The sequence below is a fragment of the Pseudomonas sp. YA1 genome (genome assembly GCF_058680555.1).
The window spans coordinates 1-56,378 of record NZ_JBZWBG010000019.1; the positions used below are offsets into that span (position 1 = coordinate 1).

At 65.7% G+C, this 56,378-nt stretch carries 54 protein-coding genes; 34 read left to right on the forward strand and 20 right to left on the reverse strand.

Features of this window, described 5'->3' with window-relative positions; genetic code table 11:
* Positions 1–176: 176 nt before the first annotated feature.
* On the reverse strand, positions 177–1,433 hold the full coding sequence (icd, locus tag AC4OR5_RS24115; protein WP_003090436.1) for an NADP-dependent isocitrate dehydrogenase: 1,257 nt from the start codon (positions 1,431–1,433) through the stop codon (positions 177–179).
* 358 nt (positions 1,434–1,791) lie between these two features.
* Here icd and AC4OR5_RS24120 point away from each other — a divergent pair, with 358 nt between their 5' ends.
* The 27 genes from AC4OR5_RS24120 (at position 1,792) to AC4OR5_RS24250 (ending at position 33,281) form a co-directional block, all read left to right on the forward strand.
* Complete coding sequence (locus tag AC4OR5_RS24120) at positions 1,792–4,017, forward strand: NADP-dependent isocitrate dehydrogenase (RefSeq protein ID WP_031755831.1); 2,226 nt, start codon at positions 1,792–1,794, stop codon at positions 4,015–4,017.
* An 86-nt stretch (positions 4,018–4,103) separates the two neighbouring features.
* Complete coding sequence (locus tag AC4OR5_RS24125; RefSeq protein WP_058160134.1) at positions 4,104–4,574, forward strand: NUDIX hydrolase; 471 nt, start codon at positions 4,104–4,106, stop codon at positions 4,572–4,574.
* A 43-nt stretch (positions 4,575–4,617) separates the two neighbouring features.
* Positions 4,618–5,745, forward strand: a complete 1,128-nt coding sequence (gene mnmA / locus AC4OR5_RS24130) for a tRNA 2-thiouridine(34) synthase MnmA (protein WP_003131114.1) — start codon at positions 4,618–4,620, stop codon at positions 5,743–5,745.
* A complete protein-coding gene (gene hflD, locus AC4OR5_RS24135) occupies positions 5,742–6,362 on the forward strand; it encodes a high frequency lysogenization protein HflD (RefSeq protein ID WP_003090440.1) in 621 nt (206 codons plus the stop codon). Before mnmA ends, hflD begins: the two co-directional genes overlap by 4 nt.
* A 2-nt stretch (positions 6,363–6,364) precedes the next feature.
* Positions 6,365–7,255: a DMT family transporter gene (locus tag AC4OR5_RS24140; RefSeq protein ID WP_004350068.1), complete on the forward strand. Its 891-nt coding sequence runs from the start codon at positions 6,365–6,367 to the stop codon at positions 7,253–7,255.
* A gap of 75 nt (positions 7,256–7,330) precedes the next feature.
* Entirely contained in the window at positions 7,331–8,701 is a 1,371-nt protein-coding gene (gene purB / locus AC4OR5_RS24145; protein ID WP_003090442.1) for an adenylosuccinate lyase, read from the forward strand.
* 59 nt (positions 8,702–8,760) lie between these two features.
* Positions 8,761–9,930 carry a ribosomal protein uL16 3-hydroxylase gene (locus AC4OR5_RS24150; RefSeq protein ID WP_003090443.1) on the forward strand — a complete coding sequence of 390 codons (1,170 nt, stop codon included), beginning with the start codon at positions 8,761–8,763 and terminating at the stop codon, positions 9,928–9,930.
* Positions 9,923–10,348 carry a GNAT family N-acetyltransferase gene (locus tag AC4OR5_RS24155; RefSeq protein WP_003090444.1) on the forward strand — a complete coding sequence of 142 codons (426 nt, stop codon included), beginning with the start codon at positions 9,923–9,925 and terminating at the stop codon, positions 10,346–10,348. Before AC4OR5_RS24150 ends, AC4OR5_RS24155 begins: the two co-directional genes overlap by 8 nt.
* A gap of 6 nt (positions 10,349–10,354) precedes the next feature.
* Entirely contained in the window at positions 10,355–10,975 is a 621-nt protein-coding gene (locus AC4OR5_RS24160; protein WP_003122605.1) for a DUF7931 domain-containing protein, read from the forward strand.
* Positions 10,972–11,793 carry a secretin N-terminal domain-containing protein gene (locus AC4OR5_RS24165; protein WP_003090446.1) on the forward strand — a complete coding sequence of 274 codons (822 nt, stop codon included), beginning with the start codon at positions 10,972–10,974 and terminating at the stop codon, positions 11,791–11,793. Before AC4OR5_RS24160 ends, AC4OR5_RS24165 begins: the two co-directional genes overlap by 4 nt.
* A gap of 594 nt (positions 11,794–12,387) precedes the next feature.
* The gene (locus AC4OR5_RS24170; RefSeq protein ID WP_003090447.1) at positions 12,388–13,983 is read left to right on the forward strand and encodes an isocitrate lyase; all 1,596 of its coding nucleotides are present in this window, start codon (positions 12,388–12,390) and stop codon (positions 13,981–13,983) included.
* Between the two features lie 178 nt (positions 13,984–14,161).
* Positions 14,162–16,180 (forward strand): PhoX family protein, encoded by a 2,019-nt coding sequence (locus AC4OR5_RS24175; protein ID WP_003108746.1) that lies wholly within the window; start codon positions 14,162–14,164, stop codon positions 16,178–16,180.
* A gap of 78 nt (positions 16,181–16,258) precedes the next feature.
* Complete coding sequence (locus AC4OR5_RS24180; protein WP_003119967.1) at positions 16,259–16,813, forward strand: DUF4442 domain-containing protein; 555 nt, start codon at positions 16,259–16,261, stop codon at positions 16,811–16,813.
* Between the two features lie 599 nt (positions 16,814–17,412).
* Positions 17,413–17,826 (forward strand): NADH-quinone oxidoreductase subunit A, encoded by a 414-nt coding sequence (locus AC4OR5_RS24185; RefSeq protein WP_003090452.1) that lies wholly within the window; start codon positions 17,413–17,415, stop codon positions 17,824–17,826.
* A 10-nt stretch (positions 17,827–17,836) separates the two neighbouring features.
* Positions 17,837–18,514 (forward strand): NuoB/complex I 20 kDa subunit family protein, encoded by a 678-nt coding sequence (locus tag AC4OR5_RS24190; RefSeq protein ID WP_003090455.1) that lies wholly within the window; start codon positions 17,837–17,839, stop codon positions 18,512–18,514.
* Positions 18,515–18,594: 80 nt separating this feature from the next.
* Positions 18,595–20,376, forward strand: a complete 1,782-nt coding sequence (nuoC, locus tag AC4OR5_RS24195; RefSeq protein WP_003090458.1) for an NADH-quinone oxidoreductase subunit C/D — start codon at positions 18,595–18,597, stop codon at positions 20,374–20,376.
* Between the two features lies 1 nt (position 20,377).
* Positions 20,378–20,878, forward strand: a complete 501-nt coding sequence (gene nuoE, locus AC4OR5_RS24200; protein WP_003090460.1) for an NADH-quinone oxidoreductase subunit NuoE — start codon at positions 20,378–20,380, stop codon at positions 20,876–20,878.
* A complete protein-coding gene (gene nuoF, locus AC4OR5_RS24205) occupies positions 20,875–22,221 on the forward strand; it encodes an NADH-quinone oxidoreductase subunit NuoF (RefSeq protein WP_003097674.1) in 1,347 nt (448 codons plus the stop codon). The genes nuoE and nuoF overlap by 4 nt, the downstream gene beginning before the upstream one ends.
* Before the next feature lie 131 nt (positions 22,222–22,352).
* Positions 22,353–25,070 carry an NADH-quinone oxidoreductase subunit NuoG gene (gene nuoG / locus AC4OR5_RS24210; protein ID WP_058160135.1) on the forward strand — a complete coding sequence of 906 codons (2,718 nt, stop codon included), beginning with the start codon at positions 22,353–22,355 and terminating at the stop codon, positions 25,068–25,070.
* Complete coding sequence (gene nuoH, locus AC4OR5_RS24215; RefSeq protein ID WP_003090465.1) at positions 25,067–26,062, forward strand: NADH-quinone oxidoreductase subunit NuoH; 996 nt, start codon at positions 25,067–25,069, stop codon at positions 26,060–26,062. Before nuoG ends, nuoH begins: the two co-directional genes overlap by 4 nt.
* A gap of 11 nt (positions 26,063–26,073) precedes the next feature.
* Positions 26,074–26,622: an NADH-quinone oxidoreductase subunit NuoI gene (gene nuoI / locus AC4OR5_RS24220; RefSeq protein ID WP_003090467.1), complete on the forward strand. Its 549-nt coding sequence runs from the start codon at positions 26,074–26,076 to the stop codon at positions 26,620–26,622.
* 11 nt (positions 26,623–26,633) lie between these two features.
* Positions 26,634–27,134, forward strand: a complete 501-nt coding sequence (nuoJ, locus tag AC4OR5_RS24225; RefSeq protein WP_003090473.1) for an NADH-quinone oxidoreductase subunit J — start codon at positions 26,634–26,636, stop codon at positions 27,132–27,134.
* A gap of 45 nt (positions 27,135–27,179) precedes the next feature.
* Entirely contained in the window at positions 27,180–27,488 is a 309-nt protein-coding gene (gene nuoK / locus AC4OR5_RS24230) for an NADH-quinone oxidoreductase subunit NuoK (RefSeq protein WP_003090475.1), read from the forward strand.
* Positions 27,485–29,332, forward strand: a complete 1,848-nt coding sequence (gene nuoL / locus AC4OR5_RS24235; RefSeq protein ID WP_058160136.1) for an NADH-quinone oxidoreductase subunit L — start codon at positions 27,485–27,487, stop codon at positions 29,330–29,332. The genes nuoK and nuoL overlap by 4 nt, the downstream gene beginning before the upstream one ends.
* Before the next feature lie 27 nt (positions 29,333–29,359).
* On the forward strand, positions 29,360–30,889 hold the full coding sequence (gene nuoM / locus AC4OR5_RS24240) for an NADH-quinone oxidoreductase subunit M (RefSeq protein ID WP_003090479.1): 1,530 nt from the start codon (positions 29,360–29,362) through the stop codon (positions 30,887–30,889).
* A 7-nt stretch (positions 30,890–30,896) separates the two neighbouring features.
* Complete coding sequence (nuoN, locus tag AC4OR5_RS24245; RefSeq protein WP_003090482.1) at positions 30,897–32,357, forward strand: NADH-quinone oxidoreductase subunit NuoN; 1,461 nt, start codon at positions 30,897–30,899, stop codon at positions 32,355–32,357.
* Positions 32,358–32,471: 114 nt separating this feature from the next.
* Positions 32,472–33,281 (forward strand): class I SAM-dependent methyltransferase, encoded by an 810-nt coding sequence (locus AC4OR5_RS24250; RefSeq protein ID WP_019371700.1) that lies wholly within the window; start codon positions 32,472–32,474, stop codon positions 33,279–33,281.
* 206 nt (positions 33,282–33,487) lie between these two features.
* Here the strand turns inward: AC4OR5_RS24250 and AC4OR5_RS24255 are convergent, their stop codons facing one another.
* From AC4OR5_RS24255 to AC4OR5_RS24265, 3 genes are all read right to left on the reverse strand, one after another.
* Positions 33,488–34,546, reverse strand: a complete 1,059-nt coding sequence (locus tag AC4OR5_RS24255; RefSeq protein ID WP_003090487.1) for an AI-2E family transporter — start codon at positions 34,544–34,546, stop codon at positions 33,488–33,490.
* A 159-nt stretch (positions 34,547–34,705) separates the two neighbouring features.
* The gene (gene ctpM, locus AC4OR5_RS24260) at positions 34,706–36,391 is read right to left on the reverse strand and encodes a methyl-accepting chemotaxis protein CtpM (protein WP_073646791.1); all 1,686 of its coding nucleotides are present in this window, start codon (positions 36,389–36,391) and stop codon (positions 34,706–34,708) included.
* Positions 36,392–36,504: 113 nt separating this feature from the next.
* Entirely contained in the window at positions 36,505–37,830 is a 1,326-nt protein-coding gene (locus tag AC4OR5_RS24265) for a Na+/H+ antiporter family protein (protein WP_003090489.1), read from the reverse strand.
* Positions 37,831–38,088: 258 nt separating this feature from the next.
* Here AC4OR5_RS24265 and AC4OR5_RS24270 point away from each other — a divergent pair, with 258 nt between their 5' ends.
* On the forward strand, positions 38,089–40,233 hold the full coding sequence (locus AC4OR5_RS24270; protein WP_003090491.1) for a methyl-accepting chemotaxis protein: 2,145 nt from the start codon (positions 38,089–38,091) through the stop codon (positions 40,231–40,233).
* 4 nt (positions 40,234–40,237) lie between these two features.
* Here the strand turns inward: AC4OR5_RS24270 and AC4OR5_RS24275 are convergent, their stop codons facing one another.
* The 5 genes from AC4OR5_RS24275 to AC4OR5_RS24295 all read right to left on the reverse strand — a co-directional run bounded on the left by AC4OR5_RS24275 (position 40,238) and on the right by AC4OR5_RS24295 (position 43,264).
* On the reverse strand, positions 40,238–40,546 hold the full coding sequence (locus tag AC4OR5_RS24275) for a hypothetical protein (protein ID WP_003113384.1): 309 nt from the start codon (positions 40,544–40,546) through the stop codon (positions 40,238–40,240).
* 90 nt (positions 40,547–40,636) lie between these two features.
* Positions 40,637–41,974, reverse strand: a complete 1,338-nt coding sequence (gene carS / locus AC4OR5_RS24280) for a two-component system sensor histidine kinase CarS (RefSeq protein ID WP_003097701.1) — start codon at positions 41,972–41,974, stop codon at positions 40,637–40,639.
* On the reverse strand, positions 41,971–42,642 hold the full coding sequence (carR, locus tag AC4OR5_RS24285) for a two-component system response regulator CarR (protein ID WP_003090494.1): 672 nt from the start codon (positions 42,640–42,642) through the stop codon (positions 41,971–41,973). The genes carS and carR overlap by 4 nt, the downstream gene beginning before the upstream one ends.
* Positions 42,642–42,956: a PepSY domain-containing protein gene (locus AC4OR5_RS24290; protein WP_003097704.1), complete on the reverse strand. Its 315-nt coding sequence runs from the start codon at positions 42,954–42,956 to the stop codon at positions 42,642–42,644. Before AC4OR5_RS24290 ends, carR begins: the two co-directional genes overlap by 1 nt.
* Positions 42,956–43,264: a PepSY domain-containing protein gene (locus AC4OR5_RS24295; protein WP_003090497.1), complete on the reverse strand. Its 309-nt coding sequence runs from the start codon at positions 43,262–43,264 to the stop codon at positions 42,956–42,958. Before AC4OR5_RS24295 ends, AC4OR5_RS24290 begins: the two co-directional genes overlap by 1 nt.
* A 214-nt stretch (positions 43,265–43,478) precedes the next feature.
* Here AC4OR5_RS24295 and AC4OR5_RS24300 point away from each other — a divergent pair, with 214 nt between their 5' ends.
* Genes AC4OR5_RS24300 through AC4OR5_RS24310 form a run of 3 tightly spaced genes read left to right on the forward strand, consistent with a single transcriptional unit; the run spans position 43,479 to position 45,731 of the window.
* A complete protein-coding gene (locus tag AC4OR5_RS24300) occupies positions 43,479–44,561 on the forward strand; it encodes a patatin-like phospholipase domain-containing protein (protein ID WP_003143813.1) in 1,083 nt (360 codons plus the stop codon).
* 26 nt (positions 44,562–44,587) lie between these two features.
* Positions 44,588–45,481 carry a hypothetical protein gene (locus tag AC4OR5_RS24305; RefSeq protein WP_003110080.1) on the forward strand — a complete coding sequence of 298 codons (894 nt, stop codon included), beginning with the start codon at positions 44,588–44,590 and terminating at the stop codon, positions 45,479–45,481.
* The gene (locus AC4OR5_RS24310) at positions 45,465–45,731 is read left to right on the forward strand and encodes a YfeK family protein (RefSeq protein ID WP_003090500.1); all 267 of its coding nucleotides are present in this window, start codon (positions 45,465–45,467) and stop codon (positions 45,729–45,731) included. Before AC4OR5_RS24305 ends, AC4OR5_RS24310 begins: the two co-directional genes overlap by 17 nt.
* Here the strand turns inward: AC4OR5_RS24310 and AC4OR5_RS24315 are convergent, their stop codons facing one another.
* Genes AC4OR5_RS24315 through hmpA form a run of 3 tightly spaced genes read right to left on the reverse strand, consistent with a single transcriptional unit; the run spans position 45,732 to position 48,405 of the window.
* Positions 45,732–46,925, reverse strand: a complete 1,194-nt coding sequence (locus tag AC4OR5_RS24315; protein ID WP_058160137.1) for an NnrS family protein — start codon at positions 46,923–46,925, stop codon at positions 45,732–45,734.
* The gene (ppyR, locus tag AC4OR5_RS24320) at positions 46,912–47,169 is read right to left on the reverse strand and encodes a psl/pyoverdine operon transcriptional regulator PpyR (protein WP_003090502.1); all 258 of its coding nucleotides are present in this window, start codon (positions 47,167–47,169) and stop codon (positions 46,912–46,914) included. The genes AC4OR5_RS24315 and ppyR overlap by 14 nt, the downstream gene beginning before the upstream one ends.
* A gap of 54 nt (positions 47,170–47,223) precedes the next feature.
* Entirely contained in the window at positions 47,224–48,405 is a 1,182-nt protein-coding gene (gene hmpA / locus AC4OR5_RS24325) for an NO-inducible flavohemoprotein (protein ID WP_058160138.1), read from the reverse strand.
* Positions 48,406–48,559: 154 nt separating this feature from the next.
* Between hmpA and norR the strand changes: the two genes are divergently transcribed.
* The 3 genes from norR (at position 48,560) to mvaU (ending at position 51,231) form a co-directional block, all read left to right on the forward strand.
* Positions 48,560–50,113, forward strand: coding sequence for a nitric oxide reductase transcriptional regulator NorR (gene norR, locus AC4OR5_RS24330; protein ID WP_003090504.1), 1,554 nt, complete (start codon positions 48,560–48,562; stop codon positions 50,111–50,113).
* A 100-nt stretch (positions 50,114–50,213) separates the two neighbouring features.
* Positions 50,214–50,570, forward strand: a complete 357-nt coding sequence (queD, locus tag AC4OR5_RS24335) for a 6-carboxytetrahydropterin synthase QueD (RefSeq protein WP_003090505.1) — start codon at positions 50,214–50,216, stop codon at positions 50,568–50,570.
* Positions 50,571–50,877: 307 nt separating this feature from the next.
* Positions 50,878–51,231, forward strand: coding sequence for a histone-like nucleoid-structuring protein MvaU (gene mvaU, locus AC4OR5_RS24340; protein WP_003090506.1), 354 nt, complete (start codon positions 50,878–50,880; stop codon positions 51,229–51,231).
* Between the two features lie 75 nt (positions 51,232–51,306).
* Here the strand turns inward: mvaU and AC4OR5_RS24345 are convergent, their stop codons facing one another.
* The 8 genes from AC4OR5_RS24345 to gspG all read right to left on the reverse strand — a co-directional run bounded on the left by AC4OR5_RS24345 (position 51,307) and on the right by gspG (position 56,375).
* Entirely contained in the window at positions 51,307–51,603 is a 297-nt protein-coding gene (locus tag AC4OR5_RS24345; protein ID WP_009877656.1) for a VF_A0006 family four-cysteine protein, read from the reverse strand.
* 263 nt (positions 51,604–51,866) lie between these two features.
* Positions 51,867–52,451, reverse strand: a complete 585-nt coding sequence (locus AC4OR5_RS24350; RefSeq protein WP_058160139.1) for a GspMb/PilO family protein — start codon at positions 52,449–52,451, stop codon at positions 51,867–51,869.
* Complete coding sequence (locus AC4OR5_RS24355; protein ID WP_128623048.1) at positions 52,451–52,834, reverse strand: hypothetical protein; 384 nt, start codon at positions 52,832–52,834, stop codon at positions 52,451–52,453. Before AC4OR5_RS24355 ends, AC4OR5_RS24350 begins: the two co-directional genes overlap by 1 nt.
* Positions 52,835–53,480: 646 nt before the next feature.
* Positions 53,481–54,560 carry a type II secretion system protein GspK gene (locus tag AC4OR5_RS24360; RefSeq protein WP_058160141.1) on the reverse strand — a complete coding sequence of 360 codons (1,080 nt, stop codon included), beginning with the start codon at positions 54,558–54,560 and terminating at the stop codon, positions 53,481–53,483.
* Positions 54,550–55,140 carry a PulJ/GspJ family protein gene (locus AC4OR5_RS24365; RefSeq protein WP_004350096.1) on the reverse strand — a complete coding sequence of 197 codons (591 nt, stop codon included), beginning with the start codon at positions 55,138–55,140 and terminating at the stop codon, positions 54,550–54,552. The genes AC4OR5_RS24360 and AC4OR5_RS24365 overlap by 11 nt, the downstream gene beginning before the upstream one ends.
* Positions 55,137–55,562, reverse strand: a complete 426-nt coding sequence (locus AC4OR5_RS24370; protein ID WP_003110087.1) for a PulJ/GspJ family protein — start codon at positions 55,560–55,562, stop codon at positions 55,137–55,139. Before AC4OR5_RS24370 ends, AC4OR5_RS24365 begins: the two co-directional genes overlap by 4 nt.
* A complete protein-coding gene (locus AC4OR5_RS24375; protein ID WP_023981094.1) occupies positions 55,562–55,972 on the reverse strand; it encodes a type II secretion system protein in 411 nt (136 codons plus the stop codon). Before AC4OR5_RS24375 ends, AC4OR5_RS24370 begins: the two co-directional genes overlap by 1 nt.
* Entirely contained in the window at positions 55,941–56,375 is a 435-nt protein-coding gene (gene gspG, locus AC4OR5_RS24380; protein ID WP_003090519.1) for a type II secretion system major pseudopilin GspG, read from the reverse strand. Before gspG ends, AC4OR5_RS24375 begins: the two co-directional genes overlap by 32 nt.
* Positions 56,376–56,378 lie beyond the last annotated feature (3 nt).

Sequence of the window (56,378 nt, forward strand, 5' to 3'; positions counted from 1 at the left end):
CAACGACGGCCAATTTAAAAGACAGTGAGTAATCTCGCTGTGTGCGCTTTACACCTTGCTCCATCTAGCTCTCCGGAAAATCGGCATGGGAGGTGTAAACCTTATTCAGGACGGGACACGGAAATGAAAAAGGCCGGTGCGAACCGGCCTTTTTCTCGTTCGGGCGCTAGCCCTTCCTACATCTTGGCAATCATCGCGTCGCCGAACTCCGAGCAGGACAGCAGGGTCGCGCCGTCCATCAGGCGTTCGAAGTCATAGGTCACGGTCTTGGCGGCGATCGCCCCGTTGGTGCCCTTGATGATCAGGTCGGCCGCCTCGGTCCAGCCCATGTGGCGCAGCATCATCTCCGCGGAGAGGATCAGCGAACCCGGGTTGACCTTGTCCTGGCCGGCGTACTTCGGCGCGGTGCCGTGGGTCGCCTCGAACATGGCCACCGAATCGGACAGGTTGGCGCCGGGCGCGATGCCGATGCCGCCGACCTCGGCCGCCAGGGCGTCGGAGAGATAGTCGCCGTTCAGGTTCAGGGTGGCGATCACGTCGTACTCGGCGGGGCGCAGCAGGATCTGCTGCAACATGGCGTCGGCGATCACGTCCTTGACCACGACGTTCTTGCCGGTCTTCGGATTCTTGAACTGCATCCACGGACCGCCGTCCAGCAGCTCGGCGCCGAATTCATCGCGCGCGACTTCGTAGCCCCAATCCTTGAAGGCACCCTCGGTGAACTTCATGATGTTGCCCTTGTGCACCAGGGTCACCGAACTGCGGTCGTTGTCGACGGCGTATTGCAGGGCCTTGCGCACCAGGCGCTTGGTGCCTTCCTGGGAAACCGGCTTGATGCCGATGCCGCAGTTCTCGGTGAAGCGGATCTTCTTGACGCCCATTTCCTCGGTGAGGAACTTGATGACCTTCTCCGCCTCCGGCGAACCGGCCTTCCACTCGACGCCGGCATAGATGTCCTCGGAGTTCTCGCGGAAGATCACCATGTCCACGTCGCCAGGCTTCTTCACCGGGCTGGGCACGCCTTCGAACCAGCGTACCGGGCGCTGGCAGACGTAGAGATCGAGTTGCTGGCGCAGGGCCACGTTCAGGGAGCGGATGCCGCCACCGACCGGGGTGGTCAGCGGGCCCTTGATGGAAACCACGTAGTCGCGCACGGCGTCCAGGGTTTCCTGGGGCAGCCAGGTGTCCTGGTCATAAACCTGGGTGGCCTTCTCGCCGGCGTAGACTTCCATCCAGGCGATCTTGCGCTCGCCCTTGTATGCTTTTTCCACTGCAGCGTCGACAACCTTGATCATGACCGGGCTGATATCGACGCCGATGCCATCACCCTCGATGAACGGGATGATCGGGTTCTTCGGTACGCTCAAGGACATGTCGGCATTCACAGTGATTTTGTCACCGGTCGCCGGCACCTGGATCTTTTGGTATCCCATGCTGAACTCCGTGTTGTGGTTAAAACCCTGTTGCAGCCTTCTAGGGTAGCCCAGTTGTCCGCCCGGAAACCACATCTTCCTTAGTCTAAACAGGCGAGCGCATCAGCCCGGCGAGAGGGTGGTATACTGCGCGCCATGACTTCGCAGTCATCGAGGTCCGAGCAGTCTGGGACCAGACCCTCTCCCCTCGCAGCGTCGGGTTCGCCACCATGAACCCGCCGTACAACGCTCTACTGGCGCCCCTATATCCCGCGGCATATCTCGATTTCGATTCAACCCGATGTTGAGCGAAGGCATCGCGTCCACCAACGCGTATCGAGACTCTGTGCGCGCCCAGCAAAAAAGAGAGTTACCGTAGATGTCCATCCGCTCGAAGATCACCTACACCTTCACCGACGAAGCACCTGCGCTCGCCACCTACTCGCTCCTCCCCATCGTCAAGGCCTTTGCCGCGTCCGCCGGCATCGACGTCGAGACCAGCGACATCTCTCTTGCAGGACGCATCCTGGCCAACTTCGCCGACCGCCTCGACGCCGACCAGCGTATCGAAGACGACCTCGCCCGCCTGGCGGTCCTGGCCACCTCGCCCGACGCCAATATCATCAAGCTGCCCAACATCAGCGCCTCGGTGCCCCAGCTGAAAGGCGCGATCGCCGAGCTGCAGGGCCTGGGCTACAAGGTTCCCGACTTCCCGGAAGACCCGCAGACCGACGAAGAGAAAGAGGTTCGCGCACGCTACGCGAAGATCCTCGGCAGCGCCGTGAACCCGGTCCTGCGCGAAGGCAACTCCGACCGTCGCGCGCCTGCCGCGGTGAAGGCCTACGCCCGCAAGCACCCGCACTCCATGGGCAAGTGGAGCATGGCCTCGCGCTCCCACGCCGACTACATGCGCGGCGGCGACTTCTTCTCCAGCGAACAGTCCATCACCATGGCCAAGGCCGGTGACGTGCGCATCGAGTTCGTCGGCAAGGACGGCAAGGTCGAGGTCAAGAAGCAACTGAGCCTGCAGGAAGGCGAAGTGCTCGACAGCATGTTCATGAGCTGCGGCAAGCTGCGCGACTTCTTCGAGAAGACCCTGCAGGACTGCAAGGAAACCGGCGTCATGTGGTCCCTGCACGTCAAGGCGACTATGATGAAGATTTCCCACCCGATCGTCTTCGGGCATGCGGTGAGCGTCTACTACAAGGACGTCTTCGACAAGTGGGGCCAACTCTTCGAAGAGCTCGGCGTGAACCCGAACAACGGCATCTCCAGCGTCTACGACAAGATCAAGTCGCTGCCCGCCTCCCAGCAGGAAGAGATCCTCCACGACATCCACGAGGTGTACAGCCACCGCCCGGAAATGGCGATGGTCGACTCCGTGAAGGGCATCACCAACCTGCACATTCCGAGCGACGTCATCGTCGACGCCTCGATGCCGGCGATGATCCGCAACTCCGGCCAGATGTGGGGCAAGGACGGCAAGCAGAAAGACACCAAGGCGGTAATGCCGGAAAGCACCTACGCCCGCATCTATCAGGAGATGATCAACTTCTGCAAGACCAACGGCGCCTTCGACCCGACCACCATGGGCAGCGTGCCGAACGTCGGCCTGATGGCGCAGAAGGCCGAGGAGTATGGCTCCCACGACAAGACCTTCGAAATGACCGCCGACGGCACCATGCGCGTGGTCCTGGCCGACGGCAGCGTGCTGATGCAGCACGAGGTGGAGACCGGCGACATCTGGCGCGCCTGCCAGACCAAGGACGCTCCGATCCGCGACTGGGTCAAGCTGGCCGTCACCCGCGCACGCCAGTCCGATACCCCGGCGATCTTCTGGCTGGACCCGGAGCGCGCCCACGACCGCGAACTGCGCAAGAAGGTCGAGCTGTACCTCGAGGACCACGACCTGACCGGTCTCGACATCAGCATCATGGGCTACAACGAGGCCATTCGCGTCAGCATGGAACGCCTGATCCGCGGCAAGGACACCATCTCGGTGACCGGCAACGTCCTGCGCGACTACCTGACCGACCTGTTCCCGATCATGGAACTGGGCACCTCGGCCAAGATGCTCTCCATCGTTCCGCTGATGGCGGGCGGCGGCATGTACGAAACCGGCGCCGGCGGCTCGGCACCCAAGCACGTCCAGCAACTGGTGGAAGAGAACTATCTGCGCTGGGACTCCCTGGGCGAGTTCCTGGCCCTGGCCGTGTCCCTGGAAGAAACCGGGATCAAGACCGGCAACGCCAAGGCCAAGCTGCTCGGCAAGGCGCTGGACGAAGCCACCGGCAAGCTGCTGGACAACAACAAGTCGCCGTCGCGCAAGGTCGGCGACATCGACAACCGCGGCAGCCACTTCTACCTGGCGATGTACTGGGCCCAGGCCCTGGCCGCCCAGGACGAAGACGCCGAGCTGAAAGCGCACTTCGCGCCGCTGGCCAAGGCCCTGACCGAGCAGGAAGCGACCATCGTCGCCGAACTCAATGCGGTCCAGGGCAAGCCGGCCGAGATCGGCGGCTACTATCGCTCCAACCCGGAGCTGACCAGCAAGGTGATGCGCCCCAGCGCCACCTTCAACGCGGCGATCGACAGCCTGGCCTGATGGCGTCACGCTGACGAAGCAGAAACCCCGGGCCTACGCTCGGGGTTTCTTTTTATCGAGGCCTTTTCCGTACCGAGGAGACATCCATGAGCTGGCATCCCCATGTCACCGTAGCGACCATCGTCGAGGACCAAGGCCGCTTCCTGCTGGTCGAGGAACAGGCCGACGGCCGCGAGGTGCTGAACCAGCCCGCCGGGCACCTGGAGCCCGCCGAAAGCCTGCTCGAGGCCGCCCTGCGCGAAACCCTCGAGGAAACCGGCTGGGAGGTCGAGCTGAGCGCCGTCACCGGCATCTACCTGTACACCGCCCCGTCCAACGGCGTCACCTACCAGCGCGTATGCTTCGCCGCCCACCCCGTGCGCCACCACCCCGAGCGCGCCCTCGACGACGGCATCATCGGCCCGCGCTGGCTGACCCGCGACGAACTGGCTGCCCAGCCGCAGCGCTGGCGCAGCCACCTGGTGCTGCGCTGCATCGACGACTACCTGGCCGGCGGCCGCTATCCCCTGGCGCTGATCCGCGACACCCACGTGTCGCCCTCCCTGCCCCAGGCCTGATAGAATCCGCGTTTTACGAATTCGCCCGTGACGCCTGATCGCTATGTCTGAATCCGCCCCCACCCCACGCCGCGAGCGCGTGATCGTCGGCATGTCCGGCGGCGTCGACTCGTCCGTCTCCGCCCTGCTCCTGTTGCAGCAGGGCTATCAGGTCGAAGGCCTGTTCATGAAGAACTGGGACGAGGACGACGGCACCGAATACTGTACCGCCCGCGAGGACCTGGCCGACGCCCAGGCCGTCTGCGACCGGATCGGCATCAAGCTGCACACGGCGAACTTCGCCGCGGAATACTGGGATAACGTGTTCGAGCACTTCCTTGCCGAGTACAAGGCCGGCCGTACGCCGAACCCGGACATCCTCTGCAACCGCGAAATCAAGTTCAAGGCGTTCCTCGACTACGCGCTGATGCTCGGCGCGGACCTGATCGCCACCGGCCACTATGTGCGGCGCCGCGACCGCGACGGGCGCACCGAGCTGCTCAAGGGCCTGGACCCGAACAAGGACCAGAGCTACTTCCTGCACGCGGTGGGCGGCGAGCAGATCGCCCGCAGCCTGTTCCCCGTCGGCGAACTGGAGAAGCCGGAAGTCCGCGCCATCGCCGAGAAGCATGGCCTCGCCACGGCGAAGAAGAAGGACTCCACGGGCATCTGCTTCATTGGCGAGCGACGCTTCACCGATTTCCTCAAGCAGTACCTGCCGGCCCAGCCGGGCGACATCGAGACCACCGAAGGCAAGGTCATCGGTCGCCACAGCGGCCTGATGTACCACACCATCGGCCAGCGCCAGGGCCTCGGCATCGGCGGCCTCAAGGAAGCCGGCGACGATCCCTGGTACGTACTCGGCAAGGACCTGCAACGCAACGTGCTGCTGGTCGGCCAGGGCAACGACCACCCGCTGCTGTTCTCCCGCGCCCTGCTGGCCTCGCGAATCTACTGGGTCAACCCGGTCGAGCTGGAGCGGCCGCGCCGCCTGCGGGCCAAGGTGCGCTACCGGCAGAGCGACCAGGACTGCGTCCTGGAAAAGACCGCGGAAGGCTACCGCGCGGTGTTCGACGAACCGCAGCGCGCAGTGACCCCGGGGCAATCGGTGGTGTTCTACGACGGCGACGTCTGCCTCGGCGGCGGCGTGATCGAAACGGCGGAAGCCTGGGATTTCGGAGGACGCCCGTGAGCGATCCGCGACAGCAACTGATCGCCCTCGGCGCCGTCTTCGAATCCGCAGCCCTGGTCGACAAGCTGGCACGCACCGGGCAGATCAGCGAAGCCCCGCTGGGCTGCATGCTCGGCAGCCTGCTGGCGCGCAACCCGGCCAGCACCCTGGACGTCTACGGTGGCGACAGCCTCAACCTACGCGACGGCTTCAAGGCCCTGGCCAGCGCCCTGGAGCGCAAGCCCGGCAGCCTGCAGCGCGAACCGCTGCGCTACGCCCTGGCGATGCTGACCCTGGAACGGCAACTGGACAAGCGCGGCGACATGCTCGACCTGATCGGCCAGCGCCTCGACCAGGTCGAACAGCAGGTCCAGCACTTCGGCCTGGTCCACGAGAACGTCATCGCCTCGTTCGCCAGCATCTACCAGGACACCCTCAGCACCTTCCGCCAGCGCATCCAGGTACACGGCGACATGCGCCACCTGCAGGTCAGCAGCAACGCCGCGCGGATCCGCGCCCTGTTGCTCGCCGGCATCCGCTCGGCGCGGCTCTGGCGGCAACTGGGCGGCAGCCGCTGGCAGATGGTGTTCAGCCGGCGCCGGCTGCTCAACGAACTCTATCCCCTGCTGCGCGGCTAGCCATGGCCATGGCCGGGAGCCAGCCGCAACGGCGCAACAGCCCGACCCAGGGCGCCGCCATGCTGGCTCTTTCGGCGCTGCTCTTCGCCCTGATGGGCGGCCTGATCCGCGAGGCTTCCAGCACCGTCAACAACGAAACCGTGGTGTTCTTCCGCAACCTCGTCGGCGTGCTGTTCTTCCTGCCCCTGGCGCTGACTCGCGGCATCGGCCCGCTGCGCACCCGCCGCCCGCTATCGCACCTGCTGCGCACCACCTACGGCCTGGGCGGCATGTACTGCTACTTCTACGCCCTCGCCCACCTACCGCTGACCGACGCCATGCTGTTCAGCTATGCCGCGCCGGTGTTCACGCCGCTGATCGCACACCTGTGGATCAAGGAGCCGCTGACCCGCCGCATGATGGTCGCTACCCTGGTCGGCTTCCTCGGCGTGCTGCTGGTGGCCAGGCCCAGCGGCGCGGTAGTGGCGCCGATCGCCCTGGTCGGCATCGCTTCCAGCCTGATGGCCGCCTGTGCCTTCGTCTCGATCCGCGAAATGAGCGACAGCGAGCCGGCCTATCGCATCGTCTTCTACTTCGCCCTGTTCGGCACCCTGTTCTCCGCCGTGCCGCTGGCCTGGGCCTGGCAACCGCTGAACGGCCAGGAACTGCTCCTGCTGCTCGGCGCCGGACTGTTCGCCAGCCTCGGCCAACTGACCATGTCGCAGGCCTATGCCCTGGCCTCCCCGGGAGTGATCGGACCGATCGCCTACATGGCCATCGTTTTCGCCGGGGTGATCGCCTGGCTGCGCTGGGACGAACTGCCCAGCCACACGTCGCTGCTCGGCGCCGCCCTGATCTTCGCCGCCAGCCTGATCCCCCTGCTGGGCAACCGCCCCGCCGAAAGGCCCCGCTGAATGCCCCACCGGGGCGCACCTTTCATGTATGATATGCGCCCCTTTTTCGTTGACTTCCAGCCACGAGAACGTCTCATGCAGCTTTCCTCGCTCACCGCGGTATCCCCCGTCGATGGCCGCTATGCCGGCAAAACCAGCAGCCTGCGTCCGATCTTCAGCGAATACGGCCTGATCCGTTTCCGCGTCATGGTGGAAGTCCGCTGGCTGCAGCGCCTCGCCGCCCACGCCGGGATTCCCGAGGTCGCGCCGTTCTCCGCCGAAGCCAACGCCCTGCTCGACAGCCTGGCCAGCGACTTCCAGCTGGAACACGCCGAACGCATCAAGGAAATCGAGCGCACCACCAACCACGACGTGAAAGCCGTGGAGTACCTGCTCAAGGAACAGGCCGCCAAGCTCCCGGAGCTGGCCGCGGTCAGCGAGTTCATCCACTTCGCCTGCACCTCCGAGGACATCAACAACCTGTCCCACGCCCTGATGCTCCGCGAGGGTCGCGACAGCGTGCTGCTGCCGCTGATGCGCCAGATCGCCGAGGCCATCCGCGAACTGGCGGTGAAATTCGCCGACGTGCCGATGCTCTCCCGCACCCACGGCCAGCCCGCCTCGCCGACCACCCTGGGCAAGGAACTGGCCAACGTCGTCTACCGCCTGGAGCGGCAGATCAAGCAGGTCGCCGGCATCGAGTTGCTGGGCAAGATCAACGGCGCCGTGGGCAACTACAACGCCCACCTGTCCGCCTATCCCGAAGTCGACTGGGAAGCCAACGCCCGCCAGTTCATCGAAGGCGACCTCGGCCTGACCTTCAACCCCTACACCACCCAGATCGAGCCGCACGACTACATCGCCGAGCTGTTCGATGCCATCGCCCGCTTCAACACCATCCTCATCGACTTCGACCGCGACGTCTGGGGCTACATCTCCCTCGGCTATTTCAAGCAGAAGACCGTGGCCGGCGAGATCGGCTCCTCGACCATGCCGCACAAGGTCAACCCGATCGACTTCGAGAACTCCGAGGGCAACCTCGGCATCGCCAACGCGCTGTTCCAGCACCTGGCCAGCAAGCTGCCGATCTCGCGCTGGCAGCGCGACCTGACCGACTCCACCGTGCTGCGCAACCTCGGCGTCGGCATCGCCCACAGCGTCATCGCCTACGAGGCCAGCCTGAAGGGCATCGGCAAGCTGGAGCTGAACGCCCAGCGCATCGCCGAGGACCTGGACGCCTGCTGGGAAGTCCTCGCCGAGCCGGTGCAGACCGTGATGCGTCGCTATGGTGTGGAAAACCCCTACGAGAAGCTGAAGGAACTGACCCGCGGCAAAGGCATCAGCGCCGAAGCCTTGCAGACTTTCATCGAAGAGCTGGCGATTCCCGCCGAGGCCAAGGTCGAGCTGAAGAAGCTGACCCCGGCCGGCTACGTCGGCAATGCCGCCGCCCAGGCCAAGCGCATCTGAGCACGCAACCCTTTTGCACGCCCGGCTGCGCCGGGCGTTTTTGTTTCAAGGACTTAACCATGAATGCTGATACTCCCCTGCAACTTCTGGGCGGACTGACCGCTGCCGAATTCCTCCGCGACTACTGGCAGCGCAAACCGCTGCTGGTCCGCCAGGCGATCCCGGACTTCGAAAGCCCGCTGTCCGCCGACGAACTGGCCGGGCTGTCGCTGGAGGAATCGGTGGAATCGCGCATCGTCCTCGAACACGGGAAAACCCCGTGGGAAATGCGCCGTGGCCCGTTCCAGGAGGAGGACTACCAGCACCTGCCGGAACAGGACTGGACCCTGCTGGTGCAGGCGGTCGACCAGTTCGTCCCGGAAGTCGCCCAACTGCTGGAGCAATTCCGCTTCCTGCCCAGCTGGCGGATCGACGACGTAATGATCAGCTACGCCGCTCCTGGCGGCGGCGTCGGTCCGCACTTCGACAACTACGACGTATTCCTGCTTCAGGGCCACGGACGCCGGCGCTGGAAAGTCGGACAGATGTGCAGCAGCGACAGCCCGCTGCGCGAGCACGCCGACCTGCGCATCCTCGCCGACTTCGAACAGAGCGACGAGTGGGTCCTGGAGCCCGGCGACATGCTCTACCTGCCCCCGCGCCTCGCCCACTACGGCATTGCCGAAGACGAGTGCATGACCTACTCGATCGGCTTCCGCGCGCCCAGCGCCGCCGAAGTGCTGACCCATTTCACCGACTTCCTCGGCCAGTTCCTCTCCGACGAGGAGCGCTACACCGATGCCGGCCTGCAACCGGTAGGCGACGATCCGCACCAGATCCAGCGCGACGCTCTGGAGCGCCTGCAGGGCCTGATCCAGGAGCACATGAGCGACGAGCGCCTGCTGCTGACCTGGTTCGGCCAGTTCATGACCGAGCCGCGCTATCCTGAACTGGTTGCCGGCGAGGATATCCCCGAAGAGGAGCTGTTCGGCGCCCTCGAGGATGGCGCGCTGCTGGTGCGCAACCCCAGCGCCCGCCTGGCCTGGAGCGAGATCGACATCGGCCTGGTGCTGTTCGCCAGCGGCCAGAGCGTACTCCTGCCCGGCCAGCTCAAGGAACTGCTGAAGCTGGTCTGCTCGGCCGATGCGTTGCATCTGGAAAACCTCGGCCAATGGCTGGCCGACGACGATGCGCGTAAGCTGTTGGCGGAGTTGGTCAAACAGGGCAGTTTGGAGTTTGCAGATGAATAAGATCCGCGTACGCGTAGCCGACTGGCAGAAGGACAATGCCGAGCTGCGCCGCATCCGCGAAGCGGTCTTCATTGCCGAACAGTCGGTTCCGCCGGAACTGGAGTGGGACGCCGAAGACGACGAAGCCGTGCATTTTCTCGCCTATGAAGGCGAATACGCGATCGGCACCGCGCGCCTGCTGGGCGACGGGCACATCGGCAGGGTCTCGGTACTCAAGGACTGGCGCGGCCTGAAGGTCGGCGACGCGCTGATGCGCGCGGCCATCGAGGAAGCCGAGCGACGCGGCCTGAAGCGCCAACTGCTGACCGCGCAGGTCTACGCCATTCCCTTTTACGAGCGACTGGGCTTCAAGGTCGATAGCGGCGAATTCCTCGATGCCGGCCTGCCCCATGTCGACATGGTTCGCGACAGCGACTGAGGCCCGATGAGCGACACCCCGGAGACCTCGCCGGCCGACCTGCCGGCCATCGAATTCAGCTCTCCGGGGCGCTTTGCGGTACGCAACCCGGCAAGCGCCGCACCACCCGCGGAACGCTGGGAACCAGCGCCATTCCGCCTCGGCGAACATGAGCCGCTGGAGCGCTTCGAGCATCCGCAGGAAGCCCGCGCCCATGCCCTGGCCCTCCTGCAGCAAGCCCGCCGCTCGCTCTGCCTGCACAGTCCCGACCTGGAAAGCTGGCTCTATCACCACAGCAGCATCCAGGAAGCCTGCACCCGTTTTCTCCTGGCCAATCCACGCAATCGCCTGCGTATCCTCGTTGGCGACAGCGCCCAGGCCGTGCGCAACGGCCACCGCCTGATCAACCTTTCGCGCCGCCTGTCGAGCAACTGCCTGATCCGCCGCCTCAACCCGGACTACCCTAAAGAGGACGACGCCTTCCTCCTGGCCGACGACCAGGGCCTGCTGCTGCGCCCGAAACCGGCGCAACCGGCGGGCTACGCCTGCTACCGTGCCGCCGGGCGGGTGCGTCAACTCCAGGCCCGCTTCGAGCAGGCCTGGGACACCAGTCTTTCCGACCCGGACCTGCGGAGCTTCCTCCTGTGACCCTGTTGCGCACCACCTTGCTCTCCTCGCTGCTGGCGACGGTCGTTCTCGGCGCCTCGGCCGCCCCGCGCACCGAAGTGATCCCGCTCAACTACCGCACCGCCGACGACGTGATGGCGGTGGCCCAGTCGGTCATCGGCAGCGAAGGCAAGGTCACCGCCTATGGCAACCAGTTGATCGTCAATGCCGAGCCGGCGAAGATCCGCGAGTTGCAATCGGTCCTGCAGCAGATCGACTCGCGCCCGCATCGCCTGCTGATCACCGTGGATACCAGCGAGAACCTGCAACAGGACAGCCGCGGCTATTCGGTGGATGGTTCGGCCAGCGCCGGCAACATCGAGATCCAGAGCGGCCGCGGCGAGGTCAACGGCAAGGATCGCGTCCGCATCATCCGTCGCTCCACCGACAGCCGTTCCGGCGGCAGCCAGCAGGTCCAGGCCACCGAGGGCTACCCGGCGCTGATCCAGGTCGGCCAGAGCGTCCCCATCACCAGCACCGCCACCGGTCCCTACGGGCAGATCTACAGCCAGACCGAATACCGCAACGTCAACCGCGGCTTCTACGTCACCGCGACGCTGACCGGCAATCTGGTGCACGTCACCATCAGCTCCAGCAATGACCGCCTCAGCCAGAGCCATCCCGGCGTCATCGATACCCAGAGCACCGACACCCGGGTCAGCGGCAAGCTCGGCGAGTGGATCACCCTGGGCGGCGTCAGCGAACAGAACCAGGCCGACCAGCGCGGCTTCGTGCGTCGCTACTCGACCCAGGGACGCGACGACACCAGCCTGCGCCTGAAAGTCGAAACCCTCGACTGACCGACGGCGCTCTTTCCAGCGCGAATTGCCTCCCGCTCCGGCAAAGCCGCGGGGCGCGGGCTCTTGCGGGCATTTTCGATGCAAACGGAAACATCTCGACCAGACAAGACCATCCGGTCACTCTTAGACCTTCGTGTAGTAGTCTTGAAAAAACACTACAAAACGTTTGACGACGGATTTTTTCCAGAGCATGATGGCCCCGCTCCCGCTAATCAGGGGCTCTGAAACGACGAGCTCCCGGTGCCTGCGCCGATACGCCCTCGGCCTCCACCGTGTTGATCTGCCCACAAGGCGGCTTGACGAGATTGCGACTGGAACGAAGTTGTCCTGAGGGACGGGGAAGCGTTTACGTATCAGCCAGATCGAAAGACTCGACAGCGAGTCGCCCACCGGCAACCACGAGCCGAACGGCACTTGAGCCAGTCGAGAAGCACGGTCCGCGAACTGTTCGTCTCCACCCCCTCCTCGGCGTCATTCTTCGCCACGGTCATTCTCTCGCCATGCAGCGGTGAGCCACCCGCAAGACAACCTTCACCAGCAGGTTTTGAGTGGGTCAGTCGGTGCTCAACCAATACATTTCTTGAAGGATTGACCATGTCCGCATATCAGAACGAGATCAAGGCAGTTGCCGCGCTGAAAGAGAAGAACGGCAGCAGCTGGAGCGCGATCAACCCCGAGTACGCAGCTCGCATGCGTATCCAGAACCGCTTCAAGACCGGCCTGGATATCGCCAAGTACACCGCGGCCATCATGCGCAAGGACATGGCCGAATACGATGCGGACTCCTCCGTCTACACCCAGTCGCTGGGTTGCTGGCACGGCTTCATCGGGCAGCAGAAGCTGATCTCGATCAAGAAGCACCTGAAGACCACCAACAAGCGCTACCTCTACCTGTCCGGTTGGATGGTCGCCGCGCTGCGCTCCGACTTCGGCCCGCTGCCGGACCAGTCCATGCACGAGAAAACCGCGGTTTCCGGCCTGATCGAAGAGCTGTACACCTTCCTGCGCCAGGCTGACGCCCGCGAGCTGGACCTGCTGTTCACCGGCCTGGACGCTGCCCGCGCCGCTGGCGACAAGGCCAAGGAAGCCGAGCTGCTGGCCCAGATCGACAACTTCGAAACCCACGTGGTGCCGATCATCGCCGACATCGACGCCGGCTTCGGCAACGCCGAGGCGACCTACCTGCTGGCCAAGAAGATGATCGAAGCCGGCGCCTGCTGCATCCAGATCGAAAACCAGGTGTCCGACGAGAAGCAGTGCGGCCACCAGGACGGCAAGGTCACCGTTCCGCACATCGACTTCCTCGCCAAGATCAATGCCGTACGCTACGCCTTCCTCGAGCTGGGCGTGGACGATGGCGTGATCGTCGCCCGTACCGACTCCCTGGGCGCCGGCCTGACCAAGCAGATCGCCGTGACCAACGAGCCGGGCGACCTGGGCGACCTGTACAACTCCTTCCTGGATTGCGAAGAGATCTCCGAGGCCGAGCTGGGCAACGGCGACGTCGTGATCAAGCGCGAAGGCAAGCTGCTGCGTCCGAAGCGCCTGGCTTCCAACCTGTTCCAGTTCCGCAAGGGCACCGGCGAAGATCGCTGCGTCCTGGACTGCATCACCTCGCTGCAGAACGGCGCCGACCTGCTCTGGATCGAAACCGAGAAGCCGCACGTCGGCCAGATCAAGGCAATGGTCGATCGCATCCGCGAAGTGATTCCGAACGCCAAGCTGGTCTACAACAACAGCCCGTCCTTCAACTGGACCCTGAACTTCCGCCAGCAGGTGTTCGATGCGTTCGTCGCCGAAGGCAAGGACGTTTCCGCCTACGACCGCAACAAGCTGATGAGCGTCGAGTACGACGACACCGAGCTGGCCAAGGTCGCCGACGAGAAGATCCGCACCTTCCAGCGCGATGGATCGGCCCACGCCGGCATCTTCCACCACCTGATCACCCTGCCGACCTACCACACCGCCGCGCTGTCCACCGACAACCTGGCCAAGGGCTACTTCGCCGACGAAGGCATGCTGGCCTACGTGAAGGGCGTGCAGCGCCAGGAACTGCGCCAGGGCATCGCCTGCGTCAAGCACCAGAACATGGCGGGCTCCGACATCGGCGACAACCATAAAGAGTACTTCGCAGGCGAAGCCGCTCTGAAGGCCAGCGGCAAAGACAACACCATGAACCAGTTCCACTAAGGAACAGGGGCCAGCCGGGCAGCCACGATCTGCCCGGCCCGCCTCGCGAAAACCCCGGCTCCGGCCGGGGTTTTTCATTTCCGGATCATGGCAAAAGGCCTCGAGTGCCTGTCATCGTCCCGTCGCTTTCAGCGGTTAGCGTCAATGCTCCGTCGATCAGCCCACAAGGAGCACGTCCGTGAGCCTGGAGAAAAAAGATGCCATCCTGTTCGGTGATGGCGACGAGTTGCCCAGCAACCATTCGAACAACCCGCACATGAACGACCTGATCGCCGGCCTCGGCCGCCGCCAGGTCCTGGCCGGCGGCGCGGCGCTCGGCGCCCTCGCCTTCCTCGGCGTCGCGCTCCCCGCCAGCGCCGCCCCCGCCGAAGCGCAGGCGCCCGCCGCGGAAGGCCTGCGCGGCTTGCCTTTCAAACGCCGCAACCGCTTACCCTTCGAAGCCATCGCCAGCGGCCGTGCCGATACCATCCGGGTGCCCGCCGGCTACAAGGCGACGCCCTTCATACCCTGGGGCACCCCGATCAGCGGCAGTTATCCGGGCTTCCTCGACGACGCCAGCAACAGCGCCCAGGACCAGGCCGAACAGATCGGCATGCACCACGACGGCATGCACTTCTTCCCGATCGACGCGCAGTTCGGCTTCGGCGGCGGACACATCAGCAACCATGGCCTGCTGGTGCTCAACCATGAATACATCGACGCGCCGCTGCTGCACACCAATGGCCCGACCGTGGTCGATGGCAAGCGTACCGTCGCCGATGAAGTGCGCAAGGAAATCAACGCCCATGGCGTTTCCGTCGTGGAGATCCGTCGCAACGTGCGTGGCGAGTGGAATGTCGTACCGTCGCAACGCAATCGGCGGATCACCGCCGCCACGCCGATGCGTATCGCCGGCCCGGCGCGCGGCCACGAACTGCTGCGCACCCGCCACAGTCCGGACGGCACCCGCACCCGCGGCACCCACAACAACTGTTCCAACGGTTTCACCCCCTGGGGCACCTACCTCACCTGCGAGGAGAACTGGGTCGGCTATTTCTCCACCCAGGACAGCGAACTGCCGCGCGAACTGACCCGCTACGGCATTCGCAACACCAGCCGTTTCGGCTGGGAAACCCTGGCGGGCGACGAGTTCGAGCGCTTCGATGCCACCCGCAAGGGCAAACAGGCTCAGGACGACTACCGCAACGAACCGAACAACTTCGGCTGGATCGTCGAGATCGACCCGTTCGACCCGCAATCGGTACCGGTCAAGCGCACCGCTCTCGGCCGCTTCGCCCACGAAGGCCTGGTCTTCGCCCCGGTCAAGCCGGGCCGCCAGGTAGTCTGCTACTCCGGCGACGACTCGCAGAACGAGTACATCTACAAGTACGTCAGCCGCGACAAGTTCCGTCCGGGTCGCAGCAACGCTCGCCTGCTCGACGAAGGCACCCTCTACGTCGCCCGCTTCAACGCCGATGGCAGCGGCCAGTGGCTGCCGCTGGACATCGCCGACGGCAACTTCCGCGCGGCCTGTCGCAAGGCCGGGGTGAGCTTCGCCGACCAGGGCGAAGTGCTGATCAACACCCGCCTGGCCGCCGACGTCCTCGGCGCGACCAAGATGGATCGCCCGGAGTGGGGCGCGGTCAACCCGGACAACGGTGACGTCTACTTCACCCTCACCAACAACACGTCGCGCACCGTCGCCGACGCCGCCAACCCACGGGTGAAGAACGCCTACGGCCATATCATCCGCTGGCGCGAACGCAGCCGCGACTATGCCGGGCAACGCTTCACCTGGGACCTGTTCATGCTCGCCGGTCCCGGCGAAGACAGCCGCGGCCCGGACGGCAAGCCGCTGAACCAGGACAATATCCTGGCCAGCCCCGACGGCCTCTGGTTCGACCCGGAAGGCCGCCTGTGGATCCAGACCGACATGAGCGGCAGCCAGTTGAGCAGCGGCCCGTTCGGCAACAACCAGATGCTGGTAGCCGACCCGCGCACCGGCGAACTGAAGCGCTTCCTCACCGGTCCGCTGGGTTGCGAGGTGACCGGCATTGCCGCGACGCCGGACTTCCGTACGCTGTTCATCAACATCCAGCACCCGGGGGAAGGCTCGACCGCCGATAACCTCCTCAGCACCTGGCCGGACGGGCCGGGCCGCCGGCCACGCTCGGCCACCGTGGTGATCACCCGCGAAGACGGCCGACGCCTGCTCTGACGCGCCACGACGACCTGCGTTGGCCGGAATGCCGGCGCAGGTCGCCGCTACAGCCGTGGGCAAGCCCGGGCAAAGCGGGTGGAATGCAGGCTCCCCTCTCTATGGAAGGACGCCAGCATGCCCAAGCGCAATCGTCTCAGCCGCGCCGTCGGCGCCATCAACCTCCTCCCCCGCCGCCTGCGCAGCCGCAGCCTGACGCTGCTGCTGGGCTCCCAGGTGCGCTTCGCCGGCACGGCGAGGGTGCGCATCCATGAACTGGGGCAGGAGCGCGCCATCCTCAGCCTGAAGAACCGTCGGCCGGTGCAGAACCACATAAAAGGTATCCATGCCGCGGCGATGGCCTTGCTCGCCGAGTCGGCCAGCGGCTTCCTGGTCGGAATGAACGTACCGGACGACAAGCTGCCGCTGATCAAGACCATGAAGATCGACTATCTCAAGCGCGCCCAGGGCGACCTGACCGCCATCGCGACGCTGGAGGCTGGGCAGATCGAGCAGATCCGGCAACAGGACAAGGGCGAGGTCCGCGTGGCGGTGCTGGTCAGCGACGAGAACGGCAACCAGCCGATCGCCTGCGAGATGGTCTGGGCCTGGGTCGGCAAGAAACCCCGGGACGCTACCGCAGCCCCTAGGTAGCGCACCTCCAGAGCGACTACATCTGCGCTGCGAAGCGAACCGCCGCAAGCCTTGCCCAGCGCCTTCGCATCCGTCACGAAGAACCGCGGGCGCAGCCCCAGGCGGCGCCACAGCCGGGTTGCCATGGTGCGGAAAGAAGAAAAACCGCCATGCGCCCGGCCCGGAAAATATTCCCGGTTTAATGCAATAACGGATTGATCGCGAGTAATTGCCAATAAAAGGGTAAACAATAGTAACGCGGCGAAGAATATATGTAGCGAAGTTATACGGATGCGACATTGCAAACGATATTCATTATCGTTTAAGGCCTCGCAAAGAGCCCTTCCCCACGCTTCGCGGCAATACGACCAAAAGCCAGCCAAGCCGCGCCATTTCTCGCAGAGACAGCATTCACGAGGCTTTCGGGGATTAACCAAAGCGCTGGAAAAAGCAGAGAAGCGTCTGTTTGTGTTAGAAAAATTTACTTGTCCGGCGCTTTGGGCATAAAATCGGAAAGATACATACAACCCTTAGCTCACTACGCAGCGGGTTGCACAAGAAGTCGGGCATTGCGCCCAGAACCCACGATCTTATATATCCGGTACAGAAGGAGTATCAGCATGCCAAACCCAGCTGAACTTGCAGCTCATCACTGGGGATTCGCTGCCTTCCTTCTAGGGGTCGTTGGCCTTCTCGCCTTCATGCTAGGGGTTTCGTCCCTGCTTGGCAGCAAGGCATTTGGTCGCAGCAAGAACGAACCCTTCGAATCCGGGATCGTCCCCACCGGAGGCGCACGCCTGCGTCTCTCGGCAAAATTCTATCTGGTCGCGATGCTCTTCGTGATCTTCGACGTCGAAGCCCTCTTCCTCTTCGCCTGGTCGGTGTCGGTTCGCGAAAGCGGCTGGGCCGGCCTGATCGAGGCAACCATTTTCATAGCAATTCTGTTGGCGGGTCTTGTCTATCTTTGGCGGATCGGTGCGCTCGATTGGGCTCCCGAAAGCCGTCGCAAGCGGCAGGCGAAGCTAAAACAATGAGGCTTTGGCGATGCAATACAAACTTACCCGGATCGATCCCGATGCGGCCAACGACCAATACCCGATAGGCGAACGGGAAACCGTAGCCGACCCGCTGGTCGAGGGCCAGGTTCACAAGAACATCTTCATGGGCAAGCTCGAGGATGTGCTGAACTCCACCGTCAACTGGGGTCGCAAGAACTCGCTCTGGCCCTATAACTTCGGGCTGTCGTGCTGCTACGTGGAGATGACCACCGCCTTCACCGCGCCGCACGATATCGCCCGCTTCGGCGCCGAAGTGATCCGGGCGTCGCCGCGCCAGGCCGACTTCATGGTCATCGCCGGCACCTGCTTCATCAAGATGGCCCCGGTCATCCAGCGCCTCTACGAGCAGATGCTCGAACCCAAGTGGGTCATCTCCATGGGCTCGTGCGCCAATTCCGGCGGCATGTACGACATCTATTCGGTGGTCCAGGGGGTCGACAAGTTCCTCCCCGTGGACGTCTACATCCCCGGCTGCCCGCCCCGTCCGGAGGCGTTCCTGCAAGGCCTGATGCTGCTGCAGGAATCCATCGGCCAGGAGCGCCGCCCGTTGTCCTGGGTCGTTGGCGACCAGGGGGTCTACCGCGCCGAAATGCCGGCCCAGAAAGACCTGAAACGCGAGCAGCGCATCCAGGTGACCAACCTGCGCAGCCCCGACGAAGTGTGATCCGGAACTCCCGGCCAGCCCCGCTGGCCGGCCGAGACCAGCCGCGTTCACCCCACCGTTGACCGAAAGCGACCGAGACCATGACTGCAGACTCCGCTCTGTACATCCCGCCTTACAAGGCAGACGACCAGGATATCGTCGTCGAACTTAATTCCCGCTTTGGCGCCGAGACCTTCACCGTCCAGCCCACCCGTACCGGCATGCCGGTGCTCTGGGTCCCGCGCGAAAGACTGATCGAAGTCCTGACCTTCCTCCGTCAGGTACCCAAGCCCTACGTGATGCTCTACGACCTGCACGGCGTCGACGAGCGGCTGCGCACCCATCGCCGCGGCCTGCCGAGCGCCGACTTCAGCGTGTTCTACCACCTGATGTCGCTGGAGCGTAATAGTGACGTGATGATCAAGGTCGCCTTGTCCGAGCGCGACCTCAACCTGCCCACCGCCACCCGTATCTGGCCCAACGCCAATTGGTACGAGCGCGAAGTGTGGGACATGTACGGCATCACCTTCACCGGCCACCCGCACCTGACCCGCATGCTGATGCCGCCGACCTGGCAGGGCCATCCGCTGCGCAAGGACTATCCGGCGCGCGCCACCGAGTTCGATCCCTACTCCCTGTCCGCCGCCAAGCAGGACCTGGAGCAGGAGGCCCTGCGCTTCAAGCCGGAAGACTGGGGCATGAAGCGCCACGGCGAGAACGAGGACTACATGTTCCTCAACCTCGGCCCGAACCACCCGTCCGCCCACGGCGCGTTCCGCATCATCCTGCAACTGGACGGCGAGGAGATCATCGACTGCGTCCCGGAGATCGGCTACCACCACCGCGGCGCCGAGAAGATGGCCGAGCGCCAGTCCTGGCACAGTTTCATCCCCTACACCGACCGCATCGACTACCTCGGCGGGGTGATGAACAACCTGCCCTACGTACTCTCGGTGGAGAAGCTCGCCGGGATCAAGGTGCCGCAGCGGGTCGACGTGATCCGGATCATGATGGCGGAGTTCTTCCGTATCCTGAACCACCTGCTGTACCTGGGCACCTATATCCAGGACGTCGGCGCCATGACCCCGGTGTTCTTCACCTTCACCGACCGCCAGCGCGCCTACAAGGTGGTCGAGGCCATCACCGGCTTCCGCCTGCACCCGGCCTGGTACCGCATCGGCGGCGTCGCCCACGACCTGCCGCGCGGCTGGGACAAGCTGGTCCGCGAGTTCCTCGACTGGATGCCCAAGCGCCTCGACGAGTACGAGACCGCGGCCCTGAAGAACAGCATCCTGCGCGGCCGGACCATCGGCGTCGCCCAGTACAACACCAAGGAAGCCCTCGAGTGGGGCACCACCGGCGCCGGCCTGCGCGCCACCGGTTGCGACTTCGACCTGCGCAAGGCCCGCCCCTACTCCGGCTACGAGAACTTCGAGTTCGAGGTACCGCTGGCCCACAACGGCGACGCCTACGACCGCTGCATGGTCAAGATGGGCGAGATGCGCCAGAGCCTGCGGATCATCGAACAGTGCCTGAAGAACATGCCGGAAGGCCCGTACAAGGCCGACCATCCGCTGACCACGCCGCCGCCGAAAGAACGCACGCTGCAACACATCGAGACCCTGATCACCCACTTCCTGCAGGTTTCCTGGGGCCCGGTCATGCCGGCCAACGAAGCCTTCCAGATGATCGAGGCGACCAAGGGTATCAACAGCTACTACCTGACCAGCGACGGCAGCACCATGAGCTACCGCACGCGTATCCGGACGCCCAGCTTCGCGCACCTGCAACAGATCCCCTCGGTGATCAACGGCAGCATGATCGCGGACCTGATCGCCTACCTGGGTAGCATCGATTTCGTTATGGCTGACGTGGACCGCTGACATGAGCCAGAGCAACCTGATTCAGACCGACCGTTTCGTCCTCAGCGAAACCGAGCGCTCGTCCATCGAGCATGAAATGCATCACTACGAGGACCCGCGCGCGGCGTCCATCGAAGCCCTGAAGATCGTCCAGAAGCAGCGCGGCTGGGTGCCGGACGGCGCCATCCCGGCGATCGGCGAGGTGCTGGGGATCCCGGCCAGCGACGTCGAAGGCGTCGCCACCTTCTATAGTCAGATATTCCGCCAGCCGGTGGGCCGCCACATCATCCGCGTCTGCGACAGCATGGTCTGCTACATCGGCGGCCACGAGTCGGTGGTCGGCGAGATCCAGAAGCAACTCGGCATCGGTCTCGGCCAGACTACCGCCGACGGTCGCTTCACCCTGCTCCCGGTCTGCTGCCTGGGCAACTGCGACAAGGCCCCGGCGCTGATGATCGACGACGACACCCATGGCGACGTGCGTCCCGACGGTGTCGCCAAACTGCTGGAGGCCTACGTATGACCCTTACCTCCATTGGTCCGGCCAACCGCATGGCGCGTTCGGCGGAAACCCATCCGCTGACCTGGCGCCTGCGCGAAGACGCCCAGCCCGTCTGGCTCGAGGAATACCAGAGCAAGGACGGCTATGCCGCGGCGCGCAAGGCGCTGACCCAGATGGCCCAGGACGACATCGTCCAGACCGTCAAGGACTCCGGCCTCAAGGGCCGCGGCGGCGCGGGCTTCCCCACCGGCGTGAAGTGGGGCCTGATGCCGAAGGACGAGTCGCTGAACATCCGCTACCTGCTGTGCAACGCGGACGAGATGGAGCCGAACACCTGGAAGGACCGCATGCTCATGGAGCAGCTGCCGCACCTGCTGGTGGAAGGCATGCTGATTTCCGCGCGCGCGCTGAAGGCCTACCGCGGCTACATCTTCCTGCGCGGCGAATACGTCGACGCGGCGCGCAACCTCAACCGCGCCATCGACGAAGCCAAGGCCGCCGGCCTGCTCGGCAAGAACATCCTCGGCAGCGGCTTCGATTTCGAGCTGTTCGTCCACACCGGTGCCGGCCGCTACATCTGCGGCGAAGAGACCGCGCTGATCAACTCGCTGGAAGGCCGCCGCGCCAACCCGCGTTCCAAGCCGCCCTTCCCCGCCGCCGTCGGCGTCTGGGGCAAGCCGACCTGCGTGAACAACGTGGAGACGCTGTGCAACGTGCCGGCCATCGTCGGCAACGGCGTGGACTGGTACAAGACCCTGGCCCGCCCCGGCAGCGAAGACATGGGCACCAAGCTGATGGGCTTCTCCGGCAAGGTGAAGAACCCCGGCCTGTGGGAACTGCCGTTCGGCGTCAGCGCCCGCGAGCTGTTCGAGGACTACGCCGGCGGCATGCGCGACGGCTTCCAGCTCAAGGCCTGGCAGCCCGGCGGCGCCGGTACCGGCTTCCTGCTCCCGGAGCACCTGGATGCGCAGATGTTCGCCGGCGGCATCGCCAAGGTCGGCACCCGGATGGGCACCGGCCTGGCCATGGCGGTGGACGACAGCATCAACATGGTTTCCCTGCTGCGCAACATGGAAGAGTTCTTCGCCCGCGAGTCCTGCGGCTGGTGCACCCCCTGCCGCGACGGCCTGCCGTGGAGCGTGAAGCTGCTGCGCGCCCTAGAGCGTGGCGAAGGCCAGCCCGGCGACCTCGAGACCCTCGAGCAACTGGTCAACTTCCTCGGCCCAGGCAAGACCTTCTGCGCCCATGCGCCGGGAGCCGTCGAGCCGCTGGGCAGCGCCCTCAAGTATTTCCGTGCCGAATTCGAGGCGGGCATCTCCCGCCAGCCTTCGGCCGCGCCGCGCCCGGCAACGGTCGGCGCCTGATGCTTTGCAGCCGGACGGCCAGCCGTCCGGCGATGTTTCGTCGTCGTGCCGCGGCCCGGCCGCAGGCCCGACGGAACCGTGAGTTTCTATTAGCCACGCCCGCTGACAACGGGCCAACGAAGACTTGAACCATGGCCACTATCCACGTAGACGGCAAGACGCTCGAAGTCGATGGTGCAGACAACCTCCTGCAGGCCTGTCTGTCCCTCGGTCTCGACATTCCCTACTTCTGCTGGCACCCGGCGCTCGGTAGCGTCGGCGCCTGCCGCCAGTGCGCGGTGAAGCAGTACACCGACGAGAACGACAAGCGTGGTCGCCTCGTCATGTCCTGCATGACCCCCGCCACCGACAACACCTGGATCTCCATCGAAGACGAAGAGGCCAAGCAGTTCCGCGCCAGCGTCGTCGAATGGCTGATGACCAACCACCCGCACGACTGCCCGGTGTGCGAGGAAGGCGGTCACTGCCACCTGCAGGACATGACGGTGATGACCGGCCACAACGAGCGCCGGTACCGCTTCACCAAGCGCACCCACCAGAACCAGGAACTCGGCCCGTTCATCGCCCACGAGATGAACCGCTGCATCGCCTGCTACCGCTGCGTGCGCTACTACAAGGACTACGCCGGCGGCACCGACCTCGGCGTCTACGGCGCCCACGACAACGTCTACTTCGGACGGGTCGAGGACGGCGTGCTGGAAAGCGAGTTCTCCGGCAACCTCACCGAGGTCTGCCCCACCGGCGTGTTCACCGACAAGACCCACTCCGAGCGCTACAACCGCAAGTGGGACATGCAGTTCGCCCCGAGCATCTGCCACGGCTGCTCCAGCGGCTGCAACATCAGCCCCGGCGAGCGCTACGGCGAGATCCGCCGCATCGAGAACCGCTACAACGGCTCGGTCAACCACTACTTCCTCTGCGACCGCGGTCGCTTCGGCTACGGCTACGTCAACCGCGAAGACCGTCCGCGCCAGCCGCTGCTGGTGCTGAGCAAGCAGAAGCTGAGCCTGGACGGCGCCCTCGACCAGGCCGCCGCCCTGCTGAAGGAGCGCAAGGTGGTCGGCATCGGTTCGCCGCGCGCCAGCCTGGAAAGCAACTTCGCCCTGCGCGAGCTGGTTGGCGAAGGCAACTTCTACAGCGGCATCAACGAAGGCGAGCTCGACCGCCTGCGCCTGATCCTGCAGGTCATGCAGGAAGGCCCGCTGCCGGTGCCGAGCATCCGCGACATCGAGGACCACGACGCGGTCTTCGTCCTCGGCGAGGACCTGACCCAGACCGCCGCCCGCATCGCCCTGGCCCTGCGCCAGTCGGTGAAGGGCAAGGCCGTCGAGATGGCCGCCGACATGAAGGTCCAGCCGTGGCTCGACGCCGCGGTGAAGAACATCGCCCAGCACGCGCAGAACCCGCTGTTCATCGCCAGCGTCAGCGCGACCCGCCTCGACGACGTGGCCGAGGAAACCGTCCACGCCGCACCGGACGACCTCGCCCGCCTCGGCTTCGCCGTGGCCCACGCGATCGACCCGAGCGCTCCATCCGTGGCCGACCTCGACCCGCAGGCCCAGGCCTTCGCCCAGCGCATCGCCGATGCCCTGCTGGCGGCCAAGCGTCCGTTGGTGGTGTCCGGCAACTCGCTGGGCAACAAGGCATTGATCGAAGCCGCGGCGAACATCGCCAAGGCCCTCAAGCAGCGCGAGAAGAACGGTTCCATCAGCCTGGTGGTCAGCGAAGCCAACAGCCTCGGCCTGGCGCTCTTCGGCGGCGACTCCGTGGAAGCCGCGCTCGAGCGACTGACCTCCGGACAGGCCGACGCCGTGGTGGTGCTGGAGAACGATCTCTACCGCCGCACCGACGCCGCCCGTGTCGACGCAGCCCTGGCGGCGGCCAGGGTGGTGATCGTCGCCGATCACCAGCAGACCGCCACCACCGCCAAGGCGCACCTGGTGCTGCCGGCGGCCAGCTTCGCCGAAGGCGACGGCACCCTGGTCAGCCAAGAAGGCCGCGCCCAGCGCTTCTTCCAGGTGTTCGACCCGACCTACTACGACGCCAAGAACATGGTCCGCGAGGGCTGGCGCTGGCTGCATGCGATCCACAGCACCCTGCAAGGCAAGCGCGTCGACTGGACCCAGCTGGACCACGTCACCGAAGCCGTGGCCGAGGCCAAGCCGATCCTGGCCGGTATCCGCGACGCCGCACCGGCCGCCTCGTTCCGCATCAAGGGCCTCAAGCTGGCCCGCGAACCGCACCGCTACAGCGGGCGCACCGCCATGCGCGCCAACATCAGCGTGCACGAGCCGCGCACCCCGCAGGACATCGACTCGGCGTTCGCCTTCTCCATGGAAGGCTACTCCGGCAGCCAGGAAGACCGTCAGCAGATTCCGTTCGCCTGGTCGCCGGGCTGGAACTCGCCGCAGGCCTGGAACAAGTTCCAGGACGAGGTCGGCGGCCACCTGCGCGCCGGCGACCCCGGCGTGCGCCTGATCGAACCGAAGGGCGAAGGCCTCGACTGGTTCCAGGCCGTGCCGGTGCCGTTCAGCGCCAAGGCCGACAGCTGGAAGGTAGTGCCGCTGTACCACCTGTTCGGTAGCGAGGAAAACAGCTCGCGGGCCGCGCCGATCCAGCAGCGCATCCCGGAGACCTACGTCGCCCTGTCCAAGGAAGACGCGGACCGCCTCGGCGTCAACGACGGCGCGACCCTCGGCTTCCAGTTCAAGGGCCAGGCCCTGCGCCTGCCGCTGCGCATCGATGAACAACTCGGCGCCGGCCTGATCGGCCTGCCGGTCGGCTTCGCCGGCATCCCGGCGGCGATCGCCGGCTGCTCCGTGGAAGGTCTGCAGGAGGCTGCACAATGAGTTGGCTGACTCCCGCTCTGGTCACCATCATCCTCACCGTGGTCAAGGCCATCGTGGTGCTGCTCGCCGTGGTCATCTGCGGCGCCCTGCTCAGCTGGGTCGAGCGCCGCCTGCTCGGCCTCTGGCAGGACCGCTACGGCCCCAACCGGGTCGGTCCGTTCGGTGCGTTCCAGCTCGGCGCGGACATGGTCAAGATGTTCTTCAAGGAGGACTGGACCCCGCCGTTCGCCGACAAGATGATCTTCACCCTGGCCCCGGTGATCGCGATGGGCGCCCTGCTCGTCGCCTTCGCCATCGTGCCGATCACCCCCACCTGGGGCGTGGCGGACCTGAACATCGGCATCCTGTTCTTCTTCGCCATGGCCGGCCTGACGGTGTACGCCGTGCTGTTCGCCGGCTGGTCGAGCAACAACAAGTTCGCCCTGCTCGGCAGCCTGCGCGCCTCGGCCCAGACCATCTCCTACGAGGTGTTCCTGGCCCTGTCGCTGATGGGCATCGTCGCCCAGGTCGGCTCGTTCAACATGCGCGACATCGTCCAGTACCAGATCGACAACGTCTGGTTCATCATTCCGCAGTTCTTCGGCTTCTGCACCTTCATCATCGCCGGCGTCGCCGTGACCCACCGTCACCCGTTCGACCAGCCGGAAGCGGAGCAGGAACTGGCGGACGGCTACCACATCGAGTACGCCGGGATGAAATGGGGCATGTTCTTCGTCGGCGAGTACATCGGCATCGTGCTGGTCTCGGCGCTGCTGGCGACCCTGTTCTTCGGCGGCTGGCACGGTCCGTTCCTGGACACCCTGCCCTGGCTGTCGTTCTTCTACTTCGCCGCCAAGACCGGCTTCTTCATCATGCTCTTCATCCTGATCCGCGCCTCGCTGCCGCGTCCGCGCTATGACCAGGTGATGGCGTTCAGCTGGAAGGTGTGCCTGCCGCTGACCCTGATCAACCTGCTGGTGACCGGCGCGCTCGTGCTGGCCGCGGCCCAGTAAGGAGAACCACCGTGATCAAAGAAATCATCAACGTCGTGCATGGCACCTTCACCCAGCTTCGCAGCCTGGTGATGATCTTCGGCCATGCCTTCCGCAAGCGCGACACCCTGCAATACCCCGAAGAGCCGGTCTACCTGCCGCCGCGCTATCGTGGCCGGATCGTCCTGACCCGCGACCCCGACGGCGAGGAACGCTGCGTAGCCTGCAACCTGTGCGCCGTGGCCTGTCCGGTTGGCTGCATCTCCCTGCAGAAGGCCGAGACCGAGGACGGTCGCTGGTATCCGGAGTTCTTCCGCATCAACTTCTCGCGCTGCATCTTCTGCGGCCTGTGCGAGGAAGCCTGCCCGACCACCGCGATCCAGCTCACCCCGGACTTCGAGATGGGCGAGTTCAAGCGCCAGGACCTGGTCTACGAGAAGCACGACCTGCTGATCTCCGGCCCGGGCAAGAACCCGGACTACAACTACTACCGCGTTGCGGGGATGGCGATCGCCGGCAAGCCGAAAGGCGCCGCGCAGAACGAAGCCGAACCGATCAACGTGAAAAGCCTGCTGCCATAAGGAGACGTCGCGTGGAATTCGCTTTCTATTTCGCTGCCGGCGTCGCCGTACTGGCCACGCTGCGGGTCATCACCAACAGCAACCCGGTGCATGCCCTGCTCTACCTGATCATTTCCCTGCTGGCCATCTCGATGACCTTCTTCAGCCTCGGCGCACCCTTCGCCGGCGCCCTGGAGATCATCGTCTACGCTGGCGCCATCATGGTTCTGTTCGTCTTCGTGGTGATGATGCTCAACCTCGGCCCGGCCGTGGTCGAGCAGGAGCGCAAGTGGCTCACGCCCGGCATCTGGGTCGGGCCTTCGGCCCTGGCCCTGGTCCTGCTGGTGGAACTGCTGGTGGTCCTCGCCCGCACCCCGAGCGGTGCCGGCATCGGCCATACCACGGTAGACGCCAAGGCGGTCGGCATCAGCCTCTACGGCCCGTACCTGCTGGTGGTCGAACTGGCCTCCATGCTGTTGCTCGCGGCCCTGGTCGCTGCCTATCACCTGGGTCGTCAAGACGCCAAACAATAAAGGTTCGGCGGGCGCCCTGCGCCCGCCCCAAGGGAACGTAACGCTATGAACGCAATACCACTGGAACACGGCCTGGCCCTCGCCAGCGTCCTGTTCGCCCTCGGACTGGTCGGCTTGATGGTGCGACGCAACATCCTGTTCGTACTGATGAGCCTGGAAGTGATGATGAACGCCGCCGCCCTCGCCTTCGTGGTCGCCGGCAGCCGCTGGGGCCAGCCCGACGGCCAGGTGATGTTCATCCTGGTGCTGAGCCTCGCGGCCGCCGAAGCGAGCATCGGCCTGGCGATCCTGCTGCAACTGTATCGCCGCTTCCACACCCTCGATATCGACGCTGCCAGCGAGATGCGCGGATGAACCTCCTACCTCTTACCTTCCTGTTCCCCCTGGTCGGCTTCCTGCTGCTGTCGTTCTCCCGCGGCAGGTGGTCGGAAAACCTTTCGGCGCTGGTCGGCGTCGGCTCGGTCGGCCTCTCCGCCCTGAGCGCGGCCTGGGCCATCTTCAGCTTCCACAGCAGTCCGCCGGAAGGCGGCGCCTACAGCCTGGTGCTGTGGCAGTGGATGGCGGCCGGCGACTTCAGCAGCAACTTCACCCTGTACCTGGACGGCCTCTCGGTAACCATGCTCGGCGTGGTTACCGGCGTCGGCTTCCTGATCCACCTGTTCGCCTCCTGGTACATGCGTGGCGAAGCCGGCTATTCGCGCTTCTTCGCCTACACCAACCTGTTCATCGCCAGCATGCTGTTCCTGGTGCTGGGCGACAACCTGCTGTTCCTCTACTTCGGTTGGGAAGGCGTGGGCCTGTGCAGCTACCTGCTGATCGGCTTCTACTACAGCAATCGCAACAACGGTAACGCGGCGCTCAAGGCGTTCATCGTCACCCGCGTCGGCGACGTGTTCATGGCCTTCGGCCTGTTCATCCTGTTCCAGCAGTTCGGCACCCTGAACATCCAGGAGTTGCTGGTGCTGGCGCCGCAGAAGTTCCCGGAAGGCAACCTCTGGCTGACCCTGGCGACCCTGGCCCTGCTCGGCGGCGCGGTCGGCAAGTCCGCCCAACTGCCGCTGCAGACCTGGCTGGCCGACGCCATGGCCGGCCCGACCCCGGTCTCCGCGCTGATCCACGCCGCCACCATGGTGACCGCCGGCGTCTACCTGATCGCCCGTTGCCACGGCCTGTTCACCCTGGCCCCGGACATCCTCGAACTGGTCGGCATCGTCGGCGCGGTGACCCTGGTCCTGGCCGGCTTCGCCGCCCTGGTGCAGACCGATATCAAGCGCATCCTCGCCTACTCGACCATGAGCCAGATCGGCTACATGTTCCTCGCCCTCGGCGTCGGCGCCTGGGACGCGGCGATCTTCCACCTGATGACCCACGCCTTCTTCAAGGCCCTGCTGTTCCTCGCCTCGGGCGCGGTGATCGTCGCCTGCCACCACGAGCAGAACATCTTCAAGATGGGCGGGCTGTGGAAGAAGCTGCCGCTGGCCTACGCCAGCTTCGTGGTCGGCGGCGCGGCGCTGGCCGCCCTGCCCTTCCTCACCGCGGGCTTCTACTCCAAGGACGAGATTCTCTGGGAGGCCTTCGCCAGCGGCCATCGCGAGTTGCTGATCGCCGGCCTGGCGGGTGCGTTCCTGACCTCGATCTACACCTTCCGCCTGATCTTCGTCGCCTTCCATGGCGAGCCGAAGACCGAAGCCCACGCCGGCCACGGGATTTCCCACTGGCTGCCGCTCAGCGTGCTGATCGTCCTGTCGACCTTCGTCGGTGCCCTGATCACCCCGCCGCTGGCCGGCGTCCTGCCGGAAAGCGTCGGCCACGCTGGTGGCGAAGCCAAGCACAGCCTGGAACTGGCCTCGGGCGCCATCGCCATCGCCGGCATCCTGCTGGCCGGCCTGCTGTTCCTCGGCCAGCGCCGCTTCGTCAGCGCCCTGGCGAAGAGCGCCCCGGGTCGCTTCTTCGGTACCTGGTGGTACCACGCCTGGGGCTTCGACTGGCTGTACGACAAGCTGTTCGTGAAACCCTACCTGCTGCTCTGCCAACTGCTGGGGCGCGACCCCATCGACCGTACCCTGGGCGTCGTTCCGTTCAGCGTGCGCGGCGGACACAACCTCCTCAGCCTCACCGAGAACGGCCGCCTGCGCTGGTACGCCGCTTCCCTGGTGGGTGGCGCCGCCATCCTGCTCGGCGCGCTGCTGCTGGCCTAACGAATTCACGGAGAGACTGAGCCTGTCATGATTCTGCCCTGGCTAATCCTGATCCCCTTCATCGGCGGTTTCCTCTGCTGGATCGCCGAACACAGCAGCAAGACCCTGCCCCGCTGGATCGCGCTGCTTTCGATGACCCTGGTCCTGATCCTGAGCCTGTGGATCTGGGCCACCGGCGACTTCCAGCTGGCGCCCGCGCCCGGCGGCGAGCCGGAATGGACCCTGCAATTCAAGGTGCTGTGGATCGAGCGTCTCGGCATCAGCGTCCACCTGGCGATGGATGGCCTGTCGCTGCTGATGGTCGCCCTCACCGGCCTGCTCGGCGTGCTCTCGGTCCTCTGCTCCTGGAACGAGATCCAGCGCCGCATCGGCTTCTTCCATCTGAACCTGCTGTGGATCCTGGGCGGTGTGATCGGCGTGTTCCTCGCCATCGACCTGTTCCTGTTCTTCTTCTTCTGGGAAATGATGCTGGTGCCGATGTACTTCCTCATCGCGCTGTGGGGACACAGCTCCGATGACGGCAAGAAGACCCGCATCTACGCCGCCACCAAGTTCTTCATCTTCACCCAGGCCAGCGGCCTGGTGATGCTGGTGGCGATCCTCGGCCTGGTGTTCGTCAACTTCAATGCCACCGGCGTGATCACCTTCGACTACGCCACCCTGCTGAAGACCCAGTTGAGCCCCCACGTGGAATGGCTGCTGATGCTCGGCTTCTTCGTCGCCTTCGCGGTGAAGATGCCGGTGGTGCCGGTGCATTCCTGGCTGCCGGACGCCCACGCCCAGGCGCCCACCGCCGGCTCCGTGGACCTCGCCGGCATCCTCCTGAAGACCGCCGCCTACGGCCTGATCCGCTTCGCCCTGCCGCTGTTCCCCAACGCCTCGGCGGAATTCGCGCCGATCGCCATGTGGCTCGGCATCATCGGCATCTTCTACGGTGCCCTGCTGTCCTTCGCGCAGACCGACATCAAGCGCCTGGTCGCCTACTCCAGCGTTTCGCACATGGGCTTCGTGATGATCGGCATCTACTCCGGCAGCCAGGTCGCGCTGCAGGGCGTGGTGGTGCAGATGATCGCCCACGGCCTCTCCGCCGCGGCGCTGTTCATCCTCTGCGGCCAGCTCTACGAGCGCCTGCATACCCGCGACATGCGCAAGATGGGCGGCCTGTGGTCGCGCATGCCCTACCTGCCGGCGATCAGCCTGTTCTTCGCCTCGGCGTCGCTGGGCCTGCCCGGCACCGGCAACTTCGTCGGCGAGTTCCTGATCCTGATCGGCGCCTTCAAGGTGGTCCCGGTGATCATCGTGATCGCCACCTTCGGCCTGGTCTTCGCCTCGGTCTACTCGCTGATCATGATCCACCGCGCCTACTTCGGACCCAGCCAGTCCGACGAGCCGATCCTCGGCCTCGACGCCCGCGAACTGAGCATGGTGCTCGGCCTGGCGGTCCTGCTGGTCCTGCTCGGGGTCTACCCGCAGCCGGTGCTGGACATCTCCGCGGCCAGCATGCACGGCGTGCAGCAATGGCTGGGCGCAGCCCTTTCCACCCTTGCAGGACGGTAGTCGCGAAATGACCTTTACGATCCAACACTTCATCGCGCTCCTGCCACTGCTGATCACCAGCGCCACCCTGGTGGTGGTGATGCTGGCGGTAGCCTGGAAACGCAATCACTCGTTCACCGCCACTCTCTCGGTGATCGGCCTCAACCTGGCCCTGCTGTCGCTGCTGCCGGTCCTCGGCGTCACCCCGATCGAGGTGACCCCGCTGGTGCTGGTGGACAACTACGCCTGCTTCTACATGGCCCTGGTGCTGGTCTCCGCCCTGGCCTGCGTGACCCTCGCCCACGCCTACATGGAAAGCTATCCGGGTAACCGCGAAGAGCTGTACCTGCTCCTGCTGCTGGCCACCGCCGGCGGCCTGGTGCTGGTCAGCGCGCAGCACCTGGCCAGCCTGTTCATCGGCCTGGAGCTGCTCTCGGTCCCGGTCTACGGGATGGTCGCCTACGCCTTCTTCAACAAGCGCTCGCTGGAAGCCGGCATCAAGTACACCGTGCTCTCGGCCGCCGGCTCCGCCTTCCTGCTGTTCGGCATGGCCCTGCTCTACGCCGAGTCCGGTACCCTGGGCTTCGCCGGCCTTGGCGCCAAGGTCGCCGAGCACGTGCTGAGCGGTCCGCTGGTCAGCGTTGGCGTCGGCATGATGCTGGTCGGCCTGGGCTTCAAGCTGTCGCTGGTGCCCTTCCACCTGTGGACCCCGGACGTCTACGAAGGCGCCCCGGCGCCGGTCTCGGCGTTCCTCGCCACCGCCAGCAAGGTCGCGGTGTTCGCCGTGCTGCTGCGGCTGTTCCAGATCGCCCCGGCGGCCCTGGACAACCAACTGCTGAACATCTCCCTGAGCGTCATCGCGGTCGCCTCGATCCTCTTCGGCAACCTGCTGGCACTGACCCAGAGCAACATCAAGCGCCTGCTCGGCTACTCGTCCATCGCCCACCTGGGCTACCTGCTGGTCGCCCTGATCGCCAGCAAGGGCATGGCCGTGGAAGCGGTCGGCGTCTACCTGGCCACCTACGTACTGACCTCCCTCGGCGCGTTCGGCGTGATCACCCTGATGTCCACCCCGTACAGCGGCCGCGACGCCGATGCGCTGTTCGAGTACCGCGGCCTGTTCTGGCGCCGGCCGGTACTGACCGCGGTGATGACCGTGATGATGCTGTCGCTGGCAGGCATCCCGCTGACCGCCGGCTTCATCGGCAAGTTCTACGTGATCGCGGTCGGCGTCGAGTCGCACCTGTGGTGGCTGATCGGCGCCCTGGTGCTGGGCAGCGCCATCGGCCTGTACTACTACCTGCGGGTCATGGTCACCCTGTTCCTGGTCGAGCCCGGCATCCGCCAGCACGACGCACCGTTCAACTGGGGCCAGCGCGCCGGCGGCATCATGCTGGTGGCCATCGCCCTGCTGGCGTTCTTCCTCGGCGTCTACCCGCAGCCGCTGCTGGAAATCCTCCAGCATTCCGGCCTGGCCCTCGCCGGCTGAGTCGCCCGCTCCACGAAAACCCCGCCTCGGCGGGGTTTTTCTTTGGCCCGCCCCACGCACCCTGCCCCGCTGCCGTGGCATGCTCCGCGCTCCATGGATGAACCCGGAGGCCTCATGCCCACCTTCCACGATATCGACGTCCTGCGACACAACAGCGCCAGTTGGGACGCCCAGGCCGCCCGTGACTGCGAATGGTCGCGACCGGTCAGCGCCGAGGAGGTCGCCGCCGCACGCCGCGGCGACTGGGCGGTGAAGCTGACCCCGGGCGCGTTACCCACTCACTGGCTGGGCGACGTACGCGGCCGCGAGATCCTCTGCCTGGCCTCGGCCGGCGGCCAGCAGGCGCCGATCCTTGCCGCCGCCGGCGCACGGGTCACGCTGTTCGACGCCTCGGCGGGACAGCTGGACAAGGACCGCCAGGTCGCCGCCCGCGACCGCCTCGAACTGGCCTGCGTGCAGGGCGACATGCGCGACCTCTCGACCTTCGCCGATGCCTCCTTCGACCTGGTCTTCAATCCCATCTCCAATCTCTACGTCGACGATGTCCTGCCGGTCTGGCGCGAATGCGCGCGGGTGCTGCGGCCGGGCGGCAAGCTGCTGGCGAGCTTCTACAACCCGGCGCTGTTCATCGAGGACCGCTCGCCGGAACTGGCAGAGCAGGGCCTGATCCGGCCGCGACATCGCCTGCCCTACTCCGACCTGGAAAGCCTCTCCGCCGAAGCCCTCGCGGCGAAGCGCGAGAAAGGCGAAGCCCTGGTGTTCGGCCATAGCCTGACCCAGCAGATCGCCGGCCAGCTCGCCGCCGGCCTGCTGCTGCAGGATTTCTACGAAGACTGGCAACCGCACCCGCGCTTCGTCATCGACCGCTTCATGCCGACCTTCCTCGCCACCTGCGCGCTCAAGCCGAGGTCCGCCGCCGGTTGACAGCGGCGAGCCCTGAGGAGTGCCGGCAAGCGCTGCTCCATGTCCATTCGCGCAACGGTCGCGATGTACCAGGTTCGACGCACTGTTAGCCGAAGGCCCCAGGCACTGCCTGGAGCGGCTCAGCCACGACAGCGCCGTCCATGATGCTTCAAGGCCTGAAACGAACAAGCCCCGCATTCGCGGGGCTTGTCTGCCACGGGCGCGACTCAGGCCTGTGGTTCTTCCTCGCGACCAGTGAACAGGTCCCAACTGGCCATGAACAGCGCGGCGATCAGCGGGCCGATGACGAAGCCGTTGAGGCCGAACAAGGCCATACCGCCGAGGGTGGAGATCAGCACCACGTAGTCCGGCATCTTGGTGTCCTTGCCGACCAGGATCGGGCGCAGGATGTTGTCCACCAGGCCGATCACCACCACGCAGAACAGGATCAGCACTACGCCCTGCCAGATCGCCCCGGTGAGCAGGAAATAGGCCGCCACCGGCGCCCAGATCAGCGCCGCGCCGATGGCCGGCAGCAGCGACAGGAAGGCCATCAGGGTGCCCCAGAGCAAGGCACCCTCGATGCCCAGCACCCAGAAGATCAGGCCGCCGAGAGCGCCCTGGGTGGCAGCCACGGCGATGTTGCCCTTCACCGTGGCGCGGATCACCGTGGTGAACTTGGCGAACAGGTGGTGCTTGTGTTCCTGGCTCAGCGGCACCGCCTGCTTGATCCGCCGGCCGAGCACGCGACCGTCGCGAAGGAGGAAGAACAGCAGGTAGAGCATGATGCCGAAGCTGATGACGAAGTCGAGGGTGTTCTGGCCGATGCTGAACGCCTTGGTCGCCACCACCTGGCTGGCCTGCATCGCCACCGAGGAGAGCTTCTCCTGCAGGCTAGAGAGATTGGCCAGGTCGAAGCGCTCCAGCCACTGGTGCACCGATGGCGGTAAGGCGGCCACCGCCTGCTGCAGGTAGGCGGCGAAGTTCAGTTCGCCGGACTTGACCCGCTGGTAGACGCTCGCGCCTTCCTGCACCAGCGAACCGGCGATGAAGATCACCGGGATGATCACGATCAGCACGCAGATCAGCAGGGTGATCAGCGCGGCGAGGTTCTTCCGATCTCTCAGACGCACCTGCAGGCGGCGTTGCACCGGGGCGAAGATGATCGCCAGGATGGTGCCCCAGAACACCGCGCCGTAGAACGGCAGCAAGAGCCAGCCGAAGGCGAGCGTGACCACCGCCAGCAACAGGAGAAAAGTCCGGGATTCCAGTTTCGTGTCGAGCATGTCCAATCCATCTGGCAGTGGGAAGCAAAGCATTAGTCAGCCGGCGGAGGTGGATCGTTCACGACTGCCGGCCGACTCCGCCGAATAATGACAGGAAGGCTCTGTGGCGCACCACTGCCGGCTGGCTCTTTTGCCGGCAGCGGTCGCGCGGGGGAAGGGTCAGATGCGGAACTGACCGACCAGCCGGCCCAGGCCCTGGCCCAGTTGCGCCAGGCTGCGGGCGGTCTGCGCGCCCTGCTGGGCCTCGTCGGCGACGCTGTCCACCGCGCCGGCGATCTGGTGCACGCTGCGGTTGATCTCCTCGGCCACCGCGGTCTGTTCCTCGGCGGCGCTGGCGATCTGCGCGTTCATCGCGTTGATGGTGGCAATCAACTGGGCGATGGCGTCCAGCGAATCGCCGGCCTGGTTGGCCTGGTTGCTGGTGCCCTCGCCGGCCTCGCCGGAACGGCGCATGGCGTCGACCGCGGCGTTGGTGCCCTGCTGCAGACGATCGATCATGCCCTGGATTTCCTGGGTGCTCTGCTGGGTGCGGCTGGCCAGCGCCCGCACTTCGTCGGCGACCACCGCGAAGCCACGTCCGGCCTCGCCGGCACGGGCCGCCTCGATGGCCGCGTTGAGCGCCAGCAGGTTGGTCTGTTCGGCAATCGAGCGGATCACCCCGAGCACGCTGACGATCGACTGCACGTCCTGTTGCAGGCTGTCCAGCGAGGAACCGCTGTCGCGGATCTCGTCCACCAGCGAGTGGATGCGCTCGATGCTGCCGTCCACCACGCGCTTGGCCGCCTGGCCTTCGTGGTCGGTCTGCTGCGCGGCCTCGGCGGCGCGCTGGGCGCTCTGCGCCACTTCATGGGCGGCGGCGGACATCTCGTTGATCGCGGTGGCGACCTGGTCGGTCTCGTGGCGCTGGCGCTCCATGGCCTGCTCGGAACGCTCGGCCTGGGCCGACATCTGCTCCACCAGTTGCTTGAGGTCGCCGGTCATCCCGGCGATCTGCCGCACCAGACCGTGGATCTTCTCGACGAAGCGGTTGAAGGAACCGGCCAGCTCGCCCAGCTCGTCGTGGCTGGTCACCGGCAGGCGACGGGTCAGGTCGCCTTCGCCGGCGGCGATGTCATCGAGGTTCTGGCGGATCTGGTGCAACGGCCGCAGCATCGCGTTGGCCACCGCCAGGCCGATCACCAGCAGGACCACCAGGAGGACCCCGGCGATCGCCACGATGCTGGCGATCAGGGTGCCGATACGCTCGTCGATGGCTTGCTTGATCTCCACCAGTTGAGCCTCGACGCCGTCGAGGTTGATCGCCGAGCCGATCACCATGTCCCACTTCGGCAGGTACAGGGTATAGGACAGCTTGGGCACCATGACGCTTTCGTTACCCGGCAGCGGCGAGGTATAGGTCACGTAGTGGCTGCCGTTCTTGCCTGCCTCCACCAGTTCGCGGTTGAGGTAGACGCCGCTGGGATCGCGGCGGTCGCGGAAGCTCTTGCCGACGTCCACCGGGCTGTCGCCACGGAACAGGCGCACCACCTGGGAGTCGTAGCCGAAGATATAGCCGTCCTTGCCGTACTTGACCTTCGACAGGCGCGCAATGGCCTCGGCGCGGGCATTCAGGTCGCCGTTGGCCGAGCGGTCGTACTCGGCCTGGATACTGCCCATGGCGATCTGCACATAGTGCTCAAGTTCGGCACGACGGTCGCCGAGCAGGCGCTCGCGGGTATCCTTGACTTCGGTATCAGCCTGTTTTTTCAGGATCAGCACCGCTCCGCCGCTGAGCACCAGGGCGAAGAGCAGCACCGGCACCATGGCCAGCAGGAGGACTTTGGATTTCAGGGTCAGACGCATCATCAACTCCTAGCATGACGCCCAATAAAAAACGGGATTCCCGTTTCATCGGCAATCCCGTCGGAAGCTTAAGCGGCCGGCCCGACATTCCGTCAGGCGACCGCCCGAAATGGGACTCAGAGCAACATCGCGGCGGCCCAGCCGAACACCAGCAACGGCAGGTTGTAGTGCAGGAAGGTCGGCACCACGGTGTCCCAGATGTGATTGTGCTGGCCGTCGACGTTGAGCCCGGAGGTCGGCCCGAGGGTCGAGTCCGACGCCGGAGAACCTGCATCCCCCAGCGCGCCGGCGGTGCCGACGATGCTGACGATGGCCAGCGGGCTGAAGCCCAGTTGCACCGCCAGCGGGACGAAGATCGCGGCGATGATCGGCACGGTGGAGAACGACGAGCCGATGCCCATGGTGACCAGCAGGCCGACCAGCAGCATCAGCATGGCGCCGACCGCCTTGCTGTTGCCGATCCAGGCCACCGAGGCGTCGACCAGGCTCTGCACCTCGCCGGTGGCCTTCATCACCTCGGCGAAACCGGCCGCGGCGATCATGATGAAACCGATGGTGGCCATCATCTTCATGCCTTCGGTGAACAGGTCGTCGGTCTCCTTCCAGCGCACCACGCCGGACAGCGAGAAGACCACGAAACCGACCAGCGCGCCGATGATCATCGAGTCCAGCCACAGCTGCACGACGAACGCGGCGACGATGGAGACCCCGGCCACCGCCAGGCTTTTCGGGCTATAGCTGACATCGACGCGTTCGGCCTGCTCGATCCGCTGCAAGTCGTAGACGCGCTTGCGGCGGTAGCTGAACAGCACCGCGATGAGCAACCCGGCGAGCATGCCCAGGGCCGGGATGAACATGGCGTGGGTGACGTTGATCCCGCTGACGTCGACGCCGTTGCGCGCCACGTTGGCCAGCAGGATTTCATTGAGGAAGATGTTGCCGAAGCCCACCGGCAGGAACATGTACGGGGTGATCAGGCCGAAGGTGATGACGCAGGCGATCAATCGCCGGTCGATCTGCAGCTTGCTCAGCACATAGAGCAGCGGCGGCACCAGCAGCGGGATGAAGGCGATATGGATCGGCAGGATATTCTGCGAGGATACCGCCACGCAGAGCAGCAGGCCGACCAGGATCCACTTGAACGCACCGGCGCCCTTGCCCTGCTCGTCGTGCCGGCCGAGCAGCGCCAGGACCTTGTCGGCCAGCGCATGGGCCACGCCGGAGCGAGCGATGGCCACGGCGAAGGCGCCGAGCATGGCGTACGACAGGGCCACCGTGGCCCCCCCGCCGAGGCCGCCGTTGAAGGCCTTGAGAGTCCCCTCCAGGCCTAGGCCACCGAACAGTCCACCGACCACCGCGCCGATGATCAGCGCCAGCACGACATGCACACGGCAAAGGCTGAGGACGAGCATCAGTGCGACCGCCAGCACCACTGCGTTCATCGTTGAACTCCTTGCAAATGAAACGAACCCGGCCGCCTGCGACCGAAAAAAGGGGCGTACTCTGCTACAGCCATCCCCGCCTGTCAAAGCCGCGCATGGGCGAATGTCGCCTGGCTATAAACCGTTGTGCACGGTTCTTGCGTGCGATTCGCCGCACGACGGCAATCCGGCGCCAGCGAACGAACCGTCGTCAAGAATGGGCGAGCCCTGCCGATAAGCCTTGGGCCCCCGCAGTTTCTTCGTACAAGGACCCCTCCCATGTTCCTTCGCCGCCTGTCCATCCAATGGAAGATCACCCTGCTGGCAGGCCTCTGCCTGCTCGGCGTGGTCGCCTTGCTGGTCGGCCTTTCGGTCTACCGCATGCAGCACAGCAGCGTACTGGTGAAAAGCGCCAGTACGCAGATGCTCGACGAATCGGCGCGCCTGCGCCTGGAAGCCCGCGGGGAATTGCAGGCGTTGCGCATCCAGCGCTATTTCATGGATGCCTTCCAGTACGGCAAGGGTTTCTCCCGGCAGATCCTGTTCCTCCGCGACCAGGCGCAGAAGCGCTTCCTCGACGCCTACGACCTGCGCGAAGACCTGACCCGCCAGGTGCGCACCGCGCTCGCCGCCAATCCCGAGGTGCTCGGCCTGTACGTGGTCTTCGAACCCAACGCACTGGACGGCAAGGACGAACTGTTCGTCGACCAACCCGCCCTGGGCAGCAACGACAAGGGACGCTTCTCCCTGTACTGGGCGCAGGCCACGCCGGGACAGCTGGAGTCCGAGTCGATGGTCGAGTCCGAACTCGCCGACACCAGCAGCGGGCCCAGCGGCGCGGCCTACAACGCCTGGTACACCTGCCCGAAGGAAAGCGCTCAACCCTGCGTGCTCGATCCCTACTTCGATAAGGTCGGCGAGCGCCAACTGCTGATGACCAGCATCGCCTTCCCCCTCGAACTGGATGGCAAGGTGATCGGCGTGATGGGCCTGGACATCAACCTGAGCAACCTGCAGGCGCTCAGCGAACAGGGCAACCGCGAACTCTACGACGGCGTCGGCCAGGTCGGCATCCTCAGCCCGGCCGGGCTGTTCGCCGGCAACAGCCGCGACGCCGGCCTGCTCGGCAAGAACCTGGCCAAGGCGGATCCGCAGCACGCCGGCGAACTCCTGCAACTGCTGGCCGCCGGCAAGAGCCAATTGTTCAACGAGAACGACGACCTCAAGGTGCTGCAACCGTTGCAGCCGATTCCCGGCGCCAAGCCCTGGGGCGTGCTCCTCGAAGTGCCGAAGAGCGCCCTGCTCGGCCCGGCCCTGGCGCTGGAGCGGCAACTGGACGACATGCGCCGCGAAGGCACCTGGGTCGAGCTGGGCCTCGGCCTCGGCGCCGCGGTGCTCGGCCTGCTGGTGCTGTGGCTGACCGCCCGCGGCGTAACCCGGCCGATCCTCGGCGTCGCCCACATGCTGCGCGACATCGCCAGCGGCGAAGGCGACCTGACCCAGCGTCTGCCGCACACCGGGCGCGACGAGCTGGGCGAACTGGCCGGTTGGTTCAACCGTTTCCTCGACAAGCTGCAGCCGATCATCCGCGACGTGAAGGTCTCGGTGCGCGATGCGCGCAGTACCGCCGACCAGTCGGCGGCGATTTCCAGCCAGACCAGCGCCGGCATGCAGCAGCAGTTCCGCGAGATCGACCAGGTCGCCACCGCATCCCACGAGATGACCGCCACTGCCCAAGACGTCGCCCGTAGCGCCGCCCAGGCCGCCGACGCCGCGCGCGGTGCCGACCAGGCGACCCGCGACGGTCTGGCGCTGATCGACCGCACCACCCAGAGCATCGACAGCCTGGCCGCCAACCTGACCAGCGCCATGGGCCAGGTCGAGCAACTGGCCAGCAGCAGCGAGGAAATCGGTTCGGTGCTAGAAGTGATCCGCGCCATCGCCGAGCAGACCAACCTGCTGGCGCTCAACGCGGCCATCGAGGCGGCCCGCGCCGGCGACGCCGGCCGCGGCTTCGCGGTGGTCGCCGACGAAGTGCGCAACCTCGCCCGGCGCACCCAGGACTCGGTGGAACAGATCCGCGGGGTGATCGAAGGCCTGCAACAGGGCACCCGCGACGTGGTCGACGCCATGCACGGCAGCCATCGCCAGGCCCAGGGCAGCGTCGAGCAGGTGGATGAAGCGGTGGCCGCGCTGCAACGGATCGGCGAGGCGGTGACGGTGATCAACGACATGAATCTACAGATCGCCAGCGCCGCCGAGGAACAGAGCTCGGTAGCCGAGGAGATCAACCGCAATGTCGCGGCGATCCGTGACGTCACCGAGTCGCTGTCGAGCCAGGCCGAGGAATCGGCCCAGGTCAGTCAGTCACTGAACCGCCTGGCCAACCACCAGCAGGGCCTGATGGAACAGTTCAAGGCCTGACCGTTCACGGCCTGAATAGCGCCGGGGGACCGTAGGTCCCCCAGATCGCCAGGCGGGCCAGCGAGCGCAGCCAGCCACGCAGACGCGCCGGGGCTCCCGCCTCGGCCACCTTCGCTGCCGCTGTCCCGGCCTGTCGCGGCTCGCCGCGCTCGCTGCGCAACGCGTTTTCCACGGCCTGCTCGTAGCGAGCCTGCGCGGGTAACCGCGGCGACCGCCCCTCCTCTCGCTGTCCACTGGACTCGCCCAACAGGAACACCAGCACCGGCAGCATCAGCGCCCAGCGCCAGCGGCCCGTACTCGTCCGCCGTTTCATCGTCCAAGACCTCCTTGCAAGAAGCCCGGGATGCTAGGGAAAGCGCAGGAGGAAATCTTGCCGGGACTGTCGGCAAATGGTGAAGAACTGTTAAGCCCTGGCGGCGCGGCCGCTCTTCTGCAACGACAACTCGATGCTCACTCGCAGGCCGCCCAGCGGGCTGTCTTCGAGACTCAGGCGGCCACCGCAGGCCTCGGCGATGTCGCGCGCGATGCCCAGGCCCAGGCCATGGCCGCTGACCTGCTCGTCGAGCCGGGTACCCCGCTCGAGCACCGCCTGGCGCTGGTCGGGGAGGATGCCGGGGCCGTCATCGTCGACCTTCAGGCGGACCATGCCCTCGCCCTGCGCGACAGTCAGGCGGACTTCGCTATCGGCCCACTTGCAGGCGTTGTCCAGCAGATTGCCGAGCATCTCCAGCAGGTCCTCGCGGTCCCATGGCAGGCGCAGCCCCGGTGGCGCGCTCCAGCTCACCTGCAGGTGCGGGCCGTGGATCAGGCGCAGGGTGTCGCACAGCGACGGCAACTCCTCGGCGCAATCGAAATGTGCGCCAGGCAGCGCTTCGCCGACCAGGCGCGCCTTGCCCAACTCGCGACCGAGGCGCTGCTGGATCTGTTCCAGCTGTTCGCGCAGGACCTGTTGCAACTCCGGCTGGCGCGCCATCTCCTCGCGCTCGGCGAGGCTGACCAGCACCGCCAGCGGCGTCTTCAGGGCGTGACCGAGATTGCCCAGGGCGTTGCGCGAACGCTTCAGGGTCTCCTCGGTGTGCGCCAGCAGGTGGTTGATCTGCTCCACCAGCGGCTCCAGCTCCTCGGGAGCCTGGTTGTCCAGTTGGCTACGCTGGCCCTGCTGCAGTTGGGCGATCTGCAGGCGCACCTCCTCCAGCGGACGCAGCGAACGACGCACGGTCAGGCGCTGCAACAGCAATACCAGGAGCAGCGCCAGGGCGCCGGCGCCCAGGCCCATCCACTGCACACGGGCGAAGCTTTCCAGGATCGGCGTATAGTCCTGCGCCACCACGATCCGCAGCTTCTGGCCCATGCGCTTGTAGTGGCCGCGGAACACCAGCAGTCGCTGCTCCTCAGGCCCATCGACCAGACCCTGCACCAGCCCTTTCTTGTGCGGCACCTCCAGCTCGCTGTCCCACAGGGAGCGTGAGCGCCAGGTGTCCTTTTCCAGCTCGATGACGAAATAGCGCCCGGAATACGGGCGCTGGAACGCCGGGTTGAGGCGTTGCTCGTCCAGTTGCATGCCGTTCGGCCCGCGTACCATGGCCACCAGCAGGTTCTCCGCCTCCTCGCGCAGGTTGCCGGCGAAATAGCGCCGCAGGCCCTGGTCGAACAGCCACAGGCCGGTCTGCGCGAGGACCAGCCCGACCACCAGCAGCACCGCGAACAGGCCGACGCTCAGGCGCCGCTGGATCGACCTCATCCGGCGGCCACCCCGGCGTAGCGGTAGCCCTGGCCACGGCGGGTCTCGATCACCTCGCGGCCGAGCTTGCGCCGCAGGTGGTTGACGTGGACCTCGATGACGTTGGAATCGCGTTCGGTCTCGCCGTCGTACAGATGCTCGGCCAGGTGCCCCTTGGACAGGACCTGGCCGGGGTGCAGCATGAAATAGCGCAGCAGGCGGAATTCGGCGGCGGTCAGGTCGACGTCGGCGCCGTTCAGGCACACGCACTGGCGCTGCTCGTCCAGGCGTAGCCCGGCGGCCTCCAGCTGGCTCTGGTTGGCCAGCCCATGGGCGCGGCGCAACAGGGCCTGGATGCGCAAGGCCAACTCTTCCGGATGGAACGGCTTGGTCAGGTAGTCGTCGGCACCGGCCTTGAGCCCATCGATGCGTTCGGCCCAGGAACCGCGCGCGGTGAGGATCAGCACCGGAGTCGCGAGTCCCAGGCCACGCCACTCCTGGAGTATCTCCAGGCCGGGGCGCCCGGGCAGGCCGAGGTCGAGGATGATCAGGTCGTAGGGCTCGCTGGCGCCCTGCACCGCCGCGTCGCGGCCGTCGGCCAGCCAGTCCACCGCGTAGCCCTGGCGGGTCAGGCTGGCCATCAGTTCGTCGGCCAGGGGAACGTGATCCTCAACCAGCAGCAACCGCATCAGTCGTCTTCCTCGTCCTTCAGGATGCGGCCGTTGCGGGCATCCAGTTCCAGTTCACGCACGACGCCGTCGCGGGTGAGCAGTTCCACCTCGTAGACATAGACGTCGTCTTCCTCTTCCAGCTCGACCTCCAGCAGGCGCGCCCCGGGGTAACGCCCCAGGGCTTCCTGCATGAGGGATTCGAGCGGCTGTATCACACCGTCCTGGCGCAGGCGCAGGACCTCGTCCTGGTCCAGGTCGCGCGCCATCGCCTCGAGGCTGATGACCGCCAGGACCAGTGCGACGATCCCGGCGTAGCGCATGAGCCATTTCATCAGTCGTCCTGGTGGTCCTTGAGCACGGCGCCGGTAGCGGCATCCAGCTCCAGGTCCCACTTCACGCCCTGCGGGTCGCGCAACTCGACCTGGTAGATGTAGCGGCCGTATTCCTCTTCCAGCTCGGTATCGTGGACGCTCGAGCCGGGATGCTTGGCGATGGCGTTCTTGTTCAGCTCTTCGAAGGACTTGATGGTCCCGGCGTCACGCAGCTTCAGCGCCTCGTCCGGGCCGAGGTCGCGGGCCTGGGCCAGGCCGGCAGTCAGGGCGATGGCGGTGGCGGCGAACAGGGCAGTCAGTTTCTTCATGGGAATCTCTCCGTGGGAATCAATCGTGTTGCTTTCGACGGTTTGCAGATTAACCGGGCGCTCTTAATTGAAGCTGAATTTGCCGCAAGGACATGGCCGGGGCGCGCCATAGGGTAACGGAAAGCCTCTGCGATGGGGCTCGCCGGCGTTCGAAAGCACTTGGTCCTGCGACAACTCGTCCTATAATCGCCGGTCCGCAAGGGAGAAGACCAGCATGCCAGCCATCCAGATCAAGTCCCCCGCACTGACCCTCAAGGCCGGTCGCCGCGCCCTCGCCCGCATCCGCGAGCGCGGACTGCAGCCGACCGACGTCGGCATCGTCCCCGGTGCCGCCGGCGGGCCAAAGGCGCTGGGCATCCAGGGACTGGACCTGGCGATCTTCGGCGAGTGGCTGCCGCGCGCCCCGCGCGAACGCTCGCTGATCGGCGCCTCCATCGGTTCCTGGCGCTTCGCCAGCGCCTGCCTGCCCGACGCCGTGGCCGGCCTCACCCGCCTCGGCGAGCTGTACACCCGGCAGCGTTTTCCCAAGGGCGTGAGCATCGCCGAAGTCTCGCGCAAGTGCGCGGCGATGCTCGACGACCTGCTCGCCGGCCAGGACGCGCGGATCCTCGACAACCCGCTGTACCGCCTCAACGTGGTGGTGGTGAAGAGCCACGGGCGCCTCGCCCACGACCACAAGGCCAGCCTCGGCCTGGGGCTTTCCTCGGTGATCCGCGACAACCTGATCGGCCGCCGCCACCTGCACCGCCACTTCGAACGGGTGATCCTGCATGACGCCCGCCAGGCGCCCCCGCTGGCCGCGCTGACCGACTTCCCGTCGCGCTACCTGCACCTGGACGGCGGCAACCTGCGCCAGGCGCTGCTCGCCTCCGGCTCGATCCCGATGGTCATGGAAGGCGTCCGCGACCTGCCTGGCGCCGGCCCCGGCACCTACCGCGACGGCGGCCTGCTCGACTACCATCTCGACCTGCCCTACGAGGACCGCGGCGTGGTGCTCTACCCGCACTTCACCGACAAGGTGATCCCCGGCTGGTTCGACAAGGGCTTGCCCTGGCGCCGTGGCGACGCCGGGCGCCTGCAGGACGTGCTGCTGCTGGCTCCGTCGCGCGAGTACCTGGCGCGCCTGCCGCACGCCAAGCTGCCGGACCGCAAGGACTTCACCCGCTACCTCGGCGACGACGACGGCCGCGAGCGCTACTGGCGCCAGGCGATGGCGGAAAGCCGCAGGCTCGGCGACGAATTCCTCGAACTGGTCGACGGCGGCCGGCTCGGCGAACGCCTGCAAGCGCTGGACTGAGCCGCCACCGACGAGAAGGATCCTGCATGAAACTGGCCGTAGCGCTGATCCACGGCATCGGCGACCAGCCCGATAGCCGCGACGAGGACGGTCTGCACAGCTACGCCCGCGAACTGGTAGCGGCGCTGCGCCGACGTCTCGGCGCGGAAGCCGGCGAGGTGGCCTTCCAGAGCCTGTACTGGGCCAGCGTGCTGGACGCCCGCGAACTGGACTACCTCAAGCGCATCGAGCGCGAGCCGCTGGGCTGGCGCTGGCTGCGCCGGGCGGTGACGCTGTTCCTCGGCGACGCCAGCGGCTACCGCAAGGTCAGCGCCGCCTACGACACCACCTACCAGCAGGTCCACCAGCACGTGCGCAGCGGGATCATGGCCCTGCGCGCGAAGGTCGGGCCGCAGACGCCGCTGGTGATCCTCGCCCACTCCCTGGGCGGGCACATCGTATCCAACTTCATCTGGGACCAGCAGAAACTCAACCGCACGCCGAGTTGCTCGATCGACCCCTTCCTCGGCCTGGAAACCCTGGCCGGGCTGGTCACCTTCGGTTGCAACATCCCGCTGTTCACCTTCGCCTACGAGAAGGTCTGTCCGATCCGCTTTCCCGGCCACTGCCTGACCCCGGCGATCCGCCAGCAGGCACGCTGGCTGAACGTCTACGCGCCGGCCGATCCGCTCGGCTATCCGCTGCGGCCGTTGCAGAACTACGCCGCGGTCGTCCACGAGGACCTCGCCCTGCCGGTCGGTCCCTGGTACAAGCGGCACACCCCGTTGAGCCACATGGAGTACTGGAACGATGCGCGCTTTCACGATTACCTGGCGGACTACCTGCGCCGCCTGTTGGCTGCTGGCCTCGAGCCTGCCGGCGCTGGCCACGCCCTCCCCGCAGGCGAGCCAGGAGATCGGCCGCTTGCTGAGCTTTGTTGAAGACAGCGGCTGCACCTTCATCCGCAACGGCAGCGAATACCCGGCCGCGGAAGCCCGCGCCCACCTGCAGAAGAAGCTCGACTACCTGGAGCGCAAGGATCTGGTCGCCAGCAGCGAGGACTTCATCGAGCGCGCCGCGACCCAGAGCAGCCTCAGCGGCAAGCCCTACCAGGTGCGCTGCGCCGGGCAGACGCGCAACTCCGCCGACTGGCTGAACCAGGAGCTGCGGCGTCTGCGGCAAGCCCCCTGATCAACCGGGATGGCCGTCGACCCGCGGACGACACAGCATCGGCGCGTAGCACCAGGCGAATAGCAGGAACGCCAAAGCCCACAGTCCGCCTGCCAGGGGCAGCGCCCAGTTCGCCGGCAACAGGCTGGGCAGGAACACCCGCGCCGCGCAGCCGAGATTGAGCAGGGCGAAAGCCCAGGGCATCGCTGCCGGCGGTTGCAGCGCGCGACCGGTATGGCCGAGAGTGACCCGTGCCAGCATCGCCAGGATCAACCCGCCCATGCCGCCCACCGCCAGCGCGTGCAGCGCCTGGCTCGGCGCCAGCGCCAGGCCCAGGCTCCAGAGCGCCATGCCGAGCGGCGCCACGGCGATCCAGAAATACGCCAGGTGCAGTGACCAGAGCAACGGCACCTGCCAGATGCCGCGATCGCGCCAACGCCACAGGCGCCACAGTTGCGCACCGCCGAGGGCGGCGAACAGTCCTGCAAGCCAGGGCGTCGGCTGCGCCATGACGCCCGCGGCGGTGAGCAGCGCCACCAGCACGCAGCCCAGCAGGATGCCATTGTCCAGCCAGGCGATCGCCGGCACCTGCTGCTGACGGCCGAGACCGCGCTGGGTGAAGAACGGGATCACCCGCCCGCCGATCAGGTTCATCATTCCGGCGATCAGCCATAGCGCGGCGATGGAGGCACGCCGTTGCCAGTCGTCGTTGCCCTCGAACAGGCCGAGCAGGACCAGGGCGTCGGCCAGGGTCAACAGCAGCAACAGGCCCACCACCGGGTAATTGCGCTTCTGCCGCACCCGCCACAGGCTGCGACCGATAGCCCAGGCCAATAGCGGCAGGAAGCTCAGTTGCAGCACCAGCAGCAGCGCCAGCGGCGCATCGAATAGCCAGGCCAGGCGCGCCGCCAGCCAGAGCCCGGCGAGCAGGGCCAGGGGTTTGCCCTGCAGGCCGGGTACGCCGGTCCAGGTCTGCACGGCGGTCAACAGGAAGCCGGCGATGATCGCCACACCGAAACCGAAGAGCATTTCGTGACGATGCCAGGCCAGCCAGCCTCCGACCGGTTGCCAGCCGCTCCAGAGCCCGGCCAGCGCCGCCAGCCAGAGCGCGATGGCGAGCACCGCGAACAGCGCGCCGCCGAGGAAGAACGGGCGGAAGCCCAGGCGCCAGATCGGCGGTATGGCCATCAGCCTGGAACGATCAAGCACTTGCACAGCAGACCTCCCAACCGGGTCGACGCATGCGGAACAGCGCGCTCAGGCGCATCACGTAGCCAATCTTCAACAGGGTCGGGCCGAGGATCACCAGCGCATGGGAAAACACCAGCGCCGGCATGTTCAGGTAGCGGTCGAGGAAATAGGCGGCGATCACGCCGGCGACGAGCAGCGCCAGGCCGGCCGCCAGCAGCCCGTGACCGATCCGCAGCACCCGCCGTGGACAATCGAACAGAGCGTTCATCTCGATCTCCTTTTTCCGAAAAAGGGCCGACGCACCTCGCGCCGGCCCGTCGCTTCAGGCGTCCAGCGCGGCGGCCGGACCGAAGAACTCGTAGTGGCATTGCTGCGAGGGTACGCCGAGGTCGGCCAGGTGGCGCTTGACCTGCGCCATGAAAGGCCGGGGTCCGAGGAAGTAGGCGTCCAGGTCGCGCTCCTGCGGCAACCAGTCGGCCAGTTTCTCGCGGCTCAGCACTCCCTCGGCGTCGGGACTGTCGCCGGCGCGCGGTTCGCTGTAGCAGAAGAAGTGCTCGACCTGCTCGTGCTGCGCCGACACGTCTTCGATCCAGTCGCGGAAGGCATGCACGCCGCCATGCCGGGCGCAATGGATGAAGCGGATCGGCCGCGCCTGCGGCAGCGCTTCCTGCAACATGGCCAGGGCCGGGGTGATGCCGACGCCGGCAGTGATCAGCACCAGCGGCTTGTCGCTGTCACGCAGGACGAAATCGCCAGCCGGCGGGAACAGTTCCAGCTCGTCGCCCTCGGCGATCCGGTCATGCAGGTGATTGGAGACCCGTCCACCCGCCTCGCGCTTGACGCTGATGCGGTATTCGCGGCCGTTGCTGGCAGCGGAAAGCGAATAGTTGCGGCGCACTTCCTCGCCATCGATGTCCAGCCGCAGGCCGATGTACTGTCCCGGCTGGAACGCCAGCAGCGGCTGGCCGTCCACCGGCTCCAGGTAGAACGAGGTGATTTCCTCGCTCTCCGCCTGCTTGCGTGCCACGCGGAAGCGCCGCACGCCGCGCCAGCCGCCATCGGCCTGGGCGCTGGCGGCATACACCGACTCCTCGGCCTCGATCAGCAGGTCGGCCAGTTGCTGGTAGGCCGCGCCCCAGGCTTCGAGGACTTCGTCGGTGGCGATCTGTTCGCCGAGGACCTCGCGGATCGCCCGCAACAGGCAAGTGCCGACGATCGGATAGTGTTCGGGCAGCACCTGCAGGGAGACATGCTTGTTCACCACCTTGGCCACCAGCGGGCCGAGTTCCTGCAACTGGTCGATGTGCCTGGCGTACATCAGCACGCCATTGGCCAGCGCCCGCGGCTGGTCGCCGCTGGCCTGGTGGGCCTGGTTGAACAGCGGGCGCACCTCGGGGTACTCGCCGAGCATGGTGCGGTAGAAATGGGTGATCAGCGCTTCACCGCCGGTCTCCAGCAGCGGTACGGTGGCTTTGATGAGGGCACGTTGGGCATTGGACAACATAGATGACTCCTGACGCATGCAAGGTTTTGTTTCACCTCGAAGCATTTCAGGAAGCGTGCCAAGGCAAACTACCAGAATTTACGGGCCTTGCAGGCCGACATAGGTCATAATGACTGCAACCATTCAGAGTCATTAGGACTGCAAAGAGGTCGAAATGACCACCAACCCCTTGCTTGCCACCCTGATCCCGCTGGTTGCCGACCTGTCCCGCGACCTGCCGGAAGACGAACGCTACCGCCGCCTGCTCCAGGCCCTGCGCGACCTGCTGCCCTGCGACGCCACCGCGCTGCTGCGCCTGGACGGCGAATACCTGATCCCGCTGGCGGTGGACGGCCTCAGCCCGGACACCCTCGGCCGGCGCTTCCGGGTCGGCGAACATCCGCGCCTCGAGGCTCTCCTGGAGCGCCGCGGGCCGACCCGCTTCCCCGCCGACTGCGGCCTGCCCGATCCCTACGACGGTCTGGTGGAAGGCCTCCACGGCCACCTGGAAATCCATGATTGCCTGGGCTGTCCGCTGTACCTCGACGACCAGCCCTGGGGCTTGCTGACCCTGGATACCCTCGATCCGTCGCGCTTCGCCAGCGCCGACCTGGATACCCTGGAGGCCTTCGCCAGTCTCGCCGCCGCCACGGTCAAGGCCAGCGAGCGGATGCGCGACCTGACCCGCCGCGCCGAGGACGAGCACCAGCGCGCCGAGGCCTATCTCGAAGCCGCTGGCGAGCGGCCACGGGAAATGATCGGCCAGAGCGCCGCGCACAAGGCGCTGCTGGAAGAAATCCGCCTGGTCGCCAACAGCGACCTGAGCGTACTGATCACCGGCGAGACCGGGGTCGGCAAGGAACTGGTGGCGCAATCCATCCACCGGCATTCCATGCGCAGCGGCAAGCCGATGATCAGTCTCAACTGCGCCGCGCTGCCCGAGACCCTGGTGGAAAGCGAATTGTTCGGCCATGTGCGCGGCGCCTTCTCCGGCGCGGTCAACGAACGGCGCGGCAAGTTCGAACTGGCCGACGGCGGCAGCCTGTTCCTCGACGAGGTCGGCGAGTTGCCGCTGGCGGTGCAGGCCAAGCTGCTCCGCGTGCTGCAGAGCGGGCAGTTGCAGCGGGTCGGCTCCGATCGCGAGCACCGCGTCGACGTACGCCTGATCGCAGCCACCAACCGCGACCTGGCCGAGGAAGTGCGCGCCGGGCGCTTCCGCGCCGATCTCTACCATCGCCTCAGCGTCTATCCCTTGCGCGTGCCGCCGCTGCGCGAGCGCGGCCGCGATATCCTCCTGCTGGCCGGCTACTTCCTCGAGGAAAACCGACCGCGCCTGGGACTGCGCAGCCTGCGCCTGGACCACGAGGCCCAGGCCGCGCTCCTCGACTATCGCTGGCCGGGCAACGTGCGCGAACTCGAGCACCTGGTCGGCCGCGCCTCGCTCAAGGCCCTCGGCCACAATCCGGAGCGGTCGCGGATCGTCACCCTGCATCGGCAGGATCTCGACCTGCCCGCGGAAACCCCCGCGCCACCTCGCAGCGTGGTCGAGCCCGCGCCCGCCGCGCCAACGACCGGTCACTCGTTGCGCGCGGCCACCGACGCCTACCAACGCCACCTGATCCAGGACTGCCTGGCCCGTCACCAGGGAAGCTGGGCCTCGGCTGCACGCGAGCTGGGCCTGGATCGCGCCAACCTGGCGCGCCTGGCGCGCCGCCTGCAACTCAGGTGAACGACCGCCCGGTCGGAGCAGACCGGGTCCGGCGCGCAAACCTGCTACCATGGCGCCCCCATTCCGGTTGTCCGATAACCCCGATCCAGAGCGCACTACAGTGGAACTCTTCAAAGAATTCACCTTCGAATCCGCCCATCGCCTGCCCCACGTCCCCGAAGGCCACAAATGCGGGCGCCTGCACGGCCACTCGTTCCGTGTCGCCATCCACATCGAAGGCGAGGTCGATCCGCATACCGGCTGGATCCGCGACTTCGCGGAAATCAAGGCGATCTTCAAGCCGATCTACGAGCAACTCGACCACAATTATCTGAACGATATTCCAGGCTTGGAAAACCCCACCAGCGAAAACCTCTGCCGCTGGATCTGGCAACAACTCAAGCCGCTGTTGCCGGAACTCTCCAAGGTCCGCGTCCACGAAACTTGCACCAGCGGTTGCGAATATCGGGGCGATTGATTCGCCCGACTCTCCCCTGGCGCTTCGCCATCCGCTCTAAAACGGGCTTCCACACAACGGGCCCGTTCTGCCGTCTCTCTCCCATGGGTTGTACGAAGCATTATCCCCACGGACATAAAGGTTTCATATTCTTCCGGGAAACATCCGGCAAGCTGTCCCCACAGTCCGTTAGTCAATAAAACCGTGCAACTATATTGTTCTTCCAGTAGATAAAGACTTATCCTTTGCCGCGGACACGGAAAGTCCGTAAAGCCACTATAAATGCACCAAAACCCAGCACCATATTTTTAGAACGGGAGTGAAACGAATGTCCAAACTTGCCGAGTTCCGCGAGGCAGAGCGCAAACTTCAGGAGCAACTGGCCCTGCTGGAAAAGCTGAAAAGCGACAGCAGCCTGAAGCAGGAACTGGAATTCAAGGACAAGTTGCAGGCGTTGATGGACAAGTACGGCATGACCCTGCACAACATCATCGCCATCCTCGACCCCAAGGCTCCGGTCACCGTCAGCGCCGCTCCGCAGCGCCGTGCCCGCGCCCTGAAGGTCTACAAGAACCCGAACAACGGTGAAGTCGTCGAAACCAAGGGCGGCAACCACAAGGTTCTGAAAGCCTGGAAAGAACAGTACGGTTCCGAAACCGTCGAATCCTGGCTGCAACGCTAAGCCGGTTTTCCCGACGGCATCCTGCCGATGCCGTCGGAAACCTCACTGGCTACTTTCGCTCCCCTCCTCGCCAGATCAATTCTGCGACTTCGATTCGCAAGCGCTCCTGATCTTCTGCGCCGCCAGGTTGTTCTCCACCCCCGGCAGGTTCTCCAGCAGACACTCGTAATAAGCCTTTTCCCGCGACAGCAGGAAGGAGCCGTCGTTATACAACTTGTCGCAGGCCTGGGTGATGAAGTGAACCGCCACCCCGCTCTTCGCCGTGCGTTGGTAGTCGAGTATGCATTGGTCGTAGTCCTTGTCGTCGGCGAGAGTGGAAAGCGGAAATAACAGCAGCAGGGGCAGCAGGAACTTCATGGCAATGGTATCCATGGGAAAGTTGTGCTCCAGCATGGACGAGCCGGCTCGGAGTGCCAAGCCGACCATGAAGTAAAATTTTGCACTTGTTTACAGGCCGGACCAGACTGGCCGTTCTTCGCTGCGCGAATGCGACAATGGCGGGCCGGGGAGCCGAATCGCAGGCGTCCCGAGCGGATTCGGTTTCCCGGCCGCCTGGCGGCAACTCGCTCCATCGACGGGCACCGCCCTCCGCCGAACTCTTCCGGCAAACGGGTGCTGCCCGATCCGCATCCGCTTCAATAGGCCGCTACGAACAGGAACGACAACTGTAGATTGAGCATGGGCGACAACATATTGTTCAGTTCCAGAAACTCCACCGCTACTTGCCGCTGCTCCGCTTCTATATCCTGCAACAACCGACTGAACGAGGCTGGCTCCAACTGCCCGCGAACCTGGGCCTCGATACGCACGATCGTCCCTTGCTTCTCGAAGCCGCGAGGAAGCAGTACGCTCACTTCCGCGTCAGGGACGCCCGCCAGGCGAACCTGCTCGGTCAGCCAGGCCTGCACATCGGCCCTCGCCTGCGACGCATTCGGCGCCTGCCAGAAGCGCTCTCGCTGAAGGTTCAGGACCTGCTCCGCCTGCATCGCCCGCTCCGGCCAGGCGGTCTGCCGGGAAACGTCCTGGAGCTTGAGCCATTCCCCGGCCAGACGACGATATTCCTCCCCTCGTTCCTCCCTCCAATCCATGCTGAGCATGACCAGATGCACAACCAGCAGCAGGCACAGGCTCCAGATGGCCATGCGCAAGAGTGGTTTTTCCTGCCATTGTCGTTGCAGGTTCCGCCCCTGGAACTGCAGTGATCGCTGGAAGTCCGACATCAGGCACCCTCCCCCGGCGTACGCAGGACCAGGCTCAGCGATAGCCCCTCGCTCTGCGAAGGTTCCACCCTGACATCTTCGAAACTCCCAGACTCCATGAAACGCCGCACATAGAGACGCGGGTCGACACTGTCGGTGCCAATCCGCAAGTCCAGCTCGGAGCCTCGATAGCGCCAGGCGAGCAACCGACTGTCCTTCGGCAACAGTTCCGCCACCTGTCCCAGCAGCGCCACCTGCGAGCGATGCTGCAAAGCGCGCCCCAGCTCCGTGGCCATCCGATTGGTCTGCAAGGCCTGGTTGCGTGCGCTGAGGATCGGCGAGACCTGGCCGTTCAGTTGGTCGTACTGCGTTCGCAGCGCACGCTCGGCCCACCACCAGGACAAACCTTCCCCCAGATTGAATCCGCATCCCAGCAACAGGGTGGCTATGAGCCCATGCGGCAACCAACGCTCCCATCGCAGCAGCGTTGCTTCCGCCGCCGGAACGGCCCAGGGACGGCCCAGCGATTCCCCAGGCTCGGCAACCAGGCTCTCCGGGATGCGTATTCCCGCCAGCCCCCGGAGCAACCGAACCCATTGTTCTGGCTGGGGTGGGCTGGGAAAGAAATGGCTCAGGACAAGGCAGTCATCTCTCCAGACCTGGAGATCCAGCCCGGAGCGAACCCGAAGCAGCCGAACCGTCTCGCCTTCCGCGACCGACCGAGGGGGCGCCTGCAGGAGGGATTCGGGGATACAGCGATAACGCCGAGGTTGGTCGACGCAGTCTTCGGCAACGGCCTCCCGGACCTCCTCATCCCAGAACCAGACCAGAGCATGGCCACCCCGCCAGGCTACGTAATGGCCTGCGCGGCGAAAAGGCGCCAGGGCGGCAAGCTTCAACGCCAGTGCCTGATACCGGTCAGAGCGCGGTACATGATCGAGATCGAGACAGCGATAGACACACCACGCCCGATCCACGATCCACTGCGCTGGGGCGCGCCGCGCCAACCCTGTACCTCTACGTACCCACTCAAGCTGCGCCCGGCCATCCTTACCACGGCCTTGCCACAAGCGGGGCGGCAAGAACCCCGGGGGCGATATCGGGATGCAGCGGAGGATTCGAGTAGCGATCATTTATCTTCACGGACCTCTTCGAGAGAAGCTGCCAGGGTGGCAGCAGGCGGTGCTCTGAGTTGAAGCGGACCTCGTATTCCGTCCCCTGCTCGGCTCCTGGCGGGTAGAGCCGAATCGACAGGACCGGACTGGCCAGGCGCGCCCAGCCATCCTCGGGAACCAGCCTCGCATGACCCCCGAGGACGTCATGCAGGTCCGACATCCGGGTGAACGGACGCTGCCAGCGGGCTTGCAGCAGTCGGCCGACAGCGTCCTCCGGTAGTCCCCAGGCAAGAGACAGGATTCGGGCATCCGCGGTGTTGATGTTCAGCGCCGCCTCGTCCGCCGCGACCAGATCGCACCAACCGGCGTCGAGCAAATGCGCTTCCCAGGGGCGCCAGGCCTCCAGCCGGAAGACTTCCATCACCGAACGCAACGGACGGCGCCGAGCCTGGCCCGGAGAGGACCTGTCGCTGGCTTGCGCGGCGCTACCCAGTCGTGGAGCGGCGCCGGGATAGAGATAGCTGAACCATTGGGCGACCATGACCTGCACCTGCTCGGCGGGAACCCCCAACCCCATCAGCAGCCTGGCCAGTACCCGCGGATCGATGTCGGAAAGACTGAGGCGCGCGGAGCGATCGAGCAGCGCAATGCACCAGCCATTGGCCATGCAGAACTCCCGGCCATCCAGAGGCAGCTCCCCGCCAATGGGCAGGATCGAAGTGTCCATGTCCATCTTGCTCGGCGCGGCGCCAGCATTTCCCGGTACGCTCAGGCCCGCGACGGTATAGCGCTGGGTAGCCACCAGCCATTGGACCCGCGCCAGCAAGGCATGCTCCTCCAGCTCACGAAGCAGCGCCTTGCGCCGGTTTTCCGTGGCATCCAGCGAGCGCCCGACCCAGAGTACAGCGGCACTGGCCAGCAGGGTCATGATGGCCAGGAACCAGACCACTCCGACCAGAACGAAGCCAGACGAGCGGGCAGACGCCGCATGTCGGCATGCGCCATCAGAAATCATGTTCGGCGGGCCTCGCTCTGGGCAGCGCGACCGCGACAAGGACAAACAGGCGCTCCTCGGGAGCCGTCAGTGCCATCGCCTCGGGAAGGGTATCGGCCAGTTGCGCGCTCGGCGGCCAGTCCCGGAGCCACTGGCCGTGACCGTCCAGATAGCGGAAGCGAGCTTCGCCGCGCAGATGCAGGAGGGGCCAGCGACTGTCCTCCAGCCTTCGCACATAGATCAACTCGGTCCGGTCCTCTCCTGCCCGCCGCTCGAGCCGGAAGGCCAAGGGCGTCGGGATGCCCGCACGGCGATCCAGGGCCGCGGCAGACATGGCCTCGAAACTGAGTTCGTCCCCTCGCAAACGCCAGCGGACCTCGCCAGCCTCGGGAGCGACCAGGTTCTCCACCGCATCACGGAACCAATCGAAGGTCAGCGCCCGGACCTGTCCGCGCCCCAGGTTCTGGTGCAAGGACTGGTTGGCCTTGCTGGCATAGCTCAACCCTTGCATGAGCAACGTGCCGATGAAGGAAACGACCAGCAGCACCACGATCATCTCGAGCAGGGTGAATGCACCCTGTTTTCGTCGCGAGCGGATCATGGTCCATCACCCAGTCGCGCTGGGATGACCACGTAACCGGGAAGCTCCAGTTGCAGCGTCTGCGGCGTTCCATCGCCGGCCCGGATGCTGGCGACGACCCTGAACAAGGTCACGTCGTAGATGCCCGGACTGCCGCTATGGCGGCCCACCGCCGCTTTCGATGCGGACAGTGGCGAACTTCGCCACTCCAGCCGGTAATGCCCCAGCCGGACCCTGCCTGCGGGTTCGAGCGCAGGGTTCATGCGCTCCAGATAGGCCATCGCCACCCGGGCCGTCTCAATGCGCAGCTCGGCCGCCTCGACCCGCTGCATGCTCCGAAAGGCACTGTTGAGCCAGGCGAAAAGCGCACCGCCGACCACTGCCAGGAGCGTCAGCGCAACCACCGCCTCCAGGAGCGTGAAGCCTTCCTGCCGCGCCGGCATCAGCGGATCGTCCCGGGCGCGCAGAGGGGTGGCTGAAGCAGCAGCGTATGTGTCGCGCGCCCATGATGGACCTGCAACTTTCCGCCCAGGCAAACTCCGTTTGCCATGTAACGTATCGGCGGCCGAGCAGTAACCGTCCAGCCATCGGGCAGTCGCAGCAACTGCTCGGGAACCGCCCCGCTCTCATCAATGAGCAGCTCCCGCCCGTCGCTGCGCACGCGATAGCCCAGGGTCTGCAATTGATTGAACAGATCGTCCAGCGCGGTCCTGCGCGCCCAGGTCTCCTGCATCCTCACCAGGCCGGGCAACGCCACCGCAGCAATGGCCCCGACGAACACCAGCACTATCAGCAGTTCGAGCAAGGTGAACGCGGCCTGGTCAACGTTTGGGCGCGTAACCGACATCGGCATCCAGGCCTTTCCCACCGGGCTGCCCATCCGCGCCCTGGCTGTAGAGAGTGAAGGGTTGTTCGGCACTCGGCCTGTCGCTGTACAGGTAAGGCCGGTTCCAGGGGTCCAGCGGTACGCCGCCCTCGAGGTAGGGCCCGTGCCAGAAGGCCCCGAGACGTTCATCGGAAGGCGGCGTGTTGAGTAGCGCCAGGCCTTCTTCTTCGGTCGGCAGCCGGCCGATGTCCAGGCGCATGGTGAGCAACGCGCCCTTGAGCATCTTCACCTGGGTATCCGCCGTCTGCGCCTTCGCCTTGTCGGCCTGACTGAACAGTCGCGGCCCGACGAGCCCCATCAGCATGCCGATAATCACCAACACCACAATCATCTCGAGCAGGGTGAAGCCCTGTTGTGCAGCTCTGTTCATACG

Excerpts from the sequence above, each read along its gene's own strand:
- icd (WP_003090436.1), bottom strand. The coding sequence starts at position 1,433 with ATGGGATACCAAAAGATCCAGGTGCCGGCGACCGGTGACAAAATCACT.
- AC4OR5_RS24120 (WP_031755831.1), top strand. The coding sequence starts at position 1,792 with ATGTCCATCCGCTCGAAGATCACCTACACCTTCACCGACGAAGCACCT.
- AC4OR5_RS24125 (WP_058160134.1), top strand. The coding sequence starts at position 4,104 with ATGAGCTGGCATCCCCATGTCACCGTAGCGACCATCGTCGAGGACCAA.
- mnmA (WP_003131114.1), top strand. The coding sequence starts at position 4,618 with ATGTCTGAATCCGCCCCCACCCCACGCCGCGAGCGCGTGATCGTCGGC.
- AC4OR5_RS24140 (WP_004350068.1), top strand. The coding sequence starts at position 6,365 with ATGGCCATGGCCGGGAGCCAGCCGCAACGGCGCAACAGCCCGACCCAG.
- purB (WP_003090442.1), top strand. The coding sequence starts at position 7,331 with ATGCAGCTTTCCTCGCTCACCGCGGTATCCCCCGTCGATGGCCGCTAT.
- AC4OR5_RS24150 (WP_003090443.1), top strand. The coding sequence starts at position 8,761 with ATGAATGCTGATACTCCCCTGCAACTTCTGGGCGGACTGACCGCTGCC.
- AC4OR5_RS24155 (WP_003090444.1), top strand. The coding sequence starts at position 9,923 with ATGAATAAGATCCGCGTACGCGTAGCCGACTGGCAGAAGGACAATGCC.
- AC4OR5_RS24160 (WP_003122605.1), top strand. The coding sequence starts at position 10,355 with ATGAGCGACACCCCGGAGACCTCGCCGGCCGACCTGCCGGCCATCGAA.
- AC4OR5_RS24170 (WP_003090447.1), top strand. The coding sequence starts at position 12,388 with ATGTCCGCATATCAGAACGAGATCAAGGCAGTTGCCGCGCTGAAAGAG.
- AC4OR5_RS24185 (WP_003090452.1), top strand. The coding sequence starts at position 17,413 with ATGCCAAACCCAGCTGAACTTGCAGCTCATCACTGGGGATTCGCTGCC.
- AC4OR5_RS24190 (WP_003090455.1), top strand. The coding sequence starts at position 17,837 with ATGCAATACAAACTTACCCGGATCGATCCCGATGCGGCCAACGACCAA.
- nuoC (WP_003090458.1), top strand. The coding sequence starts at position 18,595 with ATGACTGCAGACTCCGCTCTGTACATCCCGCCTTACAAGGCAGACGAC.
- nuoE (WP_003090460.1), top strand. The coding sequence starts at position 20,378 with ATGAGCCAGAGCAACCTGATTCAGACCGACCGTTTCGTCCTCAGCGAA.
- nuoF (WP_003097674.1), top strand. The coding sequence starts at position 20,875 with ATGACCCTTACCTCCATTGGTCCGGCCAACCGCATGGCGCGTTCGGCG.
- nuoG (WP_058160135.1), top strand. The coding sequence starts at position 22,353 with ATGGCCACTATCCACGTAGACGGCAAGACGCTCGAAGTCGATGGTGCA.
- nuoH (WP_003090465.1), top strand. The coding sequence starts at position 25,067 with ATGAGTTGGCTGACTCCCGCTCTGGTCACCATCATCCTCACCGTGGTC.
- nuoK (WP_003090475.1), top strand. The coding sequence starts at position 27,180 with ATGAACGCAATACCACTGGAACACGGCCTGGCCCTCGCCAGCGTCCTG.
- nuoL (WP_058160136.1), top strand. The coding sequence starts at position 27,485 with ATGAACCTCCTACCTCTTACCTTCCTGTTCCCCCTGGTCGGCTTCCTG.
- nuoM (WP_003090479.1), top strand. The coding sequence starts at position 29,360 with ATGATTCTGCCCTGGCTAATCCTGATCCCCTTCATCGGCGGTTTCCTC.
- nuoN (WP_003090482.1), top strand. The coding sequence starts at position 30,897 with ATGACCTTTACGATCCAACACTTCATCGCGCTCCTGCCACTGCTGATC.
- AC4OR5_RS24250 (WP_019371700.1), top strand. The coding sequence starts at position 32,472 with ATGCCCACCTTCCACGATATCGACGTCCTGCGACACAACAGCGCCAGT.
- AC4OR5_RS24255 (WP_003090487.1), bottom strand. The coding sequence starts at position 34,546 with ATGCTCGACACGAAACTGGAATCCCGGACTTTTCTCCTGTTGCTGGCG.
- ctpM (WP_073646791.1), bottom strand. The coding sequence starts at position 36,391 with ATGATGCGTCTGACCCTGAAATCCAAAGTCCTCCTGCTGGCCATGGTG.
- AC4OR5_RS24265 (WP_003090489.1), bottom strand. The coding sequence starts at position 37,830 with ATGAACGCAGTGGTGCTGGCGGTCGCACTGATGCTCGTCCTCAGCCTT.
- AC4OR5_RS24270 (WP_003090491.1), top strand. The coding sequence starts at position 38,089 with ATGTTCCTTCGCCGCCTGTCCATCCAATGGAAGATCACCCTGCTGGCA.
- AC4OR5_RS24275 (WP_003113384.1), bottom strand. The coding sequence starts at position 40,546 with ATGAAACGGCGGACGAGTACGGGCCGCTGGCGCTGGGCGCTGATGCTG.
- carS (WP_003097701.1), bottom strand. The coding sequence starts at position 41,974 with ATGAGGTCGATCCAGCGGCGCCTGAGCGTCGGCCTGTTCGCGGTGCTG.
- carR (WP_003090494.1), bottom strand. The coding sequence starts at position 42,642 with ATGCGGTTGCTGCTGGTTGAGGATCACGTTCCCCTGGCCGACGAACTG.
- AC4OR5_RS24290 (WP_003097704.1), bottom strand. The coding sequence starts at position 42,956 with ATGAAATGGCTCATGCGCTACGCCGGGATCGTCGCACTGGTCCTGGCG.
- AC4OR5_RS24295 (WP_003090497.1), bottom strand. The coding sequence starts at position 43,264 with ATGAAGAAACTGACTGCCCTGTTCGCCGCCACCGCCATCGCCCTGACT.
- AC4OR5_RS24300 (WP_003143813.1), top strand. The coding sequence starts at position 43,479 with ATGCCAGCCATCCAGATCAAGTCCCCCGCACTGACCCTCAAGGCCGGT.
- AC4OR5_RS24305 (WP_003110080.1), top strand. The coding sequence starts at position 44,588 with ATGAAACTGGCCGTAGCGCTGATCCACGGCATCGGCGACCAGCCCGAT.
- ppyR (WP_003090502.1), bottom strand. The coding sequence starts at position 47,169 with ATGAACGCTCTGTTCGATTGTCCACGGCGGGTGCTGCGGATCGGTCAC.
- hmpA (WP_058160138.1), bottom strand. The coding sequence starts at position 48,405 with ATGTTGTCCAATGCCCAACGTGCCCTCATCAAAGCCACCGTACCGCTG.
- norR (WP_003090504.1), top strand. The coding sequence starts at position 48,560 with ATGACCACCAACCCCTTGCTTGCCACCCTGATCCCGCTGGTTGCCGAC.
- mvaU (WP_003090506.1), top strand. The coding sequence starts at position 50,878 with ATGTCCAAACTTGCCGAGTTCCGCGAGGCAGAGCGCAAACTTCAGGAG.
- AC4OR5_RS24345 (WP_009877656.1), bottom strand. The coding sequence starts at position 51,603 with ATGGATACCATTGCCATGAAGTTCCTGCTGCCCCTGCTGCTGTTATTT.
- AC4OR5_RS24350 (WP_058160139.1), bottom strand. The coding sequence starts at position 52,451 with ATGTCGGACTTCCAGCGATCACTGCAGTTCCAGGGGCGGAACCTGCAA.
- AC4OR5_RS24360 (WP_058160141.1), bottom strand. The coding sequence starts at position 54,560 with ATGATTTCTGATGGCGCATGCCGACATGCGGCGTCTGCCCGCTCGTCT.
- AC4OR5_RS24365 (WP_004350096.1), bottom strand. The coding sequence starts at position 55,140 with ATGATCCGCTCGCGACGAAAACAGGGTGCATTCACCCTGCTCGAGATG.
- AC4OR5_RS24370 (WP_003110087.1), bottom strand. The coding sequence starts at position 55,562 with ATGCCGGCGCGGCAGGAAGGCTTCACGCTCCTGGAGGCGGTGGTTGCG.
- AC4OR5_RS24375 (WP_023981094.1), bottom strand. The coding sequence starts at position 55,972 with ATGCCGATGTCGGTTACGCGCCCAAACGTTGACCAGGCCGCGTTCACC.
- gspG (WP_003090519.1), bottom strand. The coding sequence starts at position 56,375 with ATGAACAGAGCTGCACAACAGGGCTTCACCCTGCTCGAGATGATTGTG.